Source organism: Pseudomonas sp. GW821-FHT02A08 (genome assembly GCF_059422045.1).
On the sequence record NZ_JBWKWD010000002.1, the window covers coordinates 112,312 to 169,219 of the forward strand.

The window sequence follows — 56,908 nt, forward strand, 5'->3', positions numbered from 1 at the left end:
AGGAAAACTCCATGAGCACCATCATCGCCGGCATCAAGATCCCCGACAGCGCACTGGCCAAGGCCACCACCGAATACATCCGTGACATAGAGTCCGACCTGCTCTACCACCACTCGCGCCGGGTCTTCCTGTTCGGCGCGCTGAGCGGCGAGCGCAAGCAGCTGGCCTACAACCCGGAGTTGCTGTACGTCGGCGCGATGTTCCATGACCTGGGTCTGGTGCAAGGTCATCGCAGCGACAACGAGCGCTTCGAAGTAGATGGTGCCAACGCGGCAGCGGCGTTCCTCAAGCCTTACGGATTGAGCGATGACGATATCGAACAGGTCTGGCTATCGATTGCCCTGCACACCACACCGGGCGTGCCCCGGCACTTGCGGCCCACCGTGGCGCTGGTCACGGCCGGCGTCGAGATGGACGTGCTGGGCACGGACTACGCGGCGTTTTCCAGCGTGCAGCGCGAGGCGGTGGTGCATGCGCATCCACGGGGCGAGGGGTTCAAGGAGTGCATCATCTGCGCGTTTGCCGACGGCTTGCGTCATCGCCCGCAGACCACGTTCGGCAATGTGAAGACCGATGTGCTGGTGGATCAGGAGCCGGGATTCAAGCCGATGAACTTTGTCGAGGTCATTCGCCAATCCCCGTGGATCGCATAAGCAAATGTGGGAGCGGGCTTGCTCGCGAATGCGGTGTGTCAGGCAACTATGATGTCGGCTGACACTCCCTCTTCGCGAGCAAGCCCGCTCCCACATGTGGCCAACCCGATTTCAGGCTCAAGCCGCTTCCGGTGCCTGCGCGCGACGCACGTCCGGTTGCTTCCACGAGTCGGCTGCCGCTTCTTCGATCGCCTGCTGGATCGCACGACGACGGCTTTCTTCGGCGCGACGGCTGAAGAACCAGACCAGGAAGGTCACGATCGACACGGCCAACAGGATCAGGCTGGCCACGGCGTTGATCTCGGGCTTCACGCCCAGACGCACCGCCGAGAACACTTCCATCGGCAGGGTCGTGGAACCCGGGCCCGACACGAAGCTCGCCAGCACCAGGTCATCGAGGGACAACGCGAACGACATCATGCCACCGGCCGCCAGCGAAGGCGCGATCATCGGGATGGTGATCAGGAAGAACACCTTCCACGGCCGCGCACCGAGGTCCATGGCTGCCTCTTCGATGGACAGATCCAGCTCGCGCAAGCGCGCCGAGACCACCACCGCCACATAGGCCGCACAGAACGTAGTGTGGGCGATCCAGATGGTGACGATGCCGCGTTCCTGCGGCCAGCCGATCATCTGCGCCATGGCCACGAACAGCAGCAACAGCGACAGACCGGTGATCACCTCAGGCATGACCAGCGGTGCGGTGACCAGGCCACCGAACAGGGTGCGGCCCTTGAAGCGCGTAATGCGCGTCAGGACGAACGCCGCCAGGGTACCCAGCGCCACCGCCGCCACCGCCGTGTAGCAGGCGATTTCCAGTGAGCGCACCACCGAACCCATCAGTTGGCTGTTGTCGAGCAGGCCGACGTACCACTTGATCGACCAGCCGCCCCACACCGTTACCAGTTTCGAGGCGTTGAACGAGTAGATCACCAGGATCAGCATCGGCAGGTAGATGAACAACAGACCCAGTACCAGCATCAGGCTGGAGAAACGGAAGCGCTTCATTCTTTACCCTCCATTTCCTTGGCCTGACTGCGGTTGAACAGGATGATCGGCACAATCAGGATCGCCAGCATCACTACTGCCAGAGCGGACGCCACCGGCCAGTCACGGTTGTTGAAGAATTCTTGCCAGAGCACCTTACCGATCATCAGGGTTTCCGGACCGCCGAGCAGTTCCGGGATCACGAACTCGCCCACCACCGGGATGAACACCAGCATGCAGCCGGCGATGATGCCGTTTTTCGACAGCGGCACGGTGATTTTCCAGAAGCTGTTGAAGGTGCTCGATCCCAGGTCCGACGCAGCTTCCAGCAGGCTCTGGTCGTGCTTCACCAGGTTGGCGTACAGCGGCAGGATCATGAACGGCAAGTAGGAATAAACCACACCGATGTAGACCGCCAGGTTGGTGTTGAGGATCTGCAGCGGCTCGTCGATCCAGCCCATGCTCATCAGGAAACCGTTGAGCAGGCCGTTGTTGCTGAGGATGCCCATCCACGCGTAAACGCGGATCAGGATTGCGGTCCAGGTCGGCATCATGATCAGCAGCACCAGCACCGTTTGCACTTCCTTGCGGGCAACGGAGATGCCGTAGGCCATCGGGTAGCCGATCAGCAGGCAGAGGATGGTGCTGAAAAGCGCCATCTTCAACGAGCCGAGGTAAGCGGCGATGTACAGTTCGTCACCCGCCAGCATCGCGTAGTTGCCAAGGTTAAGCAGCAACTGCAGCTTCTGCTCGGCGTAGCTGTAGATTTCCGTATAGGGCGGAATGGCCACGTCCGCTTCGGCGAAGCTGATCTTCAGAACGATGAAGAACGGCAGCATGAAGAACAGGAACAGCCAGATGAAGGGAACCCCGATGACCATCTGACGGCCCCCGGGAATTATTCGATTGAGGCGGCGTTTGAATTTGCGCATGTTCATGAGCGAAGTACCACGCCGCTGTCGTCTTCCCAATACACGTAGACCTGGTCACCCCAGGTCGGACGCTGCCCGCGACGCTCGGCGTTGGCCACGAACGACTGCACCAGCTTGCCGCTTGGCAGTTCGACGTAGAACACCGAGTGCCCGCCGAGGTAGGCGATGTCGTGGACCTTGCCGCTGGACCAGTTGTACTGGCAGGTCGGCATGTCGGCGGTGACCAGCAGCTTTTCCGGACGGATCGCGTAGGTGACCGACTTGTCCTGCACCGAAGTGCTAATGCCGTGGCCGACGTAGATCTGACGATCCAGGTCTTTGCAGGTAATGATCGCGTGGCCTTCGGCGTCGTCGATCACTTCGCCTTCGAAGATGTTCACGTTACCGATGAATTCGCAGACCAGGCGACTGGTCGGGGTTTCGTAGATGTCGATCGGGCTGCCGATCTGGGCGATCCAGCCCAGGTGCATGATCGCGATGCGCTCGGCCATGGTCATGGCCTCTTCCTGGTCGTGGGTTACCATGACGCAGGTTACGCCGACGCGCTCGATGATCTCCACCAGCTCCAGCTGCATTTGCGAACGCAGCTTCTTGTCCAGTGCGCCCATGGGTTCGTCGAGCAACAACAGCTTCGGTCGCTTGGCCAGGGAACGGGCCAGGGCCACGCGCTGACGCTGGCCGCCGGATAACTGATGCGGCTTGCGCTTGGCGTACTGGCTCATCTGTACCAGCTTGAGCATGTCGGCCACCCGCGCATCGACTTCGGCGGCAGGCAGTTTGTCCTGCTTGAGGCCGAAGGCGATGTTCTGCGCCACCGTCATGTGCGGGAACAGGGCGTAGGACTGGAACATCATGTTGATCGGCCGCTCGTAGGGCGGCATGTCAGTGATGTCTACACCATCAAGGAAAATGCGCCCCTCCGTGGGCCGTTCGAAACCTGCGAGCATGCGCAGCAAAGTGGATTTGCCCGATCCCGAACCGCCGAGCAGGGCGAAAATCTCGCCTTTCTTGATTTCCAGGGACACATCGTCCACGGCAATCGTCTCGTCGAACTTCTTCGTGACCCGGTCGATTTTGACCAGCACCTGTTTAGGTTGCTGGTCGCCCTCGAGGGCTTTCTTATAGGCGCCGGAGGCAACTGCCATTTACGAAACTCCCAGAAAAAAAGAGTGCAGTTCGCTCAAGGTGAGCCAACCTTGGATAATTTGAGCCTTGCAGCTATTTACCCGACTTGACCTTGGTCCAGCTGCGGGTCATCAAACGTTGAATATTCGGTGGTAACTCGATCGACACGTAGGTCTTGTCGAGCACCTCTTGCGGTGGATAAACCGCTTCGTCGGTGCGAATGGACTGTTCCATCAGTTTGTCCGACCCCGGGTTGGGGTTGGCATAGCCGACGTAATCGCTGACCTGGGCAATTACCTCAGGCTTGAGCAAATAGTTGATGAAAGCGTGGGCCTGCTTGACGTTGGCCGAGTCCTTCGGAATCGCCAGCATGTCGAACCAGAGCGCGCCGCCCTCTTTCGGAATCGAGTAGGCGATGTTCACGCCTTTCTTGGCTTCTTCAGCGCGGTTCTTGGCCTGGAAGATGTCGCCGGAAAAACCGATCGCCACGCAGATATCGCCGTTGGCCAGATCCGCGATGTACTTGGAGGAGTGGAAGTAGGTCACGTAAGGCCGCACCGCGAGCAACTTCTCTTCGGCCTTTTTGTAATCTTCAGGGTTGGTGCTGTTGGCATTCAGGCCCATGTAGTTGAGCACTGTCGGCATCATTTCATCGGCGGAATCGAGGAACGCAACGCCACAGCTTTGCAGCTTCTTGATGTTCTCCGGCTCGAACAGCACGCCCCACGAATCAATCGTATCGACGCCCAGCACGGCCTTGACCTTGTCGACGTTGTAACCGATGCCGTTGGTGCCCCACAGGTACGGCACGGCGTACAGGTTGCCCGGATCGTTCTGCTCCAGACGTTTGAGCAGCACCGGGTCGAGGTTCGAATAGTTCGGCAGTTGCGACCTGTCGAGCTTCTGGAATGCCCCGGCCTTGATCTGTTTGCCGAGGAAGTGGTTCGACGGCACGACCACGTCGTAGCCGGTACGCCCGGCCAACAATTTACCTTCCAGGGTTTCGTTGGAATCGAAGACGTCATAAACCGGCTTGATACCGGTAGCTTTCTGGAAATCGGCCAGGGTGGTCTCGCCGATGTAGTCCGACCAGTTATAAATATGCACGGTACCGGCGGCCTGGACACTGACAGCAATCGTCAGCCCGGCAGTCACCAGCATGGCATTGCGCAACATAGAAAAAATAGGCAAGTGGAGGTCCTCTGAAATTAGTTGGGCCCAAGTTGCCCCGCGCTACATGACAACCGTGGTTGCCCGGCAACAAAACCGGCGCGCAACTTACCCTCGAAAAACCGTTCCAGCAAAACTTTCTGTAATTTAATTGCACCTGTTGTCGCCACCGCGCGGGTGACGGCAACAGGTTGTTGCATCAAACCGGCTTATTTGCCGGATTTGATCTTGGTCCAGCTGCGGGTCATGATCCGCTGGGTCGCGGCCGGCAAGTCGGCAATCGCGTACAGCTTGGCCAGCACGTCCGCTGGTGGGTAAACGCCCGGGTCGCTGGTGATGTCTTTATCGACCAACGCAGTTGCAGCCGCGTTACCGTTCGGGAAACGCACGGCGTTGGTGATTTCAGCCATGATTTCCGGCTTCTGCAGGAAGGTCATGAACTTGTAGGCGCCTTCGACGTTTTCGGCATCTTTAGGGATGGCGACCATGTCGTAGAAACTGCCGGCACCTTCTTTGGGAATGTTGTAGCTGACTTTCACCTTGTCACCAGCTTCGGCAGCGCGGGACTTGGCCTGGTAAATGTCACCCGAGTAACCCACAGCCACACAGATGTTGCCGTTGGCGAGGTCGGAGATGTACTTGGACGAGTGGAAGTAGGCGATCGAAGGACGGACCTTCATGATCAGCGCTTCAGCCTTGTCGATGTCTTCCTTCTTCTGACTGTCGGTTGGCAGGCCCAGGTAGTGCAACGCCACTGGAATCATCTCGGTTGGCGAGTCAAGCAGGCTGATACCGCATGATTTCAGTTTGGCGGCGTTTTCAGGCTTGAAGATCAGGTCCCAGGAATCGACCGGTGCATCGGCACCCAGTGCAGCCTTGACCTTCTCGGCGTTGAAACCGATACCGATCGAACCCCACATGTACGGGAAGGCGTGCTCGTTGCCCGGGTCGCTCACGGAAACGGCCTTGAGCAGGTCGGTGTTCAGGTTCTTCCAGTTAGGCAGCTTGGACTTGTCCAGTTTCTGGTAGACGCCAGCCTTGATCTGCTTGGCCAGGAAGTTGTTCGACGGTACAACGATGTCGTAACCGGACTTGCCTGCCAGCAACTTGGCTTCCAGGGTTTCGTTGCTGTCGAAGACGTCATAGACAACCTTGATGCCCGACTCGTCTTCAAACTTCTTGACGGTGTCCGGCGCGATGTAGTCGGACCAGTTGTACACGTGCAGTACTTTGTCATCGGCCTGAACCGCGCCCGCCATCATGCCCATCACGGACATGGCAAGCAGAGTCTTGCCTGCGAGCTTTTTACCTAGTGCCTTCATGCGTCATGCTCCAAATTTTTCTTTTTTGAACCACTTGTTCAGCGACCGAACCCGGGCAACTGGAACCGCGGCTAGTCTGGCAAGATCCACATCGGTCTTTCAAGGAAACGGTCACGCTTTCTGACAGTTCTGAGCGAAAGTTCCTACTACATATGTAGAACTTTGGACTTCCGCTCAGAGCCTAGCACTTAGCCCTGCAATGCACTCAGGGTCAGGTCAAGGCACTTGCGAGCCTTGGTCACCAGCTCATCGATTTCCGCCGGTGTAATCACCAGTGGCGGAGCGATGATCATGGTGTCGCCGACGGCGCGCATGATCAGGCCGTTATCGAAGCAGAACTGGCGGCAGATCATGCCGACGCCCTTGCCTTCGTAACGCTTGCGCGTGGCCTTGTCCTGGACCAGTTCGATGGCCCCCAACAGACCCACCCCACGAACTTCACCCACCAGCGGGTGATCGTTCAGTTCCCGCAGACGCTTTTGCAAATACGGTGCCGTTTCTGCATGAACGCGCTCGATAATTTTCTCGTCGCGCATGATGCGGATGTTTTCCAGCGCCACCGCGGCAGCTACCGGGTGACCGGAATAGGTGAAGCCGTGGTTGAAATCGCCGCCTTCGTTGAGCACGTCCACCACTTCATCACGCACGATCAGGCCGCCCATCGGGATGTAGCCCGAGGTCAGGCCCTTGGCGATAGTCATCATGTCCGGCTTGAGGTCGTAGAAATCAGCACCGAACCACTCGCCGGTACGACCGAAACCGCAAATCACTTCGTCAGCCACGAAGAGGATGTCGTACTTGGCGAGGATTTCCTTGATGCGCGGCCAGTAGGTCTCTGGCGGAATGATCACGCCACCGGCGCCCTGGATCGGCTCGGCAATGAAGGCGCCGACGTTGTCGACACCGACTTCCAGAATCTTTTCTTCCAGCTGGTTGGCCGCCCAGATACCGAATTCTTCCGGGGTCATGTCGCCGCCTTCGGCGAACCAGTACGGCTGGGCGATATGGAGGATGCCCGGGATCGGCAAGTCGCCCTGTTCGTGCATGTAGGTCATGCCGCCCAGACTCGCGCCAGCCACGGTGGAACCGTGATAGCCGTTCTTGCGGCTGATGATGACTTTCTTGTTCGGCTGGCCCTTGATCGCCCAGTAGTGACGAACCATGCGCAGCATGGTGTCGTTGCCTTCGGAGCCGGAACCGGTGAAGAACACGTGGTTCATGCCTTGCGGCGCGATATCGGCGATAGCCTTGGCCAGCTCCAATACCGGCGGGTGCGCAGTCTGGAAGAACAGGTTGTAGTAAGGCAGTTCGCGCATCTGTTTACTGGCGGCATCGGCCAGTTCATCGCGACCATAACCAATTGCGACACACCACAGGCCAGCCATGCCGTCGAGGATCTTGTTGCCTTCGCTGTCCCAGAGATAAACGCCCTTGGCGTTGGTGATGATCCGCGGGCCTTTCTCTTTCAGCTGCTTGAAGTCGCTGAACGGGGCCAGGTGGTGATCGTTGCTCAGGGTTTGCCATTCACGGGTTTGCGGGTTGTTGCTGGTCATGTGAATCTCCTAAAAAAAATCAGGTGAAGGCGCCGCCAGGCAGCGGCGGCGCCCGGCGTATCAGACGGCAAAGAGCAGGAATTCCCTTTCCCACGAACTGATCACGCGCTTGAAGTTTTCATGCTCGGCCCGCTTGACCGCGACGTAGCCAGTGATGAAATTCTTGCCCAGGTACCGCTCGATGGTCGCGCTGTTTTCCATGCGTTCCAGCGCGTCTTCGATGGTCAGCGGCAGGCGCAGGTTGCGGCGTTCATATCCACGTCCCACCACCGGCGCACTGGGGTTCAGGCCTTCGACCATGCCGATGTAACCGCAGAGCAGGCTCGCGGCAATCGCCAGGTACGGGTTGGCATCGGCGCCCGGCAGGCGGTTTTCCACCCGACGGTTTTGCGGCCCCGCATCCGGCACCCGCAGGCCCACGGTACGGTTCTCTTCGCCCCACTCCACGTTCACCGGAGCCGAGGTATCCGGCAGGAAGCGGCGGAACGAGTTGACGTTGGGTGCGAACAGCGGCAACAGTTCGGGAATGAGTTTCTGCAGACCACCGATGTGGTGCAGGAACAACTGGCTCATGGTCCCGTCTTCATTGGAGAAGATGTTCTTGCCGGTCTCGATGTCGATGATGCTCTGGTGCAAGTGCATGGCACTGCCCGGCTCGCCGGTCATCGGTTTGGCCATAAAGGTCGCGGCCACGTCGTGCTTGAGCGCGGCTTCGCGCATGGTGCGCTTGAACACCAGGATCTGGTCGGCCAAGGACAGGGCATCGCCGTGACGGAAGTTGATTTCCATCTGCGCCGTGCCGTCCTCGTGGATCAGCGTGTCGAGGTCCAGGTCCTGCAGTTCGCACCAGTCGTAAACGTCTTCGAACAGCGGATCGAATTCGTTCGCCGCTTCGATGGAGAACGACTGGCGACCGATTTCCGGACGACCGGAGCGGCCGATCGGCGGTTGCAGCGGGTAGTCCGGGTCGTCACTGCGCTTGGTCAGGTAAAACTCCATTTCCGGCGCGACGATCGGCTGCCAGCCTTTGTCGGTATAGAGTTTCAGGACTTTCTTGAGCACGTTGCGCGGCGACAGCTCGATCGGGTTGCCTTGCTTGTCGTAGGTATCGTGGATGACGATGGCGGTCGGCTCGATGGCCCACGGCACCAGGTACACCGCACTCTGGTCGGGACGGCAGATCATGTCGATGTCGGCCGGGTCGAGCAGCTCGTAATAGATGTCGTCTTCGACGTAATCGCCGGTCACTGTCTGCAACAGCACGCTTTCTGGCAGGCGCATGCCCTTTTCGGCGATGAATTTGTTGGTCGGCGAAATCTTGCCCCGGGTAATCCCGGTCAAGTCGGCGATCATGCATTCGACTTCTGTGATCTTGTGGTTTTTCAACCAATCGGTGAGCTGGTCGAGGTTGTTACTCATAAATGCCTCTAGGCTTGAGTTGTCTGACCCTTTTAAGGTCAGGCGTTGTTTGACGCATCGGCGTCGCGTTGTAGAGCGTTAGCGCGGCAGATTATCGTGCTTGCCGACACGGCTGCAGAAGCCGGGCGTGCAGAATCGCGAGCGGTGCCCTGAACGATGGTCAGGCCGCTATTGTGAATCGGTTCTATATTGAATGGAGTAACCGTAATGGGGGTGCCATCGCGACCGTCCAGAATATCGGACGGGGACGGTCGAACCGTCACGGATGGGAGGATCACCAGAACCGCTGAGGCCACGGAACGGACGGACGTGTCATCACTGATGTGATAAACATGCCGACCGACCTGTCTTGAGCAGTCGGTGACGCCGATTATCGGCAGGCGAGACATGAAGCACCCCGGTATTATTGCTGTTATGGGTTTGATTCGAGCTTAGCCTTGTTCATTTTTTTACACAACACCCCCGTAAAAAATACAACACGGCCCGCTCAAGCCTGCGGGCGCCATAGAGGCCAAAGGCATAAAAACGCCCCAAAGAGCCTCAAAAAAGCCACACGGGCGCTTTTTTAGGGCAAAAAAGGCCTCGCTTGACTTCGGCATGCCGTTCGGGTTGACTGGAATCTGAAAAGATCAATGATTGATATTTTTAACAACAAAGGTGTTGCATCATGTCGGTACCCCCGCGTGCCGTTCAGCTTAACGAAGCGAACGCGTTCCTTAAGGAACATCCTGAGGTTCTGTACGTTGACCTTCTGATTGCGGATATGAATGGTGTGGTGCGCGGCAAGCGCATTGAACGCACCAGCCTCCACAAGGTTTACGAGAAAGGCATCAACCTGCCGGCCTCTCTATTTGCTCTGGATATCAATGGCTCGACGGTGGAAAGCACCGGCCTGGGCCTGGACATCGGTGATGCTGACCGAATCTGCTATCCAATCCCCGATACTCTATGCAACGAGCCATGGCAGAAGCGCCCGACCGCGCAACTGTTGATGACCATGCACGAACTCGAAGGCGAGCCATTCTTCGCCGACCCGCGTGAAGTGCTGGCCAATGTGGTGCGCAAGTTCGACGAAATGGGCCTGACCATCTGCGCCGCGTTCGAACTGGAGTTCTACCTGATCGACCAGGAGAACGTGAACGGTCGTCCGCAACCACCTCGCTCGCCGGTTTCCGGCAAACGTCCGCACTCGACACAGGTCTACCTGATCGACGACCTCGACGAATACGTCGACTGCCTCCAGGACATTCTGGAAGGTGCCAAGGAGCAAGGCATTCCGGCCGACGCCATCGTCAAGGAAAGTGCCCCGGCGCAGTTCGAAGTGAACCTGCACCACGTGGCTGACCCGATCAAGGCCTGCGACTACGCGGTCCTGCTCAAGCGCCTGATCAAGAACATCGCCTACGACCATGAAATGGACACCACCTTCATGGCCAAGCCTTACCCGGGCCAGGCGGGTAATGGTCTGCACGTCCACATCTCGATTCTCGACAAAGACGGCAAGAACATTTTTGCCAGTGAGGATCCCGAGCAGAACGCCGCACTGCGTCACGCGATCGGCGGTGTGCTCGAGACCCTACCGGCGCAGATGGCCTTCCTCTGCCCGAACGTCAACTCCTACCGTCGTTTCGGCGCACAGTTCTACGTGCCGAACTCGCCGTGCTGGGGTCTGGATAACCGTACCGTGGCGATTCGCGTACCGACCGGTTCCTCCGACGCCGTGCGCATCGAGCATCGTGTAGCCGGCGCCGATGCCAACCCGTACCTGCTGATGGCTTCGGTTTTGGCAGGCGTGCACCACGGCCTGACCAACAAGATCGAGCCTGGCGCCCCGGTCGAAGGCAACAGCTACGAGCAGAACGAGCAGAGCCTGCCGAACAACCTGCGTGATGCACTGCGCGAGCTGGACGACAGCGAAGTCATGGCCAGGTACATCGATCCGAAATACATCGATATCTTCGTGGCCTGTAAAGAGAGCGAGCTGGAGGAGTTCGAACACTCCATCTCCGATCTCGAATACAACTGGTACCTGCATACCGTTTAATCGGTTGCAGCAAAAAAACGCCGCCGGCTGTAAAAGCCTGCGGCGTTTTTTTATGGGTAATTTCAGTTGGACCGAGTCGCCTGCTTCGCGAGCAAGCCCGCTCCCACAGGGATCTTCTGCGAACACAACATCTACGTTGAACACAAATCCAGTGTGGGAGCGGGCTTGCTCGCGAAGGCGTCCGGGCAGACAACACACAACCCGAATCGTACAATGCCCGCTGCCCCGCAGGAGACTCCAATGACACGCGTAGCCACTCCCCGCAAACCCCGCGCACGCAGCCAGGCCCGGATCGATTCGATACTCGATGCCGCCCGAACGCTGTTGGCCGCCGAGGGTGTGGCCAGCCTGTCGATCTACAGCGTCGCCGAGCGCGCGGAGATTCCGCCCTCCTCGGTCTACCACTTCTTCGCCAGCGTGCCGGCGTTGCTCGAAGCCTTGACCGCCGACGTCCATGCGGCCTTCCGCGCCTGCCTGCAAGCTCCCATCGACCACCTCGCCTTGAATGGCTGGCGCGATCTTTCGCGACTGGTGGAACAACGCATGCTCGATATCTATGCAGAGGACGCTGCCGCCCGCCAACTCATTCTGGCCCAGCACGGCCTGACCGAAGTCACCCAGGCCGACCGCCAGCACGACATCGAACTGGGCGACCTGATGCACAAGCTGTTCGACCATCACTTCGAGCTGCCGACGTTGCCGAGCGATGTCGATGTGTTCGCCCTGGCCATGGAACTGGGCGACCGGGTGTATGCGCGCTCGGTGCAGCAGCACGGGCAGATCACGCCGCGCATGGCCGAGGAAGGCATGCGAGTGTTTGATGCTTACGTGGGGCTTTATCTGCCGCCATACCTGCCCAAGCGCAGCGTTCCAGCCTGAGTTATTTATTGGTCACGCCGGCCTCTTCGCGAGCAAGCCCGCTCCCACAGGGGAATGCATTCCAGATGTGGGAGCGGGCTTGCTCGCGAAGGCCACATTACCGTTCTTACTGAATCACACGCACAAAAAACCCCGAAGGGCTCAAACCCTTCGGGGTTGTTGTTTACGCATGTGCCTTACAACTTGGCGATCGACACCTCGGTGGATTTCACAAACGCGATCACTTCACTGCCCACCGCCAGTTCCAGCTCTTTCACCGAGCGCGTGGTGATCACCGAAGTGACAATGCCGGAAGCGGTCTGCACGTCGATTTCCGAGAGTACGTCGCCGAGGACGATTTCCTTGATGGAGCCTTTGAACTGGTTACGAACGTTGATGGCCTTGATAGTCATGATGTTGATTCCTGTCGTTGGATAAGACTTGAGTTATTGAGCCCAGCGCAATTGCGTAGGCAAGGGTGAAACAGGTTCCGGTTCCGCCGGTTGGCCGGGCAGCGCCAGCACGCGATTGAGCACTTCGGTTTCCAGCGCCGCCAGCCGATGGGAGCCACGAACCCGAGGCCGCGGCAGCTCCACATGCAGGTCGAGGCCGACTTCTCCGTCTTCGATCAGGATCACCCGATCGGCAATCGCCACGGCTTCACTGACGTCATGGGTCACCAGCAACACCGTGAAGTCGTGCTGCTGCCAGAGCCGCTCGATCAGTTGCTGCATTTCAATTCGGGTCAGGGCATCCAGCGCCCCCAAGGGTTCGTCGAGCAACAACAGGCGCGGCTGATGAATCAATGCACGGGCTAAAGCCACGCGTTGCTTCTGCCCACCGGACAGCGCGGCCGGCCACTCGTGGGCACGATCGGCCAGGCCCACCGCTTCCAAGGCTTCAAGCGCTTGCGGCCGCCAGTTGCCCTTGAGGCCCAGGCCGACGTTGTCGATGATCTTTTTCCACGGCAGCAAACGCGCCTCCTGGAACATCAGCCGCGTGTCTTCCCGCGCCTCACTCAATGGCGCGGCACCGGCGAGCAACTCACCGCCGGTTGGTTGATCGAGACCGGCGAGCAAGCGCAGCAAGGTACTTTTGCCGCAGCCGCTGCGCCCGACCACGGCGACAAACTGGCCCGCCGGAATGTGCAGGTCGATCTCGCGCAACACCTGCCGTGCACCGAAGGTTTTTTGCAACTTGCGCACCACCAGCGGAGTCCCGCGCAACAGGCGTGGAGGTTGTTGGGCAGTCATACCGAACCTCCCCTGGCAACCTGATACGCCGGGTGCCAGCGCAACCACACTCGTTCAAGTCCACGGGCTGCGAGGTCGGCCAGTTTGCCGAGCACCGCGTACAACAGAATCGCCAGCACCACCACGTCGGTCTGCAGGAATTCCCGGGCGTTCATTGCCAGATAGCCGATACCGGAACTCGCGGAAATGGTTTCCGCCACGATCAACGTCAGCCACATGAAGCCCAGGGCGAAGCGCACGCCGACCAGAATCGAAGGCAGTGCCCCCGGCAGAATCACCTGCCAGAACAGGCTGAAACCGCTCAGGCCATAGCTGCGCGCCATCTCCACCAGCGCCGGGTCGACGTTGCGGATGCCGTGATAGGTGTTGAGGTAGATCGGGAACAACGTACCCAGCGCCACCAGGAAAATCTTCGCTGACTCGTCGATGCCGAACCACAGAATCACCAGTGGAATCAGCGCCAGGTGCGGCACGTTGCGAATCATCTGCACCGAACTGTCGAGCAAGCGCTCGCCCCACTTCGACAGGCCAGTGATGAAGCCGAGCGTCAGGCCGATACCACCACCGATGGTGAAACCCAGCGCGGCACGCCAGCCACTGATCGCCAGGTGCGTCCAGATTTCGCCACTGCGCACCAGGCTCACGCCGGCCTCGATCACGGCGATGGGTGCCGGCAGGATCCGTGTCGACAACCAACCCGCCGACACACTCAACTGCCACACCACCAGCAACAACACCGGAAACGCCCAGGGCGCCAGGCTGTGGATGATTTTATTCATGACCGTGCCTCAGCTCTGGGACGCGGCTTTGGGCAGAATGTCGTTGGCGACCATCTCGCCGAACGGGCTGACGTAGCCGGCGCTTTTCGGCAGTTCCGGACGCTCGACATCGAGGTGCGGAAACAGCAACTCGGCCACCCGATACGACTCTTCCAGGTGTGGATAACCGGAGAAGATGAAGGTGTCGATGCCCAGGTCCGCGTACTCCTTCACGCGGGCGGCCACGGTCGGACCATCGCCCACCAGCGCCGTACCGGCACCGCCGCGCACCAGACCGACACCGGCCCACAGATTCGGGCTGACTTCCAGGTTGTCGCGGCTGCCGCCATGCAATGCGGCCATGCGTTGCTGACCGACCGAATCGAAACGCGCCAGCGAAGCCTGGGCACGAGCGATGGTCTCGTCGTCGAGATGAGAGATCAGCCGATCCGCGGCTTTCCAGGCTTCATCGTTGGTTTCGCGCACGATCACGTGCAGTCGAATGCCAAAGCGCACGGTGCGTCCGAGCCTGGCGGCCTTGGCTCGGACCTGTTCGATTTTTTCCGCGACGGCGGCCGGTGGCTCGCCCCAGGTCAGGACCATTTCCACCTGTTCGGCAGCCAGGTCTTGCGCGGCATCCGAAGAGCCGCCGAAGTACAGCGGCGGGCGCGGCTGCTGGATCGGTGGATAGAGCAGTTTCGCGCCCTTCACACTGATGTGCTGGCCGTCGTAATCGACGGTTTCGCCTTCCAGCACCCGGCGCCAGATGCGGGTAAATTCCACCGAGGCCTGATAGCGTTCTTCGTGACTCAGGAACAGACCATCGCCCGCCAACTCTTCCGGATCACCGCCCGTCACCAGGTTGAACAGCGCACGACCGCCGGACAGTCGATCCAGGGTTGCCGCCTGACGCGCCGCCACCGTCGGGGAAATGATCCCGGGGCGCAGGGCAACCAGGAATTTCAAGCGCTGGGTCACCGGAATCAGCGATGCCGCCACCAGCCAGGAGTCTTCGCAGGAGCGACCGGTAGGGATCAGTACCCCGCCAAAACCCAGGCGATCCGCGGCCTGTGCGACTTGTTGCAGGTAACCGTGATCGACGGCGCGTGCGCCTTCAGCGGTGCCAAGGTAATGGCCGTCGCCGTGGGTAGGCAGGAACCAGAAGATATTGAGGCTCATGGAGTGGTCTCCTTGGGAAATCGATTTACTGGGCTTTAGTTATTGAGCTTTGGGCAACGGCTGCCGGCGGCGTCCAGATCACGTCTTTGATGCTCAATTGCTTTGGAATCAGCTTGAGCTGGTAGAAGGTGTCGGCGATTTTCTGCTGCGCCGCGACCACTTCCGGGGTCAGGAACAACGCGCCGTAGCCCTGGCGTTTCACCGAAGTGCGGGTGATGTCTGCCGACAGGCCGAGCAGTGGCGAGACTTGCTGGGTCACGTCTTCAGGATTGGCCCTGGACCACTCGCCGATCGCGCGCACTTCTTCAACCAGGGTCTTGATCACCTCGGGATTTTTCTGCGCATAAGGTTTGGTCGCCAGGTAGAACTGATGGTTGTCGACGATGCCCTGGCCATCGCGCAGGGTGCGCGCTTGCAGCTGTTGTTCGGCGGCGGCCTGGTACGGATCCCAGATCACCCAGGCGTCGACGCTGCCACGCTCGAACGCGGCGCGGGCATCGGCCGGCGGCAGGAATACGGTCTGGATGTCGGTGTATTTGAGGCCGGCGTCTTCCAGCGCACGCACCAACAGGTAGTGCACGTTGGAGCCCTTGTTGAGCACGACTTTCTTGCCCTTGAGGTCCGCCACGGATTTGACCGGCGAATCCTTCGGCACCAGGATCGCTTCACTGTGCGGTGCTGGCGGTTCATAGGCGACGTAGAGCAAATCGGCACCGGCCGCTTGAGCGAACACGGGCGGTGTTTCACCGGTGACGCCGAAGTCGATGGAGCCGACGTTCAGGCCTTCAAGCAGTTGCGGGCCACCAGGAAATTCAGTCCATTGAACGTCCACGCCTTGGGCGGCGAGGCGTCTTTCCAGGGTGCCTTTGGCTTTGAGCAGCACCAGGGTGCCGTACTTCTGATAACCGATTCGTAATGTCTCGGCCTGAGCTTGAGTAATGGCGCCGAAGGTGACAGCCGCAGCAAACAGAGCGACCAGACCACGACGCAAAATGACAGGGCGCATGGCGCTCTCCTTTTTGCAGTTGGGTTTTGGCTGCACCTGCTTGCCCGTTGGCGGGCGAGTAAGGCCAGTACTTCAATTTTTCGATGTGGCTCAAATGCTCCAGCGAGCACTCAGCAAACGATCGTTCAACAGGTTCGGATCGAGCGGCTTGGGCCGTCGCGCCATGGCGCTGAAAAACAGCTCCAGCGATTCATTCAGTCGTTGTTCCAGCTCCGGCGCCAATTGCGCCTGGGCGCTGCCTTCGCCGTAGGCGATCTGGCTGTCGACGGCGAAAATGCCTTGCAGCATTTCCTGGGCCTTCAATGCCGACAACACCGGCTTGAGCGCGTAATCCACCGCCAGCATGTGGGCGATGCTGCCGCCAGTGGCCATCGGCAGAACCACCTTGTGGCTCAAGGCGCGTTCGGGCAGCAGATCCAGCACGACTTTCAGCGCTCCGGAAAACGATGCCTTGTAAACCGGTGTGGCGATCAGCAGGCCATCGGCATTTTCAATCTGTTGCAACAGGTCGATCACCTTGGGGCTGTCGAAGCGCGCGTGCAGCAAGTCCTCGGCCGGGAAATCCCGTACCTGATAACTCACCACTTCCACGCCCTGCCCTTGCAACCAACGCTGGGAGCGATCCAGCAGCACCCCGGAACGAGAGCGCTGACTGGGACTGCCACCGAGTGAGACAACCAACATTCAGACGATTCCTTGCACGGTGTTGGCGATTCGCGGTTTGCGATCTCGCTTCGATGGAGTGACCTTAACAGCTGATTCATATATCCATAAATCATATTTATTCATTTGGTTATGCATTAAAGAAATATACAAGCCGGTTTCTTCCAGGCAAAAAAACAGGCCGTCGAAACGGCCTGAAATCCCCTGCTTTGTGGGTGCTAGTGGTGTCTGACCCGACGCCTTCGCGAGCAAGCCCGCTCCCACAGACTGACGCGGACAAATGTGGGAGCGGGCTTGCTCGCGAAGACGGCATCAGCCACACCGCCGATACCGGTGACTTACCGGTTGGGCTGCGGCGTCAGGCGCAGGTAAGGCTTGACCGCCCGATAACCCTTGGGAAAGCGCTGTTTGATTTCATCTTCATCCTTGAGCGATGGCACGATCACTACCTCATCACCGTCCTGCCAGTTCGCCGGTGTAGCCACCTTGTAGTTGTCGGTGAGTTGCAGCGAATCGATCACCCGCAGGATTTCATTGAAGTTGCGGCCGGTGCTCGCCGGATAGGTAATCGTCAGCCGAACCTTTTTCTTCGGGTCGATCACGAACAGACTGCGCACGGTCAGGGTGTCGTTGGCGTTGGGGTGGATCAGGTCGTAGAGGTCAGAGACTTTACGGTCGGCGTCATCCAGGATCGGAAAGTTGACCACGGTGTCCTGGGTTTCGTTGATGTCCTCGATCCACCTGTGGTGCGACTCCACCGGGTCCACCGACAAAGCGATGGCCTTGACGCCGCGCGCCGCGAACTCATCCTTGAGCCTGGCGGTGAAGCCCAGCTCAGTGGTGCACACCGGTGTGAAGTCCGCCGGATGGGAAAACAGCACGCCCCAGCTTTCGCCCAGCCACTGATGGAAACGGATGGTGCCGGCGCTGGAGTTCTGTTCGAAATCGGGGGCGATATCGCCAAGTCTGAGACCCATGGTGCTGCTCCTTGTGAGTGCTTGATGGGTTCAACTGTGCCTGTGTTTTTTATCTATTAAAAAGAATAAATATCAATTTATTTAGATCATAAAGAAATATTAAATATCTGTTCACTGGACGTGCCCGCACAACCGGCCGAACATCGGCCCCAAGGTTCGAGAAGGCCTTGAGTTGCTGCAAAGAGGGACGTTCAAGACGGGATTACGGGGGTGAACCCGTCTTGAAAATGCAAAAGCCCCGCCCGGTGCAATACCGGGCGGGGCTTTTTTTGTCTCTGTTACGCGGGTGCTATTACAACAGCGGAATCGAGTAGCTGACGACCAGGCGGTTTTCGTCCTGAGAACGAGTGTTCGGCAGATCGGTACGCCACGTGGCGTTTTTCCACATCAGGCCGAGGTTCTTCAGCGCGCCGGACTGAACGACGTAACCCACGGTCAGGTCGCGTTCCCACTCGGAAGCACCATTGGCCGCCTCGCCGCCCTTGGCGTTAACGGTATCGATATTGTCGCCGTGCAGGTACACCAGACCCGCGGTCAGGCCGGGTACGCCGACCTTGGCGAAGTCATAGGAGTAGCGTGCCAGCCAGGTACGCTCGCCGGCACGGCCGAACTTCTGGATTTGCGAGTCGGTGATGGTGTAGTTCGACGAACCGTCGCCCTGGTTCAGCCAAGGGAAATCACTGCTGCCGTTGCTGACCTGATAACCGCCACCGAAGGTATGACCGGCAACGGAGTACAGGAACAAACCGCTGTACAGGTTGTTGTCGACCTTGCCCTTGCCGTTGACTGCACCGCTGTAGTTGCCAGTGGTGAAATACAGTGGGTCGTGACCGTTGGCACCGTCGTCGGAGCTGTTGAAGTAACGCAAGTCCGACTTCAACACGCCAGGGCCGATGGCCCAGTTGTGCACCAGACCCAGGAAGTGTTGCTTGTAGAACTCTTCCAGTTTGCCGTAGTAGTACTGGGCAGTCAGGTCCTTGGTGATCTTGTAGTCGCCACCGGCATAAATGAATTTGTTGCTGTCGCGGCCTGCAGCGGAACGGCTGTTGGCGCCGGAGATAGACAACTGTTCGTTGTTGCTCGAGTTACGACCTTTTACCTGCTCGATCTGACCGCCGATCAAGGTCAGGTCCTTGATGTCGTTCGAGCTGATCTGGCCACCCTGCCAGGTTTGCGGCAACAGACGACCGTCGTTGGTCACGATCACCGGCAGCTTTGGCTGCAAGGTACCCAGCTTCAGCTCGGTCTGGGAGATCTTGGCTTTGGCGGTCAAACCCAGACTGGAGAAGTCATCAACCGCTTCGCCGTTGGACTTGCTCGGGAACACGGTGCCGCCGTACGAGTTGTTGCTCGCGCCGTTGGTGCCGCCACCGGAATCCAGTTTGACGCCCAACAGGCCGATCGCATCGATACCGAAGCCGACGGTGCCCTGGGTGTAGCCGGAAATGAAACGCAGGTCGAAGCCTTGGCCCCATTCTTCATTTTTGTTCGGGCCAGTGCCGTCACGGTAATCGGTGTTGATGTAGAAGTTACGCAGCCCCAATGTTGCCTTGCTGTCTTCGATAAAACCCGCGGCGCTTGCCTGCTGGGTCAAAACCCCGACGGCCACAGTGATGGCCAAGGTGGACTTGTTCATGTTTCGCTCCTCTCGTTTCTAATTCTGATGCTCCTGGTCCCGAATCGATTGCCCGGGATCCTGAATGCATAAATTCGCGGCAAACTGTCTAGGCCGGTCCTTTGGCGGGCCGCAGGATACATGGCCTTAAATCCAAAAAGAATCTTTTGATATTTTTTAATATCGCTTAGGAATATGACTTCCCACGACAGATCCGAGGTATCGGTGGTGAGGCCGACTCCTGAACCTGATCGATTGTCGAGGGACGAAATTGCTAAATCCGAGCTCAGGGATGAGTGTCGGACAGGCGCACTTTAAGCGGGATGAATAGAAACTAAAAAGAATAATAAATAATCAATAAAGATCATTATGGAATATAAAAACCGACTCAAAAAAAACCCCGCCATCAGGCGGGGCTTTTTCGCGAGGCTTGTTACAGGAAGCTGTAGGTGTAGTTGAAGATCAGACGGGTCTGGTCAATATCGGGGCTGTTGGAGACTTCACTGCCACGGTAGACACCATTACGCAACGTCACGCCGAAACCTTTGAGGGCGCCCTGCTGGACGGTGTAGTCGATCCGCATATCGCGTTCCCACTCGGACGCATCCGGGCCAACACCGCTCGTGGCTTTGATGTTGTCGCCGTGCAGGTAGGCGATCGAGGTTTTCAGGCCGGGTACACCCAATGCCGCGAAGTCGTAGGAGTACTGACCGAAGGTAGTGTTTTCGCCAGCACGGATGAAGCTGTTAACCATTGCGTCAGTGAACGAGTAGAAGCTGGCGCCGCCGTTCCCTTCAGGACGACCATTGCCATCAACAACGTTGCCCTGGTTCAGGAAAACAAAACCGCCGTCATCGTTGACGCGCTGATGGCCGATCAGGAAGGCATTACCACCCAGGGTGTAGGTGAACATGGCGCTCCAGGTCTTGTTATCGACCTCGCCCGGATTCTTGGCAAAACCGTTGTTATTGTTGAAACGAAAGCCAGGATCACCGTTCTTGCCATCGGAGCTGCTGTCGAAATAGCGGATATCTGTCTTGAAGGACTGGTTGGCATCGATCTGGAAGACGTGGATCAAGCCCAGGAAGTCCTGCTTGTAGTAGTCCTTCAGATTCGAATGGTAGTACTGCAGGGTCAGGTCCTTGGTGACCTTCCAGTCAGCACCGCCGTAGTAGAACTTGTTGCTGCCCTGAGTACCGCCTGCCACAGCCAGGCCGGTGGAGTTCGAAGAGGCACGACCTGCCGAGTGCTCCAACTGACCGGCGTTGATGGTCACGTTGTCGATTTCCTTCGAGGTGATGGTGCCACCGTCAAAGGTCTGTGGCAGCAGACGGCTGTCGTTCGCGACCAGGATCGGCAAGTTGGGTGCCAAGGCGCCACCCAGGTGGGCCTCGGTCTTCGAGAAGCGCGCCTTGATATTGGCCGCCGCACGGCTCCATTCGGGTACGGCCGAACCATCGCTGTCGCTTGGGAAAAAGGTGTTGGCATCTGGATGGTGCCCCTTGCCACCGTCCAGGTGGATACCCAGCAGTGCCTGGGCGTCGATACCGAAACCGACAGTGCCCTGGGTGAAACCGGACAGATAATCGAATTTCAGGCCTTCTGCGGACTCTTTCTGATCCGGACCGCCTTCACGGTTATCGTTGTTGTAATACATGGTCCGGGAACTGATGGACGCCTTGCTGTCTTCCAGGAAACCTGCGGCGCCTGCCTGCTGCGCCAAAACCCCTACGGTCACGGCCAAAGCCAAGGTGGACTTGTTCATTGTGTAGCTCCTCTCGATTCTAATTCTTGTATTCCTGGTCTCGAGTCGTCGCCCGAAATCCTAAGATGCGCGATTAGCGCCAGACCGTGACCCACAAGTCAATCGTAACTATATGTGTCTACGACCATAGTCTAATCCCCGATTTTTGGTTCCTGCCGGGTCATGAATTTGTCATGAACCTGAAAAGAATTACCAAATTCTTTTCTAATACCGTTTAGGAATTTAGCTCCCCATTGCACGCTCATCCCAGAATAGAAGGTTCGGCTCATAAGCTAATTCCTAATCGGTATTTATTTTCTATTTTTTAGATCGATTAGTTTCTGACCAATTCGGAAACAAATCCTTTACCGAAAGGCAGACCCATGACGACCAAACGCGCACTATCCGGATCAATTGTTACAGTTTGTGTATCTCTCGCATTTTCTTTCACCGCCCAGGCGGCGAACCTCACCGTCGGTTATCAAACCGGAATCGACCCCAGCAAAGTCCCCCAGGCCGATGGCCTTTATGAAAAAACCATCGGCCAGCCCATCGACTGGCGGCGCTTCAACAGCGGCCCGGAAGTGGTCACGGCGATTGCCTCCGGCGATGTGCAAATCGGCAATCTCGGCTCCAGTCCGCTGGCCGCTGCCGCCTCGCGCAACCTGCCGATTGTCGCGTTCATCGTCTCGGCCCAGATCAATGCCGCCGAAGCGCTGGTGGTACGCAACGGCAGCGGCATCGAAAAACCGCAAGATCTGATCGGAAAGACCATCGCCACGCCTTTCGTTTCAACCTCCCACTACAGCCTGCTTGGCGCGCTGAAGCACTGGGGCCTGGACAGTTCGAAAGTCAAAGTGGTGAACCTGCAGCCGGCGGAAATCGCTGCAGCCTGGAAGCGTGGTGATATTGATGGCGCGTTTGTCTGGTCGCCCGCATTAGGGGAAATCCGCAAGAGTGGCAAGACCCTGACCGACGCTGCACAGGTAGGCCAATGGGGTGCGCCCACCTTTGAGGTCTGGGTGGCGCGAAAGGATTACGCCGAGAAGCATTCGGAGGTGGTGGCCGGATTCGCCAAGGTCACCCTCGACGCCTTTGCTGATTACGCAGCACATAAAGCCAACTGGACTGCCGACTCGGTACCAGTGCAGAAAATCGCCAAACTGACCGGCGCCAGCGCTGCCGACGTACCGGAGTTACTGGCCGGCTCCGCATTCCCGGATGCCAAGGCGCAACAGAGCACCGCGCTGCTGGATGGCGGCACGGCCAAGGCCATTGGCGAGACGGCGAAATTCTTGAAGGAGCAAGGGAAGGTGGAGACGGTGCTGCCGGATTATTCGCCGTATGTCAGCGCGAAGTTTGTCCAGGAGTAACACAAGGTTCCTGTAGGAGCTGCCGCAGGCTGCGATCTTTTGATCCTGAAAAGCAAAATCAAAAGATCGCAGCCTGCGGCAGCTCCTTGTATCTCAAAGGGCTTTTTCGAAGATCTTCGAATTACGCTGATAGTTGTACAGCGACGCCCGTGCCGACGGCAGGCGGTCGACGCTGCTCGGTTCGAAACCACGCTCGCGGAACCAGTGCGCAGTGCGGGTGGTGAGCACGAACAAGGTTTTCAATCCCTGTGCCCTGGCACGGGTTTCAATACGTTCCAGCAGCTCATCACCGCGACCGCCATGGCGGTACTCCGGATTCACCGCCAGGCACGCCAGTTCACCGGCATCCGAATCGGCAATCTGATACAACGCCGCACAAGCGATGATCATGCCTTCACGCTCGACCACGCTGAACTGTTCGATCTCGCGCTCCAGCACCTCGCGGGAACGGCGCACCAGGATGCCCTGCTCTTCCAGCGGGCTGATCAAATCCAGCAAACCGCCGACGTCTTCAATGGCCGCTTCGCGTACGACTTCGAACTGCTCCTGGGCCACCAGGGTGCCGCCACCGTCGCGGGTGAACAGTTCGGTCAGCAATGCACCGTCTTCGGCGTAACTGACGATATGGCTGCGGGCCACGCCGCCACGGCAAGCTTCGGCCGCGGCATCCAGCAATTCTGCCTGATAGTTGCTGCCCAACCGTTGCAGATGCGCCGGCACTTGCTGCGGACGCAGTTCACGCACCAGGCGCCCGTGTTCGTCGATCAGGCCCAGGTCGGCACCGAACAGCAGCAGCTTGTCCGCACCCAGGTCGATGGCCGCGCGGGTGGCGACGTCTTCGCAGGCCAGGTTGAAAATCTCCCCGGTCGGCGAATAGCCCAGCGGCGACAGCAGCACGATGGAGCGCTCGTCCAGCAGACGATTGATGCCCTTGCGGTCGACCCGACGCACTTCGCCAGTGTGGTGATAATCGACACCTTCAAGCACGCCGATCGGCCGCGCCGTCACCAGGTTGCCGCTGGCCACCCGCAGGCGCGAGCCCTGCATCGGCGACGAAGCCATGTCCATCGACAGGCGAGCCTCGATGGCAATGCGCAACTGGCCAACCGCGTCGATCACGCACTCCAGGGTCGCGGCATCGGTGATGCGCATGCCGTGGTGGTAATGCGGAGTCAGGCCACGAGCCGCGAGGCGCGCTTCGATTTGCGGGCGGGAACCGTGAACCAGCACCAGACGCACACCCAGGCTGTGCAACAGCACCAGATCGTGGACGATATTGCCGAAGTTCGGGTGTTCAACGCCGTCGCCGGGCAGCATGACGACAAAGGTGCAATCGCGGTGGGCGTTGATGTAAGGCGAAGCGTGACGAAGCCAATTGACGTATTCGGGCATGAACCTGGGCCTGTAATAAATAGCAGCCGAAAAAAGGGCGAAACTGAAAACGCACAGCGGGCTGATGGTTATCGTCGGAACAGGCTTGGCGACACGCGCGCTCTCCTCATGAATACGGGTTTGGAAACTGGCAATTTAATCGCGCCCCCTGTAGGAGCTGCCGAAGGCTGCGATCTTTTGATCTTTGGTTTTAGAATCAAGATCAAAAGATCGCAGCCTTCGGCAGCTCCTACAAGTGTTGCGTTCAAGTGGTTGGCACCGCGGTTTGGGCCGGTGTCAGGCAATAGTGTTCGATCAGTTGCCTTAATAGATGCACCGTAGGCTGCAAACGTGACATTTCGAGGTATTCCCCCGGCTGATGGGCGCAGGCGATATCACCCGGGCCAAGCACCAGCGTTTCACAGCCAAGGCGCTGAAGATAAGGTGCTTCGGTGCCGAACGCCACTGCTTCGGCGCTGTGACCGGTGAGCTTTTCGGCAATGCGCACCAGCTCGGCGTCCTCGGCCTGCTCGAACGGCGGCACTTCGGGGAACAACGGCGCGTAATCGATCTTGACCTGATGCCGTTCGGCAACCGGCCTGAGCTTCTGCAGGATCTCCGCGCGCAGGACCTTGGGGTCCATGCCGGGCAGCGGCCGCAAATCGAACTCCAGCGAACACTGGCCGCAGATGCGGTTGGGGTTGTCGCCGCCATGGATGCAGCCGAAATTCATCGTTGGCGTCGGCACGCCAAATTGCGGATTGCGGAATTCGCGCTGCCACAACAGGCGCAGGCCACGCAGTTCACCGATGGCATCGTGCATGGCTTCCAGGGCACTGTGGCCCAGGCGCGGATCAGAGGAATGACCACTCTGCCCGAGGATGTCGATGCGCTCCATCATGATGCCCTTGTGCATGCGGATCGGCTTGAGCCCGGTCGGCTCGCCGATCACCGCCGCCCGCCCCAACGGCCGCCCCGCTTCGGCCAACGCGCGGGCGCCGGACATCGAACTTTCTTCGTCGCAAGTGGCAAGAATCAGCAACGGCTGTTTGAACGGCTGATCGAGCAGCGGTTTGACCGCCTCGATGGCGAGGGCGAAAAAGCCCTTCATGTCGCAACTGCCCAGGCCGACCCAACGACCGTCGACTTCAGTCAGCTTCAGCGGGTCGGTTTGCCACAGCGCGCCGTCGAACGGCACGGTGTCGCTGTGCCCGGCCAGCACCAGGCCGCCGGGGCCGGAGCCGAAACTGGCCAGCAGGTTGAACTTGCCGGGGCTGACCTGCTGGATCTCGCAGGTAAAGCCCAACTCACCGAGCCACGTCGCCAGCAGATCGATGACCGGGCGGTTGGTTTGATCGAGACTGGGCTGTGTGCAACTGACCGACGGTGCGGCGATCAACGCAGCGAATTGTTCTTTCATCGATGGCAATGGCATCGCTGACTCCCGGCACCCGAATTGAGGTTCATCATAGAACCATCCGGTGACAGGAATAAACCGTCTCGGCGCGTACTCACCTTGAGTCCTGTACACTGCACGACCTTGGCAGCCACACATTCCCCCGGCTGCGCTCCCGATCCTGGATTTTCCGGCCATGCAGAAAGAAACCGAAATCAAACTCCGCGTCAGCCGCGAAACCCTCGCCGCCCTGCGCGAGCACCCGTTACTGAAAAAACGCAACAAAAGTGGCTGGGAACGCCGTGAGTTGATGAACCAGTATTTCGACACGCCTGAGCGCGACCTGGCCCAGGCCAAAGTCGCCCTGCGCCTGCGCAAGGATGGCGACGAAGTGATTCAGACCCTCAAGACCCGCGGCCAGAGCGTCGCCGGCCTGTCCGTTCGTAACGAGTACGACTGGAACCTGCCCAAAGCCAAGCTAGACCTGAAGAAACTCGACGGCGAATGCTGGCCCGAGGAACTGGCCGAGCTCGACAAGAAGACCCTGAAGCCGATCTTCACTACCGACTTCGTCCGAGAACGCGCGGAAATCGCCTGGGGTCGCGGCAAGACTAAAGTGGTCATCGAAGCCGCGCTGGACCTGGGCCACGTCGTGGTCGGCAAGCAGAAAGAAGAAATCTGCGAGCTGGAACTGGAACTGCGCGAAGGCGAGCCGGCAGCCCTGCTGGAACTGGCCGCCGAGCTGGCCGAGAAACTGGCCCTGATGCCTTGCGACATCAGCAAGGCCGAGCGCGGTTATCGCCTGCACGACGCCCACAGTTATTCATTGAGCCTGCCGGCGCCGCAGATCACCGCCGAAACGCCGCTGGACGACGCGTTCGCCGCGTTGAGCTGGCATTTGCTGGGCAGCAGCCAGCGTCTGGCCGAGCAGTATCGCTTCAACGGTCACTGGCGCCTGTTGCAGGACTGGGTCGAATGCCTCGCGGAAATGCGCGCACTGATCAGCAGCCTGGGCCAGGCCGCTCCGCGTCAGTCGACCCACGATCTGCGTATCGCCCTCGATGCCTTGCTGGAAGACTGGCGCCCGCTTGTCCAGGCCGGCCTGGAAGATGAAGACGTGCGCAAAGCCGCGCCCGAGCAGTTCCTCGAAGAACTCGAAGACCCGCGCTGGGGGCTGTTCTCCCTGACCACCTCCCGCTGGCTGCTGGCCCGCACCTGGGCCGCCGACCGCAACACCCGCGGCAATCGACAGGGCGCTGCGCAACTGGGCAGCTGGTTGCCGCGCCTGCTGGGCGAAGAAGCCACTTCGTTGCAACTGCAGCGTTACCAGCAACAGCCGGAAGACCTGGCCGAGCAACTGCCGCGCATCGAGCGCATCCAGGTCTGGCTGCACCATGCGCGTAACGTGCTGGAGATCCCGGAAATGGATCGCCTCTACGGCGAGCTGAACAAGCTGGCGCAACTGGCCAACGAATCGATCACCGACGAAGTCCTGGATGCGCGCAAGCAGCAGGCGATTGCGGTGTATCAGAACCGTGCCTGGAAAATGCTGCTGCGTCTGTAATACCGCCATCGCGAGCAAGCTCGCTCCCACAGGGGATTTGTGTCGATCACAGATCCAGTGTGGGAACGGGCTTGCTCGCGAAGAGGCCCGCACATTCACCACAAAACATCAGACCGGCAAACTCGTCGTCGACTTGATCTCCGACAATGCCACGATCGAATTGACCTCCTGAATCCCCGGCACCATCGACAGCTTCTCAAAGAAGAAGCGCTCGTAAGCCTCGATGTCCGCCGTGACAATCCGCAGCAAGAAGTCCACCGCCCCCATCAGCACATAACACTCCAGCACCTCCGGAAAGCCGCGAATCGCCTCGGTGAATTCGGTGAAGTTCGAACGCCCGTGGGCATTGAGTTTCACCTCCGCGAAAATCTGCGTGTTCAGGCCGATTTTCTTGCGGTCGAGCAAGGTCACCTGACCGCGAATGATGCCCTCCTCTTTCATCCGCTGAATCCGCCGCCAGCACGGCGATTGCGAGAGACCCACCTGCTCGGCGATCTGTGCGCTGGAAAGCGAAGCGTCCTCTTGCAGCAAGGCGAGGATCTTTCGGTCGTAGCTGTCCAGTTCGCTTTGCATAAAAAAACCCTTAACTGAATAACAAGTGAATTGATTGATTCATCATCTGTGGATTACAGCCAATCATAGAGAAGAAATACCCGGCACAGGATGTAAACATTTCTCCAGTGATTTTGGAGCCTGACCATGCCGTATCTCGAAGCCGTGAACACCCCACCTGCCCGCGCCGATGTATGGAACGTCGGCAACGCCCATTGCCGGGTTCACTATCAAATGCTGGCCGAGGCAGAACCGGACCTGCTGTGTCGCGCTCTTAACTTGTTCGCTTTGCAAATGCTCACGCCGGAACAGGTCAAGGTGCAGCGTCAGGATGACTGGCTGAGCATCGGGATCGTCATCGACGGTTTGAGCTGGCACCGCGCGCAAGTGATTGCGGAAAAACTTCGTAACCTGATCAGCGTCTGCTCCGTAGAGCTGCAAGAAGCTGATTCCCCTTGGGCCGAAGCGACTCAAGCGGCGGGCTGAAAAACTCCGAAACGGCTTCATCGGGTAGTGGCCCAGCGGTCAGCCGGGCCACGGCTATCCTTTGCGCACTGTCGTTCAAAAGGAGCCCGCATGCCCGTACAACTCGCCTTTCAGGACCGCTGGCTGGATCTCAATGACCTGCTGCGCGAACTGGTCGCCCAGGGCTTTATCAGTCAGGATTCGGCCGAACACGCGCTCAATGCCCGCCGCCGCAACGCCTCCCTTGGCCAGATGCATCCGCTGGAGTTCATTGCCAGCCAACAGCTGGACGATCTCAGCCGTCCCGGCAAACCGCTGGACCTCGAGAGCCTGACCCTGTGGCTATCCCGGCAGGCCGGCCAGCCTTACCTGCGCATCGACCCACTGAAAATCAACGTCGCGGCCGTGACCCCGCTGATGTCCTATGCCTTCGCCCAGCGCCACAAGATCCTCGCGGTAGCGATCGACCGCGAGGCGGTCACCGTGGCCAGCGCCCAGCCTTATGTCAGTGGCTGGGAGGCTGACCTGACCCACGTGCTCAAGTTGCCGATCAAGCGTGTGGTGGCCAACCCGGTGGACATCCAGCGCTTGAGCGTCGAATTCTTCCGCCTGGCCAAATCGGTCACCGGGGCGAACAGCGCCGACCCACAAGTCAGTACCCTTGGCAATTTCGAACAGTTGCTCAACCTCGGCGCCAGCGACCAGGAGCCGGACGCCAACGACGCACACATCGTCAATATCGTCGACTGGCTGTTCCAGTACGCGTTCCAGCAGCGCGCCAGCGACATCCACATCGAGCCCCGGCGCGAGCAAGGCACGGTGCGCTTTCGCATCGACGGCGTGCTGCACAACGTCTATCAATTCCCGCCCCAGGTCACCATGGCCATCGTCAGTCGCCTGAAAACCCTGGGACGCATGAACGTCGCGGAGAAACGCAAACCCCAGGACGGCCGGGTCAAAACCAAGACCCCGGACGGCGGTGAAGTCGAACTGCGTTTGTCGACACTGCCCACCGCCTTCGGCGAAAAAATGGTCATGCGGATCTTCGATCCGGAAGTATTGCTCAAGGACTTCGACCAACTCGGCTTTTCAGTCGACGACCTGCGCCGCTGGCAGGACATGACCCGCCAGCCCCACGGCATCATCCTCGTCACCGGTCCGACGGGTTCGGGCAAGACCACCACCCTCTACACCACCCTGAAAAAACTGGCGACGCCCGAGGTCAACCTCTGCACCATCGAAGACCCGATCGAAATGGTCGAGCCGGCGTTCAACCAGATGCAGGTCCAGCACAACATCGACCTTACCTTCGCCGCCGGCGTGCGCGCGCTGATGCGGCAAGACCCGGACATCATCATGATCGGCGAGATCCGCGACCTCGAAACCGCGGAGATGGCGATCCAGGCTGCGCTCACCGGGCACCTGGTGCTGTCGACCCTGCACACCAACGACGCGCCCAGCGCCATCAGCCGCCTGCTGGAACTCGGCGTGCCGCACTACCTGATCAAGGCCACGGTGCTTGGCGTCATGGCCCAGCGACTGGTGCGAACCCTGTGCCCGCACTGCAAGGCGTCGCTGACGCTGGGCGAAGACGACTGGCAAACCCTGACCCGCCCCTGGCAAGCCCCCCTGCCAACCAATGCCCAGCGAGCCACCGGTTGCGTGGAATGCCGCGACACCGGTTATCGCGGCCGTGCCGGGGTCTACGAAATCATGCAGCTGAGCGATGGCATCAAGGCGCTGATCAGTCCCGACACCGATCTGCTGGCCGTGCGGCGCCAGGCATTCAAGGAAGGCATGCGCAGCCTGCGGCTGTCAGGGGCGCAAAAGGTCGCCGCCGGACTGACGACCATCGAGGAGGTTCTGCGCGTGACACCTCAGAGCGAACAGAACTGAGCCTGGCTGTACTTGTCCGGTATCGGCACAGCTACACTCCAACGATCGCAACTCCACAGATCCACACATCAACAAGGAATCGTTATGCAGATCGGTAGTGTGCTTTTGCTTTTCGTCGGCCTGGTGGTCGCCATTCTGTTCATGGGTTTCAAGGTGGTGCCCCAGGGCTTTGAATGGACCGTCGAGCGTTTCGGGCGCTACACCAACACGCTCAAGCCGGGGCTGAACGTCATCGTTCCGGTCATGGACCGCATCGGGCGCAAGATGAATGTGATGGAAAGCGTGCTGGATATTCCGCCACAGGAAGTCATCACCGCCGACAACGCCACGGTACAGATCGACGCCGTATGCTTCTTCCAGGTGGTCAACACGGCTCAGGCCGCCTACGAGGTGAACAACCTTGAGCACGCCATCCGTAACCTGCTGCAAACCAACATCCGTACGGTGCTCGGTTCGATGGAACTCGACGCCATGCTCAGCCAGCGTGACGGGATCAACGAAAAACTGCTGCGCACCGTCGATGAAGCGACCGCGCCGTGGGGCATCAAGATTACCCGCATCGAGATCAAGGACATCAGCCCGCCCGCCGACCTGATGGCAGCGATGTCGGGGCAGATGAAAGCCGAGCGGATCAAGCGTGCGCAAATTCTTGAGGCCGAAGGTCTGCGCGCCGCCGCGATCCTGACCGCCGAAGGCAAGAAGCAGGCGCAGATCCTCGAAGCCGAAGGCAGTCGCCAGGCCGCCTTCCTGGAGGCCGAAGCCCGCGAGCGGCAAGCCGCGGCAGAAGCCCAGGCAACCAAAGTGGTGTCCGAGGCGATCGCCAGCGGCAACGTACAGGCGGTCAACTACTTCGTGGCGCAGAAGTACATCGATGCGCTAGGCAAGTTGTCTTCGGCCAACAACAGCAAAGTGATCCTGATGCCGCTGGAGGCCAGTTCGATGATCGGCGCGGTGGGTGGCATTGGCGAAATCGTCAAGGCCACTTTCGATAACAAGAAAGCCTGAGGCGCGCCATGTGGGCATTTTTGCAGCACCTTTCGTTCTGGGACTGGTTGGCGCTGGGCACGGTGCTATTGATTCTTGAAGTGTTCGGCGCCGGCGGCTATCTGCTGTGGATCGGCATGGCGGCGGCAGCCGTGGGTGTCCTGACCTTTCTCCTGCCGGGCCTGTCCTGGGAATGGCAGTTTCTGTTGTTCGGCCTGCTGTCGATCGCCACCGCGTTGTACTGGTGGCGGCGTCAGCGCACGGCGAGGCGTCCGAGCGAACAGCCGCACCTGAATCTGCGTGGCCAGGAGCTGATCGGCAAGACCTTCGTGGTCCATGAAGCGATTGTCGACGGTCGCGGCAAAATCAAGGTGGCCGACGGCGTGTGGATGGCCCGTGGGCCGGACGCCGCCATTGGCAGCCGCGTACGGGTGGTCGGCCAGCAAGGCGCGATCCTGCTGGTCGAAGCGATGGATTAGGTAGCCACGGAACTCGATTGGGGGTTGGCAATCCAACCGCGTAGTCAACCCAGTGGAGTCACCCTGTCATGCGTTTCAAACTTGCTGTCGCTACCGTCGCGCTGCTGTCTTTGCCTGTCGGTTCGGCGATGGCCGATACTTTTTGGCGTAACGTTCTTACCTCCGGTGCAACCACCGGTTCGAGCTATCTGACATCCAAGGATCACAAGCTGGTCGTCGCGGCCCAGGACGACGCCAGCAGCTTCGTTGCCAGCGACGGCAGCATCCGCGGCCCGTACCTGGAAGCGGCCATGCAGAAAGTCCGCGCCGACAACCCGGGCCTGCAAGCCACGGACATGGAACTGGCGAACGCGATCCTGGCGAAGAACGCCGTGGCTTCGGAATAACAGTCGCGAACACCAAAATGCCGCTCACTCGAGCGGCATTTTTTTGCCCTGCGTACACAAATCCCATGTTCACCGAGCCTCCCACATTGGCGCAGCTTCGTCGCCAGTGACGGCGGGATCCGCGGTCCGTACCTGGAAGCGGCCATGCAGAAAGTCCGCACCGACAACCCGGGCCTGCAAGCCACGGACATGAAATTGGCGAATGCAATCCTGGCGAAGAACGCCGCTCTGAGCGTAATGCCAGTCAGTTAAGCAATTTCAGCCGCGACGCCCTTTGTAGCAGCTGCCGAGCCCGCGAGGCTGCGTTCGGCTGCGAAGCAGTCGTGAATCCAGCTAACGCGGCCTGCCTGACGTAGCGCAATGACTGACTTTACGACTGCTTCGCAGCCGAACGCAGCCTCGCGGGCTCGGCAGCTGCTACAGAGTACACAACCCCCCATGTTCACTGAGCCTCCCACAGGGGTTATGTACAGCCTGAAATGTCAGCGGTAGTCATCCACCGGCACACACGCACAAAACAGGTTCCGATCCCCATACACGTTGTCCACCCGGTTCACCACCGGCCAGTATTTGTGCGCCTTGGTGTGCGCGTCCGGCGTGACCGCTTGCACGATGCTGTACGGCCGTTCCCACACGCCGGTGATATCGGCCAACGTATGCGGAGCACCTTTCAACGGGTTTTCTTCAGCCGGCCAGTTACCGTTCTGCACCTCGTTGATTTCCGCGCGGATGCTCAGCATCGCCCCGATAAAGCGGTCCAGCTCCGCCTTCGATTCGCTTTCGGTCGGTTCGACCATCAGCGTCCCCGGCACCGGAAACGACATGGTCGGGGCATGGAAGCCATAGTCCATCAGACGCTTGGCCACGTCCTCCTCGGTGATGCCGGTCAACGCCTTGAGCGGCCGCAGATCGAGTATGCATTCGTGGGCCACCCGCTCGTTGCGCCCGGTGTAGAGCACCGGGAAAGCACCGGACAAATGCCGCGCCAGGTAATTCGCGGCCAGGATCGCCACTTCACTGGCGTCCGCCAGTTGCGGCCCCATCATCGCGATGTACATCCAGCTGATCGGCAGAATGCTTGCGCTGCCCCAGGGCGCTGCGCTGACGGCGCCATTTTGCGGGTGCGGCCCGTCGATCGGCACCACCGGATGGTTGGCCACGAACGGCGCCAGATGCGCCCGAACACCAATCGGCCCCATGCCGGGCCCACCGCCACCATGGGGTATGCAGAAGGTCTTGTGCAGGTTCATGTGCGAGACATCGGCGCCAATATCGGCCGGCCGCGCCAACCCGACCTGGGCGTTGAGGTTAGCGCCATCCATGTACACCTGACCGCCATGCTGGTGGATCACTTCACAGATTTCGCCGATGCCTTCCTCATACACCCCATGGGTCGAAGGGTAGGTCGCCATCAGGCAGGCGAGTTTGTCTGCCGCCTGCGCGGCTTTTTCCTTGAGGTCATCCAGATCGACGTTGCCCGCCTCGTCACACTCGACGATCACCACGCGCATCCCGGCCATTTGCGCCGACGCGGGATTGGTGCCGTGAGCCGACGAAGGAATCAGGCAGATATCGCGGCCGCCCTGTTGCCGGCTCTCATGGTATTTGCGGATCGCCAGCAGCCCGGCGTATTCGCCCTGGGCACCGGAGTTGGGCTGCATGCAGATCGCGTCGAAACCGGTGATCGCACACAACCAGCGCTCCAGCTCTTCGATCATCAGCCCATAACCGACGGCCTGTTCCTTGGGCACGAACGGGTGCAGGTTGGCGAACTGCGGCCAGGTAATCGGGATCATCTCGCTGGTGGCGTTGAGTTTCATGGTGCAGGAGCCCAGCGGGATCATCGATTGATTGAGCGCCAGGTCCTTGTTTTCAAGTTGCTTGAGGTAGCGCAACATCTCGGTTTCGCTGTGATGGGCGCTGAACACGGGATGGCGCAGATAAGGCGAAGTTCGCGCCAGCCTTTCGGGAATTCCGCCAGGCAAGACCTCGGCATCCAGGTCATCGATGCTGAGCCCGTGATCGGCCCCCAGGAACACGTCGAACAGCTTCGCCACGGTGCCTTCGTCGCAGGCCTCGTCGAGGCTCAGGCCCAGTTGGCCGCGCCCCAGAATCCGCAGGTTGATCTGCGCGGTCCGGGCACTTTCGATGATCGCGGTCTGCGTTCCGCCGACTTCCAGCGTCAGGGTGTCGAAGAAATGCCGGTTGACCCTGGTGACACCTTTTCGCTCAAGCCCGGCGGCAAGGATGCAGGTCAGCCGATGAACCCGCTGGGCAATCCGCTTGAGCCCTTCGGGGCCGTGGTAGACCGCATAGAAACTGGCGATATTGGCCAGCAGCACCTGGGCCGTGCAGATGTTGGAGTTGGCTTTCTCCCGGCGGATGTGTTGCTCGCGGGTTTGCAGGGCCATGCGCAGGGCGGTATTGCCCCGCGCGTCTTTCGAAACACCGATAATCCGCCCGGGAATCGCTCGCTTGTACTCATCGCGGCTGGCAAAAAATGCCGCGTGAGGCCCGCCATAGCCCATGGGCACGCCAAATCGCTGGGACGAGCCGAACACCACATCGGCCCCCAGTTCACCCGGCGGGGTCAGCAACAACAGGCTCAGCAAATCCGTGGCGACACAGGCGAGGGCCTGTTGCGCGTGCAGATGATCGATCAGCGGCCGCAGGTCGTGGATTTCACCGTGGGTGTCGGGGTATTGCAGCAGCGCGCCGAACACCTGGTGCTGCTTCAAGTTATCCACAGCGTCGACGATCAGCTCGAAGCCGAAACCTTCAGCGCGGGTCTGCACCACGGAGATGGTTTGCGGGTGGCAGTTCTCGTCGACAAAGAACAGGTTGCTTTTGGACTTGGCGACGCGCTTGGCCAGGGCCATGGCCTCTGCCGCGGCGGTGGCTTCATCGAGCAGTGAGGCGTTGGCCAGTTCCAGGCCGGTCAGGTCGATGGTCAGTTGCTGGAAGTTCAGCAGCGCCTCGAGCCGCCCTTGGGCGATCTCTGGCTGATAGGGGGTGTAGGCGGTATACCAGCCGGGATTTTCCAGCACATTACGCACAATGACGGCCGGTGTGAGGGTGCCGTGGTAACCCATGCCGATCAGGCTCGTCCAGACCTGGTTCTGCTCGGCATAACCGCGCAGCTTGGCCAATGCGGCCTCTTCATCGAGTGCCGGGGGCAGGTCCAGCGCCCGGTTGAGCCGGATGCCCGGCGGCACCGTCTGCTCGATCAATTCGACCCGACTGCCCAGGCCCAGGCTGTCGAGCATTGCCTGTTGCTCGGCGGCATCGGGCCCGAGGTGGCGGCGCAGAAAGGCATTGGGGTCGCGTAACTGGCTCAGGGACGGCAACTGGGACATGACGGGCTCTCTCTTGACTGGCGCTCAGCGTCGATGCAACACGGTCAAACCAGCATAGCAGTCGATCTCCCGGTGGATGGCGTGGCGCGCTCGAGCAATCCGGATCATCATGTCCGCCGCCTACCCAATATCCGCTGATCGGTGACTGTATCCATGAGCCAACTGCCTTTCCTGCCGTTTTCCAAACCCACCATCGATGAAGCCACGATTGCCGCAGTCGGCGATGTATTGCGCTCGGGCTGGATCACCAGCGGCCCCAAGGTCCAGGCCTTCGAAGCGCAACTTTCGGAGTATTTTGGCGGGCGCCCGGTACGCACCTTCAATTCCGGCACCTGCACCATGGAAATCGCCTTGCGTATTGCCGGGGTCGGGCCGGGCGATGAAGTGATCACCACGCCGATTTCCTGGGTGGCCACCGCCAACGTCATCCTGGAAGTCGGCGCCACCCCGGTGTTTGCCGACATCGACCCGATGACCCGCAATATCGATCTGGATCAACTGGAAGCGGCGATTACTCCGCGCACCAAGGCCATCATTCCGGTGTACCTCGCCGGATTGCCCGTGGACATGACGCGTCTGTACGCACTGGCGAAGAAGCACAACCTGCGGATCGTCGAGGATGCGGCCCAAGCATTGGGCTCCAACTGGAACGGCCAGCGCATTGGCTCGACCGGTGATTTCGTGTCCTTCAGTTTCCAGGCGAACAAAAACGTCACCTCCTCCGAAGGCGGTTGCCTGGTGCTGAATACGCCCGAAGAAGTACGACTGGCAGAGAAATACCGGCTGCAGGGCGTTACCCGCAACGGCTTCGATGGCCTGGACGTCGACGTGCTGGGTGGCAAGTTCAACATGACCGACGTCGCCGCGGCCATTGGCCTGGGGCAATTTGCTCATATCGAAGCCATCACCGCTCATCGCCGTGACCTGGCTCGGCACTATTTCGCCTGTTTTGGCGCGGATTTCGAAGCGCAGTACGGCGCGCAACTGCCGCCAGCGGATTTCGAGAACAGTAACTGGCATCTGTTCCAGTTGGTATTACCGGAGCGTAAGGATGGCAAGCCGGCGCGGGCGGCCTTCATGGAGCAGATGCAGGCATTGGGTGTCGGGATCGGCTATCACTACCCGCCGATTCACCTGTTGAGTCTGTACCGCGAGCACGGTTTCAAGGAAGGCATGTTCCCGATCGCTGAGCGGGTCGGTCGGCTGATTGTCTCGCTGCCGATGTTCACAGCGATGAGCAAAGCCGATGTCGAGCGGTCGGTGGCGGCGGTGAAAGCGGTTTTGCGGTCTTGACTGTAGGAGCTGCCGCAGGCTGCGATCTTTTGACTTTGATTTTAAAAACAACATCAAAAGATCGCAGCCTGCGGCAGCTCCTACAGGGGGCGAGCATTACTCGCCGATGGCGGCCTTGTAGCCGGCGGCATCCAGCAGTTTTTCCAACTCGGCCGGGTTGCTTGGCTTGAGTTTGAAGATCCACGCGCCGTACGGATCGGAGTTGAGCAGCTCAGGCGAAGCGCTCAGCTCTTCATTGACCGCAATCACTTCACCGGCAATCGGGGAGTAGATATCAGAAGCGGCCTTGACCGATTCAACGACACCAGCCTGATCTTCAGCGGCAAACACGTTACCGACTTCAGTCAGTTCGACGAACACCACATCACCCAGCGCTTCCTGCGCGTGATCGCTGATGCCCACGGTGACGGTGCCATCGGCTTCCAGACGTGCCCATTCGTGACTTTCGGCAAAACGCAGGTCGGCAGGGATATCGCTCATGTTCTGTGTCCTCAGGAAAAGGGTCGGCGGTCATGCCCGCCAGAAAAGATTAGATCAAGGTTTTGCCGTGGCGTACGAAGGTCGGTTTGACCACCCGGACCGGGTACCACTTGCCACGGATTTCCACTTCAGCGCGGTCGGCTGTTGCCATCGGCACGCGCGCCAGTGCAATCGACTTGCTTAGCGTAGGAGAGAAACTACCACTGGTGATCTCTCCTTCGCCAACATCGGCGATGCGGACCACCTGATGAGCGCGTAAAACACCGCGCTCCTCAAGGACCAGACCGACCAGTTTGTGCTGTACGCCGGCGGCCTGCTCGGCTTCCAGCGCCTTGCGCCCGATGAACTGCCGGGTGGCGGGTTCCCAGGCGATGGTCCAGGCCATATTGGAGGCCAAGGGGGAAATATCCTGCTGGATGTCCTGGCCGTAAAGGTTCATGCCGGCTTCGACCCGCAAGGTATCCCGCGCGCCGAGGCCGATGGGAGAAATCCCGGCTCCGACCAGATCGTTGAAAAAGCCTGGTGCCTGATCGGCCGGCAGAATGATTTCCAGGCCGTCTTCGCCGGTATAACCGGTGCGCGCGATGAACCAGTCACCATCGGACAGGCCTTCGAAAGGCTTGAGGAGCTGGATCAGGTTGCCGCGGGACTGGCTGACCAGTTCGGCAATTTTCTGCCGGGCGTGGGGGCCCTGGATGGCCAGCATCGCCAACTCGGAACGCTCGCGAAGTTGCACATCGAAGCCGTCGAGATGCGCTTGCATCCAGGCCATGTCCTGATCGCGGGTGGAGGCGTTGACCACCAGGCGATAACCCTCATCGAGACGGTAGACGATCATGTCGTCGACGATGCCGCCCTGCTCGTTGAGCATGGTGCTGTACAACGCACGGCCGGGGCTGTGCAGGCGTTCGACATCATTGGCCAGCAAATGCTGGAGCCAGGCTTTGGCCTGGGAGCCGCCGACGTCGATCACGGTCATGTGGGATACATCGAAGACACCGCAATCGCGGCGCACCTGATGGTGCTCCTCGACCTGCGATCCATAATGCAGAGGCATGTCCCAACCGCCAAAATCGACCATCTTCGCGCCGAGTGCGAGATGAAGGTCATACAGAGGCGTACGCTGTCCCATGGGTTTCTCCTTCCGGGCGTGGCGAAGGTGCGGGCAGGTGCTGCACGGACTGAAGGCCTTGAAACAAAGGGCCTTCAGCCGATTTCAGCTACCTGGTCTGTCAGACGGACCGCACCGAATGCCGCGCATTGTAGCCGCAAGGTGTAGGACTGACACCTAGCTGTTTCGATGTGCTGAGCGCCGGATCAATCCGATGACCGGTAACAGCCCGACCAGCACCAGGGTCAACGCCGGCAAAGACGCCCTCGCCCACTCGCCTTCGCTGGTCATTTCAAAGATTCGCACCGCCAGCGTGTCCCAGCCAAACGGGCGCATCAGCAGGGTCGCGGGCATTTCCTTGAGTACATCGACGAACACCAGCAGCGCGGCACTCAACGTGCCGGGTAGCAATAATGGTAGATACACTTTGAAAAACAGTCGTGGCCCACTGACGCCAAGGCTACGTGCCGCTTCGGGCAAAGATGGCCGTATACGCGCCAGACTGCTTTCCAGCGGCCCGTAGGCCACCGCAATGAAGCGCACCAGATAGGCCAGCAGCAACGCCGACAGACTGCCCAGCAGCAGCGGCTTGCCCGCGCCACCGAACCAGCCTGAGAGCGGGATCACCAGCTCGCGATCCAGGTAACTGAACGCCAGCATGATCGACACCGCCAGCACCGAACCGGGCAAGGCGTAGCCCAGGTTGGCCAGACTGATCCCGGAACGAATGACTCGGGTGGGTGCCAGTCGTCGGGCAAACGCCAGTAACAAGGCGACGCTGACGGTGATCAACGCCGCCATCGCCCCCAGGTACAAGGTATGGACAATCAACCCGGTGTAGCGCTCGTCGAGATCGAAGCGCCCGCGCAGCCAGAACCACACCACCAATTGCAGCATCGGGATAACGAAAGCGCAGGCAAACACCAGGCAGCACCACGTCGTGGCCGCCAGTGCCTTGAGGCCTCGCAGGTGATACAGCGCCTTGACCCGTGGTCGCTCATTGCTCGCCCGGTTGGCCCCGCGGGCACGCCGTTCGCCGTAGAGCACGAGCATCACCACCAGCAGCAACAGGCTGGCCAGTTGCGCGGCGGATGACAGGCTGAAAAAACCGTACCAGGTCTTGTAGATGGCCGTGGTAAAGGTGTCGAAGTTGAACACCGACACGGCGCCGAAGTCCGCCAGGGTTTCCATCAGCGCCAATGCCACGCCCGCACCAATGGCTGGCCGCGCCATGGGCAATGCCACCCGCCAGAACGCTTGCCAGGGCGATTGGCCAAGGACCCGCGCCGCTTCCATCAGGCCTTTGCCCTGGGCGAGGAAGGCGGTACGCGCCAGCAGATAGACATACGGATAGAAAACCAGCACCAGTACCGCAATCACGCCGCCCGTGGAGCGCACCCGCGGCAGGCGCAGACCTGTTCCGAACCACTCCCGCAACAGGGTTTGCACGGGGCCGGCAAAATCCAGCAGGCCGACGAAGACGAAGGCCAGCACATAGGCCGGGATCGCAAAGGGCAGCATCAGCGCCCAGTCCAGCCAGCGCCGGCCGGGGAATTCGCAAAGGCTGGTGAGCCAGGCCAGGCTGACACCCAGGACTGTCACGCCGACACCGACGCCTAGCACCAGGGTCAGGGTATTGCCCAGCAAACGCGGCATCTGCGTGTCCCAGAGATGGGACCAGATCTGTTGATCGATGGTTTGCCAGGAAAGCAGCAGGACGCTCAGGGGCAACAGGACCAGCGCAGCAATGGCGAAGACGACTGGATACCAGCGGCGTTGGGCGGGATGGGCCAAGGAAAATCTCTCGCGAAATTTTGAAGTGTAGAGAAAACGCAAAAAGACCGCAGCCTTCGGCAGCTCCTGCATTGGGTTGGTGATCACCCTGCAGGAGCTGCCGAAGGCTGCGATCTTTTGACCTTTAAAACAGCGGGCTCAGTTCCAGCCAGCCTTGTCCATCATGCGAATCGCTTCGGCCTGACGCTTGCCGGCGATTTCCACAGGCAAGGTATCGGCGATGAACTTGCCCCATGCGGCGACTTCAGCCGATGGCTGTACGGCCGGATTCGCCGGGAACTCCTGGTTCACGTCGGCAAAGATTTTCTGTGCTTCAGGGGTGGTCATCCACTCCACCAGGGCCTTGGCCGCTTCCGGGTGTGGCGCGTGTTGGGTCAGGCCGATACCCGACAGGTTGATGTGTACGCCACGGTCAGCCTGGTTCGGCCAGAACAATTTCACCGGCAGGTCTGGCTTCTGCTTGTGCAGGCGGCCGTAGTAGTAGGTGTTGACGATACCGACGTCGCACTGGCCGGCGTTGATCGCTTCCAGTACGGCGGTGTCATCGGAGAACACGTCAGTGGACAGGTTCTTGACCCAGCCCTTGAGGATTTCCTCGGTCTTGTCGGCACCGTGTACTTCGATCATGGTCGCGGTCAGGGACTGGTTGTAGACCTTCTTCGCCGTGCGCAGGCACAGGCGGCCTTCCCACTGCTTGTCGGCCAGCGCTTCGTAGGTGGTCAGTTCACCCGGCTTCACCCGATCAGTGGAGTAGGCAATGGTCCGCGCCCGCAGGCTCAGGCCGGTCCAGGCATGGGAGGCAGCCCGGTATTGCAGCGGAATGTTCGCGTCGATGGTTTTCGAGGTGAACGGCTGGAGAATGCCCATCTGCTCGGCTTGCCAGAGGTTGCCGGCATCGACGGTGAGCAGCAGGTCGGCCGGCGTATTCGCGCCCTCGGCCTTGAGCCGCTGCATCAGCGGCGCTTCCTTGTCGGTGATGAACTTCACCTTCACGCCGGTCTTGGCGGTGTAGGCATCGAAGACTGGCTTGATCAGCTCGTCGATTCGCGAGGAGTAGACCACCACCTCGTCAGCGGCCTGGGCGGCGGTGCTGCCGATCAGAGTCAAGGCCAGTGCAGTCAGTAGACGCTTCGTTGCCAACATGGGAGCGGTCTCTCGATTGAAAAATGAGAGCAAATGATAAGGACTCACATTTAGCTTCTCAATCGAAGCTGGCTGCGGAGGAGTTACCGGATGTTGCACCGCCTGGAATTTGTGGTGCTTGTGCTGACGCCTTCGCGGGCAAGCCCGCTCCCACAGTGGCCTGTGTGAAACATCAATTTTGTGTACACCAAAAACCTGTGGGAGCGGGCTTGCCCGCGAAGAGGCCAGTAGCCTCAACGCAGAAATCAGGGCTTGGCGAGTGCCGGCAAATCCCCGGTCAACCCCAGCGCCTCACGCACGAACAGCGCCTTGGCCTCGGGCATCTTCTCCACCATTTTCAACCCGGTATTACGCAACCAGCGCACCGGCAACGGATCGGCCTGAAACAAACGCTCGAAGCCTTCCATCGCCGCCATCAGCGCCAGGTTGTGAGGCATGCGCCGACGTTCGTAACGGCTGAGGACCTTCACATCCGCCAGGCGTTCGCCACGTGTTGCAGCTTGCAGCAACACTTCGGCCAGCACGGCGGCATCGAGGAATCCGAGATTCACCCCCTGCCCGGCCAACGGGTGAATGGTGTGGGCCGCGTCGCCGATCAATGCCAGGCCTTCAGCCACATAACGCTTGGCATGTCGCTGGCGCAGGGGCACACACAGGCGCGGGTCGCAGCTGAGCACTTCACCGAGTCGCCCCTCGAAGGCGCGCTCCAGCTCCTTGCAGAAACCCTGGTCATCCATCGCCATCAGGCGTTCGGCTTCGCCGGGCGTGGTCGACCAGACGATCGAACACCAATCCTGCTGGCCGTCGCGCTCCAGCGGCAGAAATGCCAACGGACCGTTGTCGGTGAAGCGCTGCCAGGCCGTCATCTGATGCGGCCTGGCGCAACGCACGCTGGTGACGATGGCATGGTGCAGATAATCCCATTCGCGGGTCGCCACACCAGCCAGGCGTCGCACTGCCGAGTTGGCGCCATCCGCCGCGATCACCAGCGGTGCGCGCAGGGTGCGGCCATCGGCCAGGGTCAGCAGCCAGTCATCGCCGGAGCGGCGCATCTGTTCCAGCCGTGCATTGGCCAGCAATCCCAGGTCACAGTCGTGCAAGCGGTCAAGCAAGGCATCCTGGACCACTCGGTTTTCGACGATATGCCCCAGGACCTCGGCGTGCACGCTGGCCGCCGAGAAGTGGATTTGCCCGGTGCCGCTGCCATCCCAGACCTGCATGTCGGTGTAGGCGCTGCTGCGCCGCCCGGCGATGCCGTCCCAGACGCCAAGGCGTTCGAGAATCCGCTGGCTGGCGGCCGACAAGGCACTCACGCGAGGCTCAAACGCGGCCTGAGCGTTGAAGGGTTTGACACTCATGGGGCTGCCGTCCAGCAGCAGGACTTCCAGCCCGCTGTTCTGCAACGCCAGCGCCAGGGCGCTGCCGACCATTCCGGCTCCGACAATCAGCAGATCTGCACGCATTTCCATGCTTTAAGCCTGTCTCTCTTGCGGCTTGAGCCGCACGTAAAGGGTTTTCCCGACCCGCGCCAAGGTGGCCGGCGCCGTCATGAATGTCGACCTGCAATTGCGGCAGGTATTTTTATCAATCGCACCTTGCAGAACCGGCGGATCAACCGGTTACGCATCTGGACGGGTACCCAGGCCCATCGCCTGCCGGGCAAACCAGCGTTTGGCCGGTGGCAGAAGGTCGAGCCCGAGCAAGCCGATATTGCGCCCCAGGGACACCAGCGGCTGGGTACTGCCGAACAGGCGCGTGACCTGATCGGAGAAGCCCACGGTGAGATCCTGATCGAGACGCTGGTGTTCGCGATAGGCTTGCAACGTGGCGAAATCGCCCAAGGGCTTTTCGCTGGCGAGCAAGGCATCGGCCAGAGCCTGGGCATCGCGCAGGGACAGGTTGAACCCTTGGCCCGCGATCGGATGCAGGCTGTGTGCCGCGTTGCCGAGAATCGCCAGATGCGGACGTACCTGTTCCTCGGCCTCGACCAGCGTCAGCGGATACAGATGCCGCGCACCGACCTGCTTCAATGTGCCGAGGCGATAACCGAACACACCCTGCAACTCGCTGAGGAAGCTGCGCTCATCGAGGGCCGCCAGACGTTGCGCGTCCATGCCCAGGCGGGTCCAGACCAGTGCGCAGCGGTTTTCCGGCAGCGGCAGCAACGCCATCGGGCCTTCGTCGGTGAAACGTTCGAAGGCCATGCCGTTGTGGGCTTCGCTCGGGGTGATGTTGGCGATCAGCGCACTCTGGTTGTACGGACGCTTGCGGATGCCGATCCCCAGCTGCTCGCGCAGGCCGGAGCGGCCGCCATCGGCGAGTACCGCAAGGTCGCACTCCAGGGTGGTTTCATCGTTGAGGGTCAGGCGATAGCCATCGGTCAGCGGCTCCATGCGGGTGACTTCCGCCGGGCAGCGCCAACTGATCACGTCCTTGTCCAGGCCTTGCCACAGGCATTGGCCGAGCCATGCGTTTTCAACGACATAACCCAGCGCTGGAACACCCTCCTCCATCGCCGACAACCGCGCCGTCGAGAACCGACCACGGTCGGAAACATGAATCTGCTTGATCGGCTCGGCGCGTCGCGAGACATCCTGCCAGACGCCCAGCCGTTGATAGATTTGCCGCGAGCCGAAGGACAACGCCGAAGAACGGGCATCGTAACTCGGTTGATAGCTGTCGCCAGGGGCGAACGGCTCGATCAGCACGATCTTCCAGCCCCGGGCCTTGGCCCCGGCCTGAAGCGCCAGCGCCAGGCTTGCACCGACCAGCCCGCCACCGATGATTGCCAGGTTGACTCGGCTCATGCTGCCTGTGTCCGCGCAGCGGCCATCAGGGCTTCGATCTCGGCGACGGATTTCGGCACGCCGCTCGTCAATATTTCACAGCCGGTTTTGGTGACCACTACGTCGTCCTCGATGCGCACGCCAATGCCGCGCCATTTCTTCGCAACACTCTGGTTGTTCGGGGCGATATAGATCCCCGGCTCCACGGTCAGCGCCATGCCGACTTCCAGCACGCGCCACTCGCCGCCGACCTTGTATTCGCCGACATCATGCACATCCATGCCCAGCCAATGGCCGGCGCGGTGCATGTAAAACGCCTTGTAGGCTTCGCTGGCGATCAGCTCGTCAACGTCGCCCCTCAGCAGACCCAGCTCGACCAGCCCGGCCGTGATGACCCGGACCGTTGCCTCGTGCGCCTGGTTCCAGTGCTTGTTCGGGGCGATTTCGGCAAAGGCGGCTTCCTGGGAAGCCAGCACCAATTCGTAAATCGCTTTCTGTTCCGCTGAATACTTGCCGCTGACCGGAAAGGTCCGGGTGATGTCGCTGGCGTAGCAGTCGATCTCGCAACCGGCATCGATCAGCACCAGATCCCCATCCTTGAGCTGCGCGTCATTCTGCTGGTAATGCAGGATGCAGCTGTTGCGCCCCGCCGCGACGATGGACCCGTAGGCCGGCATCTTCGCCCCGCCCTTGCGGAACTCGTAATCAAGCTCGGCTTCCAGGCTGAATTCGTGCAGCCCGGCGCGACAGGCTTGCATTGCCCGTACGTGCGCCTGGGCGGAAATCCGCGCCGCTTCGCGCATCACTTTCACTTCTGCCGCCGATTTATACAGGCGCATGTCGTGCAGCAGATGATCCAGGGCAACGAATTCGTTCGGCGGCTGGGCACCGAGGTTGGCCTTGGAGCGGATCACGTTGATCCACTCCATCAGGTGGCGGTCGAATTCGGGGTTGCTGCCCATGGCCGAATACACCCGGTCACGGCCTTCGATCAGGCCCGGCAGGATGTCGTCGATATCAGTGATCGGAAAGGCATCGTCGGCGCCGAAGTCGCGAATCGCGCCTTCCTGCCCGGCACGCAGGCCATCCCACAGCTCGCGTTCGGCGTTGCGTTCACGGCAGAACAGAATGTATTCGCCATGCACACGCCCCGGCATCAACACCAGCACGGCCTGGGGCTCGGGAAAACCGCTGAGGTACTGGAAGTCGCTGTCCTGGCGGTAGACGTGCTCGACGTCGCGGTTACGAATGGCCACCGCGGCGGCGGGCAGGATGGCGATGCTGTTGGGTTCCATCTGCGCCATCAGGGCCCTGCGGCGACGGCTGTATTCCGATTTCGGGATATGGATCATGGGCAGATGGTTTTCCCTGTCTTACGATCAGTGCAAAGACGGTTTGGCGGCGGCCGGCACATCTTTTTTGGTCTCGGAGAACAGCAGCAGCGGTGCGACGCGCAGGTATTCCATGACTTCCATGTAGTCGTTTTCGCCGTCGTCGGACTCTTCCAGGGCATCTTGCACCTGGGAAATGGCCGTCAGATCCTGCAGCACTTCGGTGGCCTCGGTGCTCAGGGCGCTGCTGTCACGGCAGTTCAAGCCGAAGCCGCTGAGGAAACCCTGGCACCACTGACCCAGTGCGGCGGCACGCTCGGTGAGTGGGGCGTCGTCGGTCGGCAACAGCAGGACGACGGTCACGTCATCGCCGGTGAGCTCGCCTTTTACCATCTCTTGCAGGCCGATCAGGGCGTTGCGAACGTTGTCCTGCGGCTCGCTTTCGAGGAGTTCGGCGGCGTCGATCAGCCAGCCTTCGGCGTCGAAACCGGCGCCGGCGCAGCTGCGGCCGAGCAACAGGCCGTGCAGTTCAGCAGGCGAGACGTTGTGACCGCTGGAAGTCAGCAGGGTGGCGAAGGCTTGGTACGGGGAATTCTGAATGGTCATGGGCAGCTAGGCGCCAGACGGCGCTATGTCTAGAATGAAGGCCTTGTATCCTACATCGACTACCCCTGTAGGAGCGAGCTTGCTCGCGATGAACCCGAGAACGCCGCGGGTTGTCAGGGACCCAGCGTTATCGTTGGCGACCATCGCGAGCAAGCTCGCTCCTACAGTCCGACACCCATCAGACAGTGAAGACAATGGAAGACACCGACCTGCAAGCGCTGATGGCCAGACTCGAGCTGCTGATTACCCGAGTCGAGCAACTTAAGAGTCAAAACGGACTCTTACTAGCTCAGGAAAAGACCTGGCGCGAGGAACGCGCGCACCTCATTGAAAAAAACGAAATCGCCCGGCGTAAGGTCGAATCGATGATTTCGCGCCTCAAGGCCCTGGAGCAAGACTCATGAGTTCAAGCAATAGCGTCACCGTGCAGATCCTCGACAAAGAGTATTCGATCATCTGCCCTCAGGAAGAGCGCAGTAATCTGGTCAGCGCCGCCCGTTATCTGGACGGCAAGATGCGTGAGATCCGCAGCAGCGGCAAAGTCATCGGCGCCGACCGTATCGCCGTGATGGCCGCGCTGAACATCACCCACGACCTGCTGCACAAGGAGGAACGCCCGGATATCCAGGCCAGCGGCTCGACCCGCGAACAGGTGCGTGACCTGCTCGACCGCGTCGATCTGGCACTCGCCACCGATCCGGACGTCACCAAAGGCTGATTCGCGCCGCCGCTTGCGGTATAATCCCCTCACTCCCTGGGGTGCTTGCCAGTTGGCGATGTCCCTGAGCCGATTTGCTATACCCTGGAGGTTGCACGTTGGGCTGGTGTGCATGTCCGCTAGACGGAAAGCCTTAAAGCCTACTGCATCTTCCACCTTGAACTTTCGGGTTCAAGGGCTAAGTCGACAGCGGCACATTCGGGGAGCCTGATTCCAGTCCAATGCCGGTTTTGATACCGGCATTGGCGTTTTTACGGGTACGCTTCACGTATCCGCATTGTTGAAGCCCGAATACATGACCGAACCTGCGCTGCTCCCCCGCCCGCAACTTCGACGCATGCTGCGCAAGGCCCGCCGCGCACTGACTCCCAGTCAGCAACGCCAGGCCGCTCGCGGATTGTACAAGCAATTGGCCCAGCAACCGCTGTTCCGCCGCGCCAGACACATCTCGCTCTACCTGCCCACCGACGGTGAAATCGATCCGCGCCTGTTGCTGCGCGCCGCACAACGCCGGGGCAAAGCCACCTATCTACCGGTGCTGAGCGCCTGGCCGCGAACCAAAATGGTGTTCCAGCGCATCCGACCCGGGGAAAAACTCAAACCCAACCGCTTCCGTATTCTCGAACCACGGGCCAACCTCGCCCGGCAGCGCAAGATCTGGGCACTGGATCTGGTGCTGTTGCCATTGGTGGGTTTTGACGATGTCGGCGGACGCCTGGGGATGGGCGGCGGCTTCTACGATCGCAGCCTGGCTTACCTGGCGCGACGAAATGACTGGCGCAAGCCGACGTTGTTGGGGCTGGCCCATGAATGTCAGAAAGTGGCGCGATTGGCTCAGGCGAGCTGGGATGTGCCGCTGCAAGGAACGGTGACAGACAAGGCCTGGTATTACGCAGGCTAGACGCCACTTCGATCAGTGGCGCCGAGGCAACAGGATCAGCGCTTGAAGGCGGTCGACTGTTGCTGCAATTGGGCGACTTCGACCGGCGCATCGGTCTTGTTGGCCCACAGGCTTTGGGCATAGCCGGTGGTCACGACGCCAAGGCCAAACAAAATGACCAAAATCCATAGTAAATCCGGTTTGCGTTTCATCGATTGCCCCCCAAAGGCACATCAACACGATGACAGCAGCGGTTTCCGTTTGTAGGCCGTGCAGCAGCGTCAAGCTCTAAAGGCCGGCATTTTGCGACAACGTGAACCGCTGCGCAAATGCTGACGTCAACCGACTGTCGGTTTGTCATAAAATCGTCGACAAGCTGCTCAATCACCACGCAAGGAGCAACAGACATGGCCTATTGGCTGATGAAGTCCGAGCCCGACGAACTCTCGATCAAGGGACTGGAAAAGCTCGGCAAAGCGCGCTGGGACGGGGTTCGCAACTATCAGGCACGCAATTTCCTGCGGGCCATGGCGGTGGGGGATGAGTTCTTTTTCTATCACTCCAGCTGCCCTGAGCCAGGCATCGCCGGAATCGGCAAGATTGTCGAAGCCGCGTATCCGGACCCGACGGCGCTGGAGCCGGAAAGTCATTACTACGACCCCAAGGCAACTGCGGACAAAAACGCCTGGAGCGCGATCGATGTCGCGCATGTCGAGACGTTTGCCCGGGTTCTGAAACTGGATTATCTGAAGCAGCAGACGGCGCTGGCGGAGTTGCCGCTGGTGCAGAAAGGTTCGCGGCTTTCGGTGATGCCGGTGACAGTGGAGCAGTGGGCGGCGGTGATTGCCTTAAAGCCTTGAGTCATTTATCGCCCGGACTGGCCTCTTCGCGAGCAAGCCCGCTCCCACATTGGAATGCATTTCAAATGTGGGAGCGGGCTTGCTCGCGAAGAGGCCGGTACAGGCGCCAGAAGCCTTACTGAATGATCAGGTTGTTGAACAACAAATCCTCAACCACCGGCTTACCGGTTTCATCGTTCATCACCTGCTGGGTCTGTTTCAGGGCTTCCTGACGCAGTTTTTCCTTGGCCTCGACGTTGTTCATCGTCTCGGTGGTCTGCTGGGCGAACAGCGCGACCAATTGATTGCGGATCAACGGCTCATTGGCCTTTACTGCCTTGGCGGCCTCGTCACCGGTCACCCGCAACGCCACATCGGCCTTGTAGACCTTCAGTTTCGGCGTGCCGTCCAACCCGTAGTTACCCACGAACGGCGGGCTCAGGGTGATGTAGCTGACCTTCGGAGCAGCATCTTCTTTGGCTTCTTCGGCCACCGCTGCCACAGGCAGAGACAGGGCCAGCATCAACATGATCCACGCTTTCAAAATTCGCTCCTTATCCGGTTTGCGGCCTGGCATAACGACCCGCCGCGCAAGCACAAGCTTATGGCTGACTATCAGGGCCGGGCATGCTCGTTGACCCATCGACCCACACACCTACACTTATCGGCCATCACTCCCAAAGGAATAGCCCTGATGAAAGCCGTGCTGTGCAAAGCCTTCGGCCCTGCCGAATCGCTGGTGCTGGAAGACGTCGCCAGTCCTGTCGCGAAGAAGAATGAAATCCTGCTGGACGTGCACGCTGCCGGGGTGAATTTCCCCGACACGTTGATCATCGAGGGCAAATACCAGTTCAAGCCGCCCTTCCCGTTTTCGCCGGGTGGTGAAGCGGCCGGCGTCGTCAGCGCCGTGGGTGAAAAAGTCAGCCACCTGAAAGTCGGTGATCGGGTCATGGCGCTGACCGGCTGGGGCAGCTTTGCCGAGCAGGTCGCTGTACCGGGCTACAACGTGCTGCCGATCCCGCCATCGATGGACTTCAACACCGCCGCCGCCTTCAGCATGACCTACGGCACCTCGATGCACGCCCTCAAGCAGCGCGGTAACCTGCAACCCGGTGAAACCCTGCTGGTGCTTGGCGCTTCCGGCGGTGTCGGCCTGGCGGCGGTGGAAATCGGCAAAGCCATGGGCGCCCGGGTGATCGCCGCAGCCAGCAGTGCAGAGAAACTCGCCGTGGCCAAGGCTGCCGGTGCCGACGAACTGATCAACTACAGCGAAACCAACCTCAAGGATGAAATCAAACGCCTGACCGACGGCCAGGGCGCCGACGTGATCTACGACCCGGTCGGCGGCGACCTGTTCGACCAGGCCATCCGCGCCATCGCCTGGAACGGCCGACTGCTGGTAGTCGGCTTTGCCAGCGGTCGCATCCCCGAACTGCCGGTCAACCTCGCGCTGCTTAAGGGCGCCGCAGTACTCGGCGTGTTCTGGGGCTCATTTGCCCAACGCCAGCCCCAGGACAACGCCGCGAACTTCCAGCAATTGTTTGGCTGGTTCGCTGAAGGCAAGCTGAAGCCGCTGGTGTCGCAGGTGTATCCATTGAGTAATGCGGCGCAAGCCATCAATGATCTTGGCCAGCGTAAAGCGGTCGGGAAAGTGGTGGTGCAGGTTCGCTGAGGCTGCTATTGCGGAGTGAATCGATAGCAGACTCACTCCGCAAACAAAGCGCAACAAGGTCAAGCTTTGAACCGACTATTCAACGACTCGGGAAGTGCATTTAAGTACGTGCCATCAGGATTCTTCTGACAAGTACCTATTGCTCGAGGAAACGCTCCGCCCTGCAACGCCCCCGAAAATCCGCAGGAAGCCGCAAAAGTAACCATTCCTACAACGCCCTTCACTTTCACCTGAGCGACATGTTCATAAAGGAACGCGCGATATCCAACATTTCCGCTGTTTTGCCGATGAGAACCGGTGCTATTTTCGGTAACGAAACTGTAACATTCGTATCCGCAGTCAAAACAAGAAATCTGGAGCTCTTGAATGTTTGCTTTCTTTCGTCCTGCCGCACATCAGGCTCCATTGCCTGAAGAAAAAATAGACAGCACCTACCGACGCCTGCGCTGGCAGATTTTCGCCGGCATCTTCATTGGCTATGCCGGTTACTACCTGCTGCGCAAGAACTTCTCCCTGGCCATGCCATACCTGATCGACGAGGGCTACTCCCGTGGTCAACTGGGCCTGGCAATGTCCGCCATTGCGATTGCCTACGGCCTGTCGAAGTTCCTCATGGGCCTGGTGTCCGACCGTTCCAACCCGCGTTTCTTCCTGCCGTTCGGTCTTCTGGTGTCGGCTGGGGTGATGTTCATTTTCGGTTTCGCGCCTTGGGCGACGTCCAGCGTGACCATGATGTTCATTCTGTTGTTCATCAACGGCTGGGCGCAGGGCATGGGTTGGCCGCCGAGTGGCCGGACCATGGTGCACTGGTGGTCGCAGAAGGAGCGTGGCGGTGTGGTGTCCGTGTGGAACGTGGCGCATAACGTCGGCGGTGGCCTGATCGGGCCGTTGTTCCTGATCGGCATGGGCCTGTTCAATGACTGGCACGCCGCGTTCTACGTGCCGGCTGCAGTGGCGCTGGCGGTAGCGGTGTTTGCCTTTGTGACCATGCGCGACACCCCGCAATCGGTTGGCCTGCCGCCGATCGAGCAGTACAAGAACGATTACCCAGAAGGCTACGACGCCAGCCACGAAGAGGAATTCAGCGCCAAGGAAATCTTCGTCAAATACGTGCTGCGCAACAAAATGCTCTGGTACATCGCCCTGGCCAACGTCTTTGTCTATCTGCTGCGCTACGGCGTGCTGGACTGGGCACCGACCTACCTCAAGGAAGCCAAGGGCTTCACCGTGGATAAAACCTCGTGGGCGTACTTCTTCTACGAGTGGGCAGGTATCCCGGGCACGCTGCTGTGCGGCTGGATGTCGGACAAGATTTTCCGTGGCAACCGTGGCCTGACCGGCATGGTATTCATGGCGCTGGTGACGGTCGCGACGCTGGTTTACTGGCTCAACCCGGCCGGCAATCCGATGGTCGACATGATCGCGCTGCTTTCCATTGGCTTCCTGATCTACGGCCCGGTCATGCTGATCGGCCTGCAGGCGCTGGAACTGGCACCAAAGAAAGCTGCCGGTACGGCGGCGGGCTTTACCGGACTGTTCGGTTATCTGGGTGGTTCGGTCGCGGCCAGTGCAGCGATGGGCTACACCGTGGACCATTTCGGCTGGGACGGCGGCTTCGTGCTGCTAGTCGGCGCCTGCCTGTTGGCGATGGCCTTCCTGGCCCCGACGCTACGGCACAAACAAATCGCCAGTCAGGGCCGCGAAGCACTCGCCTGATCGGCCTTTGATTTACAGCGCTTGAGCCGCGCCTCCAGATTCCGGTCTGGCATGGCGTGGCTGCGCAGGGCGTGCGCGGTCTGCTCGACGTAATCGCGAGTGGTGCCGTAACGCCCACAAGCGTTTTCGAACACATGGCTCAGCACATGGTCCGGCAAGTTGCCAGCATAGCTGGGCAGGTGTCGCTCCAGCACAAAACCCAATGCCTGTACCTGGCTGCCATCTTCAAGACGGCAGTTGAGCCAGTGCGGGCGGTAGGAAGGGAAAGGCATCTCGCGCTGCCAAAGTGCGTAAAGCGAGGCTTCGAGTTGCTCTTCGGGCAAGCGATAGGCGAAACCGCTGCAAGAACCGCCACGATCCAGGCCAAACACCAGGCCGGGCATTTCCGGTGTGCCGCGATGTTCGTGGGACCATAGGTACAACCCACGATGATAGCCATGTACCCGGCCGCGAACCCGCTCAACCGCCGTGCATTCAGGGCGCCAGATCAACGAACCATACGCAAACAACCACACCGGCCCGCCCTTGTGGCGCGCCATGGTCGTTTGCATCGAGCTGAGCAATTGTTCGTGAGTGAGCTGCGGCCCCAGATCGAGCCGCGGAGGGTAAGCCAGATTCAAAAAAGCAGATTCTATGGCGCTCATAGCGAATAGCGTTCAGCTCCCCGCGGGTGAAGAATTACTTAATAGAACGCACCGCTGTAACAATAAGGCACATAAGTTTCAAGGCAATTTGAGTGCCATGGCACAGTTCTTAATTAATTGCCTGAATGGAATATAACCTACCGGCATTTATATGTTTTTATAAATACCGATAGGCTATATGTGGAGTTATATACCTGTAGGAGCGAGCCTGCTCGCGATGGAATCAAGAGCGCTGCGGGTAGCCTGACTGCCCGAGTAATCGTTAACGACCATCGCGAGCAGGCTCGCTCCTACAGGGTGGACGGGGCAGATCAAGACCGCGGCGCATAGGCAAACACGTCGGCGCGCATCTGATGGGCATCCATCCCCGCTTCCACCAGCGCATCCAGCGTGCCGTAGACCATGGCCGGAGAGCCACTGGCGTATACATGCAACGGCTTGAGGTCAGGGAAGTCTTCACAGACCGCTTCATGCAACATGCCGCACCGCCCTTCCCAGCCACATTGATCGCTGACGACCTTGTGCAGGAACAGGTTGGGCAGCTTCAGCCATTCGTCCCAATGCTCGACCTGGTAAAAGTCTTCTGGACGGCGTACGCCCCAATACAGATGCACGGGATGCTTGAAACCCGAGGCCCGGCAATGTTCGATCAGGCCATGGACCTGGCCCATGCCGGTACCCGCGGCTATCAGCACGAGAGGACCGTCCGGCAACTCCTCCAGGTGGGTATCGCCAAACGGCAATTCGACCCGCACCATGCTGTTGCGCTGGAGCTGTTCGATCAGGCTCAACGCACTTGTTTCGCGCGCCAGTACGTGGATTTCCAGATCGCGCCCCGCATGCGGTGCCGAGGCGAGAGAGAATGCGGATTTTTCGCCGTTCTCCCGCTCGATCATCAGGTACTGACCGGCGTGGTAGCGCGGCGGTTTGCCGGCCGGAGCCCGCAGACGCACGCGCCAGGTGTCGCCGCCCACCTCCTTGCACTCAATGACCTGACACGACACGCTGCGCACCGGCAGTTCTCCCAGCGCGAGCACGCCATCCCACAGCACGATGCAGTCTTCCAGCGGCTCCGCTATGCAAGTGTAGAACTCGCCATGGTCGCGCACATTGCCGGCCTGCTCGACCCGGCCTTCCACCAGTAGCGCCGCGCACACGTGGCAATTGCCGTTGCGGCAGCTTTGCGGGCATTCGTAGCCCAGTCGTCGTGCGCCATCGAGAATCCGCTCGCCGGGCAATATCTCAAGCACTGCTCCGGAGGGCTGCAAGGTTACACGCATCAATCTATTCCTAACTGATTCCAGATGGCATCGATCCGCTGGGTCACGGCATCGTCCTTGACGATGACCCGGCCCCATTCGCGGGTAGTTTCGCCCGGCCATTTATGCGTGGCATCGAGGCCCATTTTCGACCCCAGGCCGGAAACCGGCGAGGCGAAGTCCAGGTAGTCGATCGGCGTGTTGTCGATCATCACCGTGTCGCGCTTGGGGTCCATGCGCGTGGTAATGGCCCAGATCACGTCGTTCCAGTCCCGGGCGTTGATATCGTCGTCGGTGACGATAACGAACTTGGTGTACATGAACTGTCGCAAAAACGACCAGACACCCAGCATTACCCGCTTGGCGTGGCCCGGATACGACTTCTTCATGGTCACGATGGCCATGCGGTACGAGCAGCCTTCGGGCGGCAGGTAGAAGTCGGTGATCTCCGGGAACTGCTTCTGCAGGATCGGAACGAACACTTCGTTCAGCGCCACGCCGAGGATCGCCGGCTCATCCGGCGGACGGCCGGTGTAGGTGCTGTGGTAGATCGGCTTGATCCGATGGGTGATGCGTTCGACGGTGAACACCGGGAAGCTGTCGACTTCGTTGTAGTAACCGGTGTGGTCGCCGTACGGGCCTTCATCGGCCATCTCGCCCGGATGGATCACGCCTTCGAGGATGATTTCGGCGGTGGCCGGCACTTGCAGGTCGTTGCCGCGGCACTTCACCAACTCAGTGCGGTTGCCACGCAGCAGACCGGCGAAGGCGTATTCGGAAAGACTGTCGGGCACCGGGGTCACGGCGCCGAGGATGGTCGCCGGGTCAGCGCCCAGGGCCACGGAAACCGGGAACGGCTGGCCCGGGTGCTTTTCACACCACTCGCGGTAGTCCAGCGCGCCGCCACGGTGGCTCAGCCAGCGCATGATGACCTTGTTGCGGCCGATCACTTGCTGACGGTAGATGCCGAGGTTCTGTCGATCCTTGTTCGGGCCCTTGGTGACGGTCAGGCCCCAGGTGATCAGCGGACCGACGTCGCCCGGCCAGCAGGTCTGCACCGGCAGCATGGCCAGGTCGACGTCGTCGCCTTCGATGACCACTTCCTGGCACACCGCGTCCTTGACGACTTTCGGCGCCATCGAAATGATCTTGCGGAAGATCGGCAGCTTGGACCAGGCATCCTTCAAGCCTTTCGGCGGCTCGGGTTCCTTGAGGAACGCCAGCAACTTGCCGATTTCACGCAGCTCGCTGACCGCTTCGGCGCCCATGCCCAACGCCACACGCTCGGGGGTGCCGAACAGGTTGCCGAGCACGGGAATGTCATAGCCGGTGGGCTTTTCGAAAAGCAAAGCCGGGCCCTTGGCGCGCAAGGTACGGTCGCAGACCTCGGTCATTTCGAGCACTGGGGACACCGGAACCTGGATGCGCTTGAGTTCACCGCGCTGTTCCAGGCCGCTGATAAAGTCGCGCAAGTCGCGATACTGCATGCGTAAGCCTCGTGTTGGCCGTGGCGTTCGGGGCAGGCAGTTTAGCGCCGAACCCTTCGGTTCAGAACCACGAACTGCCGCCTGAGCAAAAAACGGATAGCAAAAAGCCGGGTTTCCCCGGCTTTTTGTGCCTGTTCGACTTACTTGCGTTTCATCGACAGGAAGAACTCATCGTTGGTCTTGGTCGTTTTCAGCTTGTCGACCAGGAACTCGATGGCAGCGACTTCATCCATCGGGTGCAGCAGCTTGCGCAGAATCCACATGCGCTGCAGCTCGTCGTCGGCAGTCAGCAACTCTTCGCGGCGGGTGCCGGAACGGTTGATGTTGATGGCCGGGAAGACGCGCTTTTCAGCGATACGGCGATCCAGCGGCAACTCCATGTTGCCGGTGCCCTTGAATTCCTCGTAGATCACTTCGTCCATCTTCGAGCCGGTTTCAACCAGCGCGGTGGCGATGATGGTCAGCGAGCCGCCTTCTTCGATGTTCCGCGCGGCGCCGAAGAAACGCTTCGGTTTCTCCAGGGCGTGGGCATCGACACCACCGGTCAGTACCTTGCCGGAGCTCGGGATCACGGTGTTGTAGGCACGGGCCAGACGAGTGATGGAGTCAAGCAGGATCACCACGTCTTTCTTGTGCTCGACCAGGCGCTTGGCCTTCTCGATCACCATTTCGGCAACCTGCACGTGGCGGGTTGGCGGCTCGTCGAACGTCGAGGCAACCACTTCGCCGCGCACGGTACGCTGCATTTCGGTTACTTCTTCCGGACGTTCATCGATCAGCAGCACGATCAGGTGAACTTCAGGGTTGTTACGCGCGATATTCGCGGCAATGTTCTGCAGCATGATCGTCTTGCCCGCTTTCGGCGGTGCAACGATCAGACCGCGCTGGCCTTTACCGATCGGGGCGCACAGGTCGATGACACGACCGGTCAAGTCTTCGGTGGAACCGTTACCGGCTTCCATCTTCATGCGCACGGTCGGGAACAGCGGAGTCAGGTTCTCGAAGAGAATCTTGTTCTTCGCGTTTTCCGGACGGTCGAAGTTGATCGTGTCGACCTTGAGCAGCGCGAAATAACGCTCGCCTTCCTTTGGCGGGCGGATCTTGCCAACGATGGTGTCACCGGTGCGCAAGTTGAAACGACGGATCTGGCTCGGCGAGACGTAGATATCGTCTGGACCTGCGAGATAGGAAGCGTCAGCGGAGCGCAGGAAGCCGAAGCCGTCCTGGAGAATCTCCAGCACGCCATCACCGGAGATTTCCTCACCGCTTTTCGCGTGCTTCTTGAGCAGGGAGAAAATCACGTCCTGCTTGCGCGAACGGGCCATATTTTCTATGCCCATCTGTTCGGCCAATTCGAGCAGTTCGGTAATCGGCTTTTGCTTGAGTTCAGTCAGATTCATATAGGAATGACGTAATCATTTATGGAGGGGGGAAATTAAGCTTTTGGCTTAATGAGGCCGCGCCGCAGAGAAGGCGACAGGATCGCGTACTTATTCGAAAAGGAGTGCGTCGGCGACGGCTAGCAGGGGGCAATGGAGAAACCAGTGCGGGGCCGAATGTACCACCTGAGTTTGGGAGCGTCTAGCCCTGAATACGCAAAAAGCCCCGCTATTTGCGAGGCTTTTTCAGGACACTTTGCAGCGACGCTTAGATGTTGGCGTCGAGGAAGGCAGCCAGTTGCGACTTCGACAGTGCGCCGACCTTGGTCGCTTCAACGTTGCCGTTCTTGAACAGCATCAGGGTCGGGATACCACGTACGCCGTGCTTGGCCGGGGTTTCCTGGTTTTCGTCGATGTTCAGCTTGGCAACGGTCAGCTTGCCTTTGTAAGTCTCGGCAATTTCGTCCAGAACCGGAGCGATCATTTTGCAAGGGCCGCACCATTCAGCCCAGTAGTCGACCAGTACAGCGCCTTCGGCCTTGAGTACGTCGGCCTCGAAGCTAGCGTCGCTAACGTGTTTGATAAGATCGCTGCTCATGGAATTCTCCAGGTTGTAAGCAAAAAAACGTGGCCCATCATAGCGGTCCTTCCCTCGTTCAGGAAGGTGCAGATGATTGAGTCTCGCTATGG

General features: G+C 59.9%; 52 protein-coding genes, 1 other RNA gene and 1 pseudogene. 19 read left to right on the plus strand and 35 right to left on the minus strand.

The genetic code is table 11. From position 1 onward, the window contains the following. Positions 1-11 precede the first annotated feature (11 nt). Positions 12-653 carry an HD domain-containing protein gene (locus AC07W4_RS02385; protein WP_495031374.1) on the plus strand — a complete coding sequence of 214 codons (642 nt, stop codon included), beginning with the start codon at positions 12-14 and terminating at the stop codon, positions 651-653. Positions 654-770: 117 nt separating this feature from the next. On the opposite strand, the gene AC07W4_RS02390 is transcribed toward AC07W4_RS02385, so the two are convergent. The 7 genes from AC07W4_RS02390 to AC07W4_RS02420 form a co-directional block, all read right to left on the minus strand. Continuing rightward, positions 771-1,661 carry an ABC transporter permease subunit gene (locus tag AC07W4_RS02390; protein ID WP_056726426.1) on the minus strand — a complete coding sequence of 297 codons (891 nt, stop codon included), beginning with the start codon at positions 1,659-1,661 and terminating at the stop codon, positions 771-773. Continuing rightward, entirely contained in the window at positions 1,658-2,539 is an 882-nt protein-coding gene (locus tag AC07W4_RS02395; protein ID WP_191622238.1) for an ABC transporter permease subunit, read from the minus strand. Before AC07W4_RS02395 ends, AC07W4_RS02390 begins: the two co-directional genes overlap by 4 nt. Positions 2,540-2,574: 35 nt before the next feature. Then, entirely contained in the window at positions 2,575-3,717 is a 1,143-nt protein-coding gene (locus tag AC07W4_RS02400) for an ABC transporter ATP-binding protein (RefSeq protein WP_095964263.1), read from the minus strand. A 73-nt stretch (positions 3,718-3,790) separates the two neighbouring features. Then, positions 3,791-4,888, minus strand: a complete 1,098-nt coding sequence (locus AC07W4_RS02405) for a polyamine ABC transporter substrate-binding protein (protein ID WP_495031375.1) — start codon at positions 4,886-4,888, stop codon at positions 3,791-3,793. A gap of 188 nt (positions 4,889-5,076) precedes the next feature. Then, on the minus strand, positions 5,077-6,189 hold the full coding sequence (locus AC07W4_RS02410) for a polyamine ABC transporter substrate-binding protein (protein ID WP_495031376.1): 1,113 nt from the start codon (positions 6,187-6,189) through the stop codon (positions 5,077-5,079). A 188-nt stretch (positions 6,190-6,377) separates the two neighbouring features. Continuing rightward, positions 6,378-7,742 carry an aspartate aminotransferase family protein gene (locus tag AC07W4_RS02415; protein WP_495031377.1) on the minus strand — a complete coding sequence of 455 codons (1,365 nt, stop codon included), beginning with the start codon at positions 7,740-7,742 and terminating at the stop codon, positions 6,378-6,380. 60 nt (positions 7,743-7,802) lie between these two features. After that, positions 7,803-9,161, minus strand: a complete 1,359-nt coding sequence (locus AC07W4_RS02420) for a glutamine synthetase family protein (protein ID WP_495031378.1) — start codon at positions 9,159-9,161, stop codon at positions 7,803-7,805. Between the two features lie 667 nt (positions 9,162-9,828). Between AC07W4_RS02420 and AC07W4_RS02425 the strand changes: the two genes are divergently transcribed. Together AC07W4_RS02425 and AC07W4_RS02430 are read left to right on the plus strand one after the other, a co-directional pair. Next, the gene (locus tag AC07W4_RS02425) at positions 9,829-11,205 is read left to right on the plus strand and encodes a glutamine synthetase family protein (RefSeq protein ID WP_008048741.1); all 1,377 of its coding nucleotides are present in this window, start codon (positions 9,829-9,831) and stop codon (positions 11,203-11,205) included. A 240-nt stretch (positions 11,206-11,445) separates the two neighbouring features. Further along, positions 11,446-12,084, plus strand: a complete 639-nt coding sequence (locus AC07W4_RS02430; RefSeq protein ID WP_150724984.1) for a TetR/AcrR family transcriptional regulator — start codon at positions 11,446-11,448, stop codon at positions 12,082-12,084. A 176-nt stretch (positions 12,085-12,260) separates the two neighbouring features. Here the strand turns inward: AC07W4_RS02430 and AC07W4_RS02435 are convergent, their stop codons facing one another. The 9 genes from AC07W4_RS02435 to AC07W4_RS02475 all read right to left on the minus strand — a co-directional run bounded on the left by AC07W4_RS02435 (position 12,261) and on the right by AC07W4_RS02475 (position 21,279). Beyond that, on the minus strand, positions 12,261-12,476 hold the full coding sequence (locus AC07W4_RS02435; RefSeq protein WP_007967989.1) for a TOBE domain-containing protein: 216 nt from the start codon (positions 12,474-12,476) through the stop codon (positions 12,261-12,263). A gap of 33 nt (positions 12,477-12,509) precedes the next feature. Then, positions 12,510-13,316 (minus strand): aliphatic sulfonates ABC transporter ATP-binding protein, encoded by an 807-nt coding sequence (gene ssuB, locus AC07W4_RS02440; protein WP_008048739.1) that lies wholly within the window; start codon positions 13,314-13,316, stop codon positions 12,510-12,512. Continuing rightward, on the minus strand, positions 13,313-14,095 hold the full coding sequence (gene ssuC, locus AC07W4_RS02445) for an aliphatic sulfonate ABC transporter permease SsuC (RefSeq protein ID WP_008048738.1): 783 nt from the start codon (positions 14,093-14,095) through the stop codon (positions 13,313-13,315). Before ssuC ends, ssuB begins: the two co-directional genes overlap by 4 nt. A gap of 9 nt (positions 14,096-14,104) precedes the next feature. Beyond that, positions 14,105-15,253: an FMNH2-dependent alkanesulfonate monooxygenase gene (gene ssuD / locus AC07W4_RS02450; protein WP_495031379.1), complete on the minus strand. Its 1,149-nt coding sequence runs from the start codon at positions 15,251-15,253 to the stop codon at positions 14,105-14,107. 25 nt (positions 15,254-15,278) lie between these two features. Continuing rightward, positions 15,279-16,259, minus strand: a complete 981-nt coding sequence (locus tag AC07W4_RS02455; protein ID WP_495031380.1) for a sulfonate ABC transporter substrate-binding protein — start codon at positions 16,257-16,259, stop codon at positions 15,279-15,281. A gap of 90 nt (positions 16,260-16,349) precedes the next feature. Continuing rightward, a complete protein-coding gene (gene ssuE, locus AC07W4_RS02460) occupies positions 16,350-16,943 on the minus strand; it encodes an NADPH-dependent FMN reductase (protein ID WP_056726415.1) in 594 nt (197 codons plus the stop codon). A 317-nt stretch (positions 16,944-17,260) separates the two neighbouring features. Beyond that, a complete protein-coding gene (locus AC07W4_RS02465; protein ID WP_008048733.1) occupies positions 17,261-17,899 on the minus strand; it encodes a peroxiredoxin in 639 nt (212 codons plus the stop codon). A 292-nt stretch (positions 17,900-18,191) separates the two neighbouring features. Next, positions 18,192-19,535 (minus strand): OprD family porin, encoded by a 1,344-nt coding sequence (locus tag AC07W4_RS02470; RefSeq protein ID WP_495031381.1) that lies wholly within the window; start codon positions 19,533-19,535, stop codon positions 18,192-18,194. A 412-nt stretch (positions 19,536-19,947) separates the two neighbouring features. Continuing rightward, positions 19,948-21,279 carry an OprD family porin gene (locus AC07W4_RS02475; RefSeq protein WP_495031382.1) on the minus strand — a complete coding sequence of 444 codons (1,332 nt, stop codon included), beginning with the start codon at positions 21,277-21,279 and terminating at the stop codon, positions 19,948-19,950. A 362-nt stretch (positions 21,280-21,641) separates the two neighbouring features. Here AC07W4_RS02475 and tauA point away from each other — a divergent pair, with 362 nt between their 5' ends. Further along, on the plus strand, positions 21,642-22,631 hold the full coding sequence (gene tauA / locus AC07W4_RS02480) for a taurine ABC transporter substrate-binding protein (RefSeq protein ID WP_495031383.1): 990 nt from the start codon (positions 21,642-21,644) through the stop codon (positions 22,629-22,631). Positions 22,632-22,724: 93 nt separating this feature from the next. Here tauA and argA read toward each other — a convergent pair whose 3' ends face one another. Then, entirely contained in the window at positions 22,725-24,023 is a 1,299-nt protein-coding gene (gene argA / locus AC07W4_RS02485) for an amino-acid N-acetyltransferase (RefSeq protein WP_007978929.1), read from the minus strand. Between the two features lie 244 nt (positions 24,024-24,267). Then, positions 24,268-25,437 carry an acetylornithine deacetylase gene (gene argE, locus AC07W4_RS02490; protein ID WP_495031384.1) on the minus strand — a complete coding sequence of 390 codons (1,170 nt, stop codon included), beginning with the start codon at positions 25,435-25,437 and terminating at the stop codon, positions 24,268-24,270. Positions 25,438-25,594: 157 nt separating this feature from the next. Between argE and AC07W4_RS02495 the strand changes: the two genes are divergently transcribed. Beyond that, positions 25,595-26,962, plus strand: coding sequence for a CYTH domain-containing protein (locus AC07W4_RS02495; protein ID WP_008048725.1), 1,368 nt, complete (start codon positions 25,595-25,597; stop codon positions 26,960-26,962). Positions 26,963-27,070: 108 nt separating this feature from the next. Here the strand turns inward: AC07W4_RS02495 and AC07W4_RS02500 are convergent, their stop codons facing one another. Next, entirely contained in the window at positions 27,071-27,535 is a 465-nt protein-coding gene (locus tag AC07W4_RS02500) for an Lrp/AsnC family transcriptional regulator (protein ID WP_008015415.1), read from the minus strand. 126 nt (positions 27,536-27,661) lie between these two features. On the opposite strand from AC07W4_RS02500, the gene AC07W4_RS02505 reads away from it, so the two are divergent. The 6 genes and pseudogenes from AC07W4_RS02505 to AC07W4_RS02530 form a co-directional block, all read left to right on the plus strand. Next, positions 27,662-28,000 carry an ACT-like domain-containing protein gene (locus AC07W4_RS02505; protein ID WP_495031385.1) on the plus strand — a complete coding sequence of 113 codons (339 nt, stop codon included), beginning with the start codon at positions 27,662-27,664 and terminating at the stop codon, positions 27,998-28,000. A 90-nt stretch (positions 28,001-28,090) separates the two neighbouring features. Further along, a complete protein-coding gene (tfpB, locus tag AC07W4_RS02510; RefSeq protein WP_495031386.1) occupies positions 28,091-29,875 on the plus strand; it encodes a type IV pilus assembly ATPase TfpB in 1,785 nt (594 codons plus the stop codon). An 84-nt stretch (positions 29,876-29,959) separates the two neighbouring features. Then, positions 29,960-30,880 (plus strand): SPFH domain-containing protein, encoded by a 921-nt coding sequence (locus AC07W4_RS02515; protein ID WP_008048722.1) that lies wholly within the window; start codon positions 29,960-29,962, stop codon positions 30,878-30,880. Positions 30,881-30,888: 8 nt separating this feature from the next. After that, positions 30,889-31,338, plus strand: coding sequence for an NfeD family protein (locus AC07W4_RS02520; protein WP_495031387.1), 450 nt, complete (start codon positions 30,889-30,891; stop codon positions 31,336-31,338). Positions 31,339-31,406: 68 nt separating this feature from the next. Continuing rightward, the gene (locus tag AC07W4_RS02525) at positions 31,407-31,724 is read left to right on the plus strand and encodes a DUF2388 domain-containing protein (RefSeq protein WP_007978921.1); all 318 of its coding nucleotides are present in this window, start codon (positions 31,407-31,409) and stop codon (positions 31,722-31,724) included. A 93-nt stretch (positions 31,725-31,817) separates the two neighbouring features. Then, a pseudogene (locus tag AC07W4_RS02530) lies at positions 31,818-31,976 on the plus strand (DUF2388 domain-containing protein); the annotation flags it as partial. Between the two features lie 230 nt (positions 31,977-32,206). Here AC07W4_RS02530 and gcvP read toward each other — a convergent pair. Beyond that, positions 32,207-35,080 (minus strand): aminomethyl-transferring glycine dehydrogenase, encoded by a 2,874-nt coding sequence (gene gcvP / locus AC07W4_RS02535; protein ID WP_495031388.1) that lies wholly within the window; start codon positions 35,078-35,080, stop codon positions 32,207-32,209. Between the two features lie 153 nt (positions 35,081-35,233). On the opposite strand from gcvP, the gene AC07W4_RS02540 reads away from it, so the two are divergent. Then, positions 35,234-36,373, plus strand: a complete 1,140-nt coding sequence (locus tag AC07W4_RS02540) for a DegT/DnrJ/EryC1/StrS family aminotransferase (RefSeq protein WP_495031389.1) — start codon at positions 35,234-35,236, stop codon at positions 36,371-36,373. A 96-nt stretch (positions 36,374-36,469) separates the two neighbouring features. Here AC07W4_RS02540 and gcvH read toward each other — a convergent pair whose 3' ends face one another. The 8 genes from gcvH to AC07W4_RS02580 all read right to left on the minus strand — a co-directional run bounded on the left by gcvH (position 36,470) and on the right by AC07W4_RS02580 (position 45,624). Further along, on the minus strand, positions 36,470-36,853 hold the full coding sequence (gcvH, locus tag AC07W4_RS02545; protein ID WP_495031390.1) for a glycine cleavage system protein GcvH: 384 nt from the start codon (positions 36,851-36,853) through the stop codon (positions 36,470-36,472). Between the two features lie 49 nt (positions 36,854-36,902). Further along, positions 36,903-37,985 (minus strand): glycine cleavage system aminomethyltransferase GcvT, encoded by a 1,083-nt coding sequence (gcvT, locus tag AC07W4_RS02550; RefSeq protein WP_495031391.1) that lies wholly within the window; start codon positions 37,983-37,985, stop codon positions 36,903-36,905. A gap of 156 nt (positions 37,986-38,141) precedes the next feature. Continuing rightward, entirely contained in the window at positions 38,142-39,758 is a 1,617-nt protein-coding gene (locus AC07W4_RS02555; RefSeq protein WP_495031392.1) for an ABC transporter permease, read from the minus strand. A gap of 138 nt (positions 39,759-39,896) precedes the next feature. After that, on the minus strand, positions 39,897-40,901 hold the full coding sequence (locus tag AC07W4_RS02560) for an extracellular solute-binding protein (RefSeq protein ID WP_495031393.1): 1,005 nt from the start codon (positions 40,899-40,901) through the stop codon (positions 39,897-39,899). A gap of 245 nt (positions 40,902-41,146) precedes the next feature. Beyond that, on the minus strand, positions 41,147-42,364 hold the full coding sequence (locus tag AC07W4_RS02565; protein WP_495031470.1) for a 2-octaprenyl-3-methyl-6-methoxy-1,4-benzoquinol hydroxylase: 1,218 nt from the start codon (positions 42,362-42,364) through the stop codon (positions 41,147-41,149). A 156-nt stretch (positions 42,365-42,520) separates the two neighbouring features. Beyond that, entirely contained in the window at positions 42,521-43,708 is a 1,188-nt protein-coding gene (gene ubiH, locus AC07W4_RS02570; protein WP_495031394.1) for a 2-octaprenyl-6-methoxyphenyl hydroxylase, read from the minus strand. After that, positions 43,705-45,039: a Xaa-Pro aminopeptidase gene (gene pepP, locus AC07W4_RS02575; protein WP_495031395.1), complete on the minus strand. Its 1,335-nt coding sequence runs from the start codon at positions 45,037-45,039 to the stop codon at positions 43,705-43,707. The genes ubiH and pepP overlap by 4 nt, the downstream gene beginning before the upstream one ends. Positions 45,040-45,066: 27 nt before the next feature. After that, positions 45,067-45,624 (minus strand): YecA/YgfB family protein, encoded by a 558-nt coding sequence (locus AC07W4_RS02580; protein WP_495031396.1) that lies wholly within the window; start codon positions 45,622-45,624, stop codon positions 45,067-45,069. A 194-nt stretch (positions 45,625-45,818) separates the two neighbouring features. Between AC07W4_RS02580 and AC07W4_RS02585 the strand changes: the two genes are divergently transcribed. From AC07W4_RS02585 to AC07W4_RS02600, 4 genes are all read left to right on the plus strand, one after another. Then, positions 45,819-46,028, plus strand: a complete 210-nt coding sequence (locus AC07W4_RS02585; protein ID WP_007982902.1) for a TIGR02449 family protein — start codon at positions 45,819-45,821, stop codon at positions 46,026-46,028. Next, positions 46,025-46,342, plus strand: a complete 318-nt coding sequence (locus tag AC07W4_RS02590) for a cell division protein ZapA (RefSeq protein ID WP_007982900.1) — start codon at positions 46,025-46,027, stop codon at positions 46,340-46,342. The genes AC07W4_RS02585 and AC07W4_RS02590 overlap by 4 nt, the downstream gene beginning before the upstream one ends. A 30-nt stretch (positions 46,343-46,372) precedes the next feature. Beyond that, positions 46,373-46,551, plus strand: a non-coding RNA gene (gene ssrS, locus AC07W4_RS02595) — 6S RNA. A gap of 86 nt (positions 46,552-46,637) precedes the next feature. Next, the gene (locus AC07W4_RS02600; RefSeq protein WP_008048703.1) at positions 46,638-47,243 is read left to right on the plus strand and encodes a 5-formyltetrahydrofolate cyclo-ligase; all 606 of its coding nucleotides are present in this window, start codon (positions 46,638-46,640) and stop codon (positions 47,241-47,243) included. Between the two features lie 35 nt (positions 47,244-47,278). Here the strand turns inward: AC07W4_RS02600 and AC07W4_RS02605 are convergent, their stop codons facing one another. Beyond that, positions 47,279-47,434, minus strand: coding sequence for a hypothetical protein (locus tag AC07W4_RS02605; protein ID WP_008048702.1), 156 nt, complete (start codon positions 47,432-47,434; stop codon positions 47,279-47,281). A gap of 195 nt (positions 47,435-47,629) precedes the next feature. Here AC07W4_RS02605 and AC07W4_RS02610 point away from each other — a divergent pair, with 195 nt between their 5' ends. Continuing rightward, positions 47,630-48,082, plus strand: a complete 453-nt coding sequence (locus tag AC07W4_RS02610) for an EVE domain-containing protein (RefSeq protein ID WP_495031397.1) — start codon at positions 47,630-47,632, stop codon at positions 48,080-48,082. 115 nt (positions 48,083-48,197) lie between these two features. Here the strand turns inward: AC07W4_RS02610 and AC07W4_RS02615 are convergent, their stop codons facing one another. Next, a complete protein-coding gene (locus AC07W4_RS02615; RefSeq protein WP_032829534.1) occupies positions 48,198-48,605 on the minus strand; it encodes a flagellar basal body-associated protein FliL in 408 nt (135 codons plus the stop codon). Between the two features lie 150 nt (positions 48,606-48,755). On the opposite strand from AC07W4_RS02615, the gene AC07W4_RS02620 reads away from it, so the two are divergent. Beyond that, the gene (locus AC07W4_RS02620; protein WP_008048697.1) at positions 48,756-49,733 is read left to right on the plus strand and encodes an NADPH:quinone oxidoreductase family protein; all 978 of its coding nucleotides are present in this window, start codon (positions 48,756-48,758) and stop codon (positions 49,731-49,733) included. A gap of 366 nt (positions 49,734-50,099) precedes the next feature. Beyond that, complete coding sequence (gene glpT / locus AC07W4_RS02625) at positions 50,100-51,449, plus strand: glycerol-3-phosphate transporter (protein WP_008048696.1); 1,350 nt, start codon at positions 50,100-50,102, stop codon at positions 51,447-51,449. On the opposite strand, the gene AC07W4_RS02630 is transcribed toward glpT, so the two are convergent. The 5 genes from AC07W4_RS02630 to trxA form a co-directional block, all read right to left on the minus strand. Beyond that, positions 51,425-52,093, minus strand: a complete 669-nt coding sequence (locus AC07W4_RS02630) for a gamma-glutamylcyclotransferase (RefSeq protein WP_008048695.1) — start codon at positions 52,091-52,093, stop codon at positions 51,425-51,427. The two genes, glpT and AC07W4_RS02630, sit on opposite strands and share 25 nt — an antisense overlap. A 311-nt stretch (positions 52,094-52,404) precedes the next feature. After that, positions 52,405-53,373, minus strand: a complete 969-nt coding sequence (locus tag AC07W4_RS02635; RefSeq protein WP_008048694.1) for a CDP-6-deoxy-delta-3,4-glucoseen reductase — start codon at positions 53,371-53,373, stop codon at positions 52,405-52,407. Next, positions 53,373-54,839: a 4-hydroxy-3-polyprenylbenzoate decarboxylase gene (gene ubiD, locus AC07W4_RS02640; RefSeq protein ID WP_108217171.1), complete on the minus strand. Its 1,467-nt coding sequence runs from the start codon at positions 54,837-54,839 to the stop codon at positions 53,373-53,375. Before ubiD ends, AC07W4_RS02635 begins: the two co-directional genes overlap by 1 nt. Positions 54,840-54,979: 140 nt before the next feature. Next, positions 54,980-56,239: a transcription termination factor Rho gene (gene rho, locus AC07W4_RS02645; protein WP_003206716.1), complete on the minus strand. Its 1,260-nt coding sequence runs from the start codon at positions 56,237-56,239 to the stop codon at positions 54,980-54,982. Positions 56,240-56,486: 247 nt separating this feature from the next. Then, positions 56,487-56,816 carry a thioredoxin TrxA gene (trxA, locus tag AC07W4_RS02650; RefSeq protein WP_003206727.1) on the minus strand — a complete coding sequence of 110 codons (330 nt, stop codon included), beginning with the start codon at positions 56,814-56,816 and terminating at the stop codon, positions 56,487-56,489. Between the last annotated feature and the right edge of the window lie 92 nt (positions 56,817-56,908).

Coding starts and splice junctions, on each gene's coding strand:
- AC07W4_RS02385 (WP_495031374.1), top strand. CDS start 12: ATGAGCACCATCATCGCCGGCATCAAGATCCCCGACAGCGCACTGGCC.
- AC07W4_RS02410 (WP_495031376.1), bottom strand. CDS start 6,189: ATGAAGGCACTAGGTAAAAAGCTCGCAGGCAAGACTCTGCTTGCCATG.
- ubiD (WP_108217171.1), bottom strand. CDS start 54,839: ATGCAGTATCGCGACTTGCGCGACTTTATCAGCGGCCTGGAACAGCGC.
- AC07W4_RS02605 (WP_008048702.1), bottom strand. CDS start 47,434: ATGAAACGCAAACCGGATTTACTATGGATTTTGGTCATTTTGTTTGGC.
- AC07W4_RS02455 (WP_495031380.1), bottom strand. CDS start 16,259: ATGCGCCCTGTCATTTTGCGTCGTGGTCTGGTCGCTCTGTTTGCTGCG.
- AC07W4_RS02580 (WP_495031396.1), bottom strand. CDS start 45,624: ATGACCATTCAGAATTCCCCGTACCAAGCCTTCGCCACCCTGCTGACT.
- AC07W4_RS02525 (WP_007978921.1), top strand. CDS start 31,407: ATGCGTTTCAAACTTGCTGTCGCTACCGTCGCGCTGCTGTCTTTGCCT.
- trxA (WP_003206727.1), bottom strand. CDS start 56,816: ATGAGCAGCGATCTTATCAAACACGTTAGCGACGCTAGCTTCGAGGCC.
- AC07W4_RS02420 (WP_495031378.1), bottom strand. CDS start 9,161: ATGAGTAACAACCTCGACCAGCTCACCGATTGGTTGAAAAACCACAAG.
- AC07W4_RS02565 (WP_495031470.1), bottom strand. CDS start 42,364: ATGCGTGCAGATCTGCTGATTGTCGGAGCCGGAATGGTCGGCAGCGCC.
- AC07W4_RS02500 (WP_008015415.1), bottom strand. CDS start 27,535: ATGCAAAGCGAACTGGACAGCTACGACCGAAAGATCCTCGCCTTGCTG.
- gcvH (WP_495031390.1), bottom strand. CDS start 36,853: ATGAGCGATATCCCTGCCGACCTGCGTTTTGCCGAAAGTCACGAATGG.
- AC07W4_RS02415 (WP_495031377.1), bottom strand. CDS start 7,742: ATGACCAGCAACAACCCGCAAACCCGTGAATGGCAAACCCTGAGCAAC.
- AC07W4_RS02520 (WP_495031387.1), top strand. CDS start 30,889: ATGTGGGCATTTTTGCAGCACCTTTCGTTCTGGGACTGGTTGGCGCTG.
- argA (WP_007978929.1), bottom strand. CDS start 24,023: ATGCCCGAATACGTCAATTGGCTTCGTCACGCTTCGCCTTACATCAAC.
- AC07W4_RS02630 (WP_008048695.1), bottom strand. CDS start 52,093: ATGAGCGCCATAGAATCTGCTTTTTTGAATCTGGCTTACCCTCCGCGG.
- AC07W4_RS02495 (WP_008048725.1), top strand. CDS start 25,595: ATGCAGAAAGAAACCGAAATCAAACTCCGCGTCAGCCGCGAAACCCTC.
- AC07W4_RS02600 (WP_008048703.1), top strand. CDS start 46,638: ATGACCGAACCTGCGCTGCTCCCCCGCCCGCAACTTCGACGCATGCTG.
- ssuD (WP_495031379.1), bottom strand. CDS start 15,253: ATGAGCCTCAATATCTTCTGGTTCCTGCCTACCCACGGCGACGGCCAT.
- AC07W4_RS02475 (WP_495031382.1), bottom strand. CDS start 21,279: ATGAACAAGTCCACCTTGGCTTTGGCCGTGACCGTAGGGGTTTTGGCG.
- AC07W4_RS02400 (WP_095964263.1), bottom strand. CDS start 3,717: ATGGCAGTTGCCTCCGGCGCCTATAAGAAAGCCCTCGAGGGCGACCAG.
- glpT (WP_008048696.1), top strand. CDS start 50,100: ATGTTTGCTTTCTTTCGTCCTGCCGCACATCAGGCTCCATTGCCTGAA.
- ssuC (WP_008048738.1), bottom strand. CDS start 14,095: ATGAATAAAATCATCCACAGCCTGGCGCCCTGGGCGTTTCCGGTGTTG.
- ssuE (WP_056726415.1), bottom strand. CDS start 16,943: ATGTTGGTTGTCTCACTCGGTGGCAGTCCCAGTCAGCGCTCTCGTTCC.
- rho (WP_003206716.1), bottom strand. CDS start 56,239: ATGAATCTGACTGAACTCAAGCAAAAGCCGATTACCGAACTGCTCGAA.
- AC07W4_RS02470 (WP_495031381.1), bottom strand. CDS start 19,535: ATGAACAAGTCCACCTTGGCCATCACTGTGGCCGTCGGGGTTTTGACC.
- AC07W4_RS02390 (WP_056726426.1), bottom strand. CDS start 1,661: ATGAAGCGCTTCCGTTTCTCCAGCCTGATGCTGGTACTGGGTCTGTTG.
- AC07W4_RS02505 (WP_495031385.1), top strand. CDS start 27,662: ATGCCGTATCTCGAAGCCGTGAACACCCCACCTGCCCGCGCCGATGTA.
- AC07W4_RS02585 (WP_007982902.1), top strand. CDS start 45,819: ATGGAAGACACCGACCTGCAAGCGCTGATGGCCAGACTCGAGCTGCTG.
- AC07W4_RS02620 (WP_008048697.1), top strand. CDS start 48,756: ATGAAAGCCGTGCTGTGCAAAGCCTTCGGCCCTGCCGAATCGCTGGTG.
- tfpB (WP_495031386.1), top strand. CDS start 28,091: ATGCCCGTACAACTCGCCTTTCAGGACCGCTGGCTGGATCTCAATGAC.
- gcvP (WP_495031388.1), bottom strand. CDS start 35,080: ATGTCCCAGTTGCCGTCCCTGAGCCAGTTACGCGACCCCAATGCCTTT.
- ssuB (WP_008048739.1), bottom strand. CDS start 13,316: ATGACTGCCCAACAACCTCCACGCCTGTTGCGCGGGACTCCGCTGGTG.
- AC07W4_RS02435 (WP_007967989.1), bottom strand. CDS start 12,476: ATGACTATCAAGGCCATCAACGTTCGTAACCAGTTCAAAGGCTCCATC.
- gcvT (WP_495031391.1), bottom strand. CDS start 37,985: ATGGGACAGCGTACGCCTCTGTATGACCTTCATCTCGCACTCGGCGCG.
- AC07W4_RS02610 (WP_495031397.1), top strand. CDS start 47,630: ATGGCCTATTGGCTGATGAAGTCCGAGCCCGACGAACTCTCGATCAAG.
- AC07W4_RS02560 (WP_495031393.1), bottom strand. CDS start 40,901: ATGTTGGCAACGAAGCGTCTACTGACTGCACTGGCCTTGACTCTGATC.
- AC07W4_RS02540 (WP_495031389.1), top strand. CDS start 35,234: ATGAGCCAACTGCCTTTCCTGCCGTTTTCCAAACCCACCATCGATGAA.
- AC07W4_RS02465 (WP_008048733.1), bottom strand. CDS start 17,899: ATGGGTCTCAGACTTGGCGATATCGCCCCCGATTTCGAACAGAACTCC.
- argE (WP_495031384.1), bottom strand. CDS start 25,437: ATGCCATTGCCATCGATGAAAGAACAATTCGCTGCGTTGATCGCCGCA.
- pepP (WP_495031395.1), bottom strand. CDS start 45,039: ATGATCCATATCCCGAAATCGGAATACAGCCGTCGCCGCAGGGCCCTG.
- AC07W4_RS02515 (WP_008048722.1), top strand. CDS start 29,960: ATGCAGATCGGTAGTGTGCTTTTGCTTTTCGTCGGCCTGGTGGTCGCC.
- tauA (WP_495031383.1), top strand. CDS start 21,642: ATGACGACCAAACGCGCACTATCCGGATCAATTGTTACAGTTTGTGTA.
- ubiH (WP_495031394.1), bottom strand. CDS start 43,708: ATGAGCCGAGTCAACCTGGCAATCATCGGTGGCGGGCTGGTCGGTGCA.
- AC07W4_RS02425 (WP_008048741.1), top strand. CDS start 9,829: ATGTCGGTACCCCCGCGTGCCGTTCAGCTTAACGAAGCGAACGCGTTC.
- AC07W4_RS02635 (WP_008048694.1), bottom strand. CDS start 53,373: ATGCGTGTAACCTTGCAGCCCTCCGGAGCAGTGCTTGAGATATTGCCC.
- AC07W4_RS02430 (WP_150724984.1), top strand. CDS start 11,446: ATGACACGCGTAGCCACTCCCCGCAAACCCCGCGCACGCAGCCAGGCC.
- AC07W4_RS02590 (WP_007982900.1), top strand. CDS start 46,025: ATGAGTTCAAGCAATAGCGTCACCGTGCAGATCCTCGACAAAGAGTAT.